This window comes from Bradyrhizobium sp. UFLA05-89 (assembly GCF_059803475.1).
The window spans coordinates 1-46494 of record NZ_JBANBA010000075.1 but is presented as its reverse complement, the minus strand read 5'-3'; the positions used below and the strand labels follow the sequence as shown (position 1 = coordinate 46494).

Below are 46494 nucleotides of genomic sequence, written 5' to 3'. Positions count from 1 at the left end.
CCTTTGCGAGCTCGTTCGCCGGCCAGAACAGGAATACGCCGGCGCCGTCCTATCCAAATCGCTCCAACACGAAGGCCACCCAGAAGGGCAAGAAGCCCAACAACCAGTCGAGCATCGGCGAACCCACCTTTGCGGCGGCCTATCGCGCCGCCTACGACACAATCTATGAGCGCAACGACTACGCCTCCGCGATCGCACAGCTCAAGGCGCTCGGCCGTGACGACAATCCGAACGTTGCCAACCTCATCGGCTATTCCTACCGCAAGCTCGGTGACTACAAGCAGTCGCAGATCTGGTATGAGCACGCCCTGGCCATCGATCCGAACCACGTGCTGACCTGGCAGTATTACGGCCTGTGGCAGCTCGAACAGGGCAATCGCGAGCAGGCGATGTATCACCTGGACAGGATCGCCGCGATTTGCGGCACGAGTTGCGAGGAGTACAAGTCGCTCGCGGCTGCACTGGACAAGCCGACAGGCACGGCGCTGGTGTATTGACGGCTAACTCACCCCAAAAGCGGTGACAAGCCGCAATAATTTCAGCATTGTCCCGGCCGGGGCGCGACCGGGACAATCTGGATGCCGCTGACGCGCGACAAGATCATTGGCCATGACCTCGAACGTCTGGCCTTCCGCTTCACCATGCTTGACGATGGCGAAGAAGTGACGTGCCAGATCAGCGACGCCGCGATGGATGAGCTCGCCGGCATGCAAGGCACGGAAAGCAGCGCACGTCAGGCGCAATTCCTCTCACTGCGCGAGACCATCGAACGGATCGCATCGGACCTCTACGACGAAGCGCCGCGCTTCAAGGGGTATGTGGTGCGAATTTTTACGAAGCATCTGGGGAGATAGCAGCAACAGGCTCAATGTCGTCCTGGCGTTCGCCAGGACGACATTGAAGATATGGCGTACGCTCGTACTCACCCGTCCAAATTCTTCAGCAGCAGTCGCAGCGCCGTGGCGGCAAACATCTGCATGTTCGCGAAGCGGTCGTTGCTGGCGGTCTCCAGCGTCATCACCTCGGTCGCGGGGCCGGCGATTGCCATGCAGCTATGGCCGGCGGCGTCGCCGTAGCGATTGCCGGTTGGGCCGGCCGCGCCGGTCTCGGACAGGCCCCAGTCGCAACCGAAGCGCTCGCGCATCTGCTCGGCGAGCAGTTTTGCGTAAGGCTCGGACGAGGAACGAAAGCCCTTCATGCCGTCATCCGAAATATCCATCAGCACGCGTCGCGCATCGCGCGTGTAGACCACAGCGCCGCCGAGGAAATAGGCCGACGCGCCGGGCACCGCGAGCAGGCTTGCGGCGATCAGGCCGCCTGCGGAGGATTCCGCCACCGCAATGGTCTGTTTGCGCGCAATCAATTTGGCCGCGACCTGTTCCGCAATCCCCACGAGCTCTTTCATCTTGCGCTTCACTCCCGAGCAACCTAGCTGCGCTCTTCTAGCATATGACAGCGGCGCTGGCCGAGTTGCAGGCGGCCTGCAGGCCTGCTTGAATGGCGTCAACAAGCGATGCGGCCAAGCGCGCGTGAAAAGGAAGCGTCATGACGTCCCTGATCGCCGGCGGTGTTGACTGCGACGTGCACCCGGCGGTGCCGCATCTCACCAGCCTTTTGCCGTATCTGAACGATTACTGGCGCGACCAGGTGACGACGCGTGGCATGGTCGATCTGATCTCGCAGTCCTATCCGCAGAATTCGCCGATCACGGCACGCCCGGATTGGCGTCCTGAGGCCGGCAAGCCGGGATCGCATCTGGAGGACATGCAGCGCCATGTGCTCGATCCCTTCGCGCTCAGTTACGCCATCTGCAGCCCGCTCTATGGCGTGCAGATGGTGTTTTCCGAAGACATGCAAAACGCCTTCTGCCGCGCGCTGAACGACTGGCTGGCAAGGGAATGGCTTGACCGGGAACCGCGGCTGCGTGGCTCGATCGTCATTCCCATTCAAAATGTCGAGAAGTCGGTCGCCGAGATCGAACGCTGCGCGGTCGACAAGCGCTTCGTGCAGGTGCTGATGCTTGTCATGGGCGACACGCCGCTGGGAAAGCGCGCGCTGTGGCCGATCTATGCGGCGGCGGAGCGGCTGGACCTCGCGATAGGCATTCATGCCGGTTCCGCTTATCACAACCCGCCGACCGCTGTGGGGTGGGGTTCGTATCACATCGAGGACTATGTCGGCCAGGCGCAGGCGTTCCAGACCCAGCTCACCAGCCTGATCGTAGAGGGCGTGTTCGCCCGCCATCCGAGGCTGAAGATGGTGATGTTGGAATCCGGTATCACCTGGGTCGCGCCCTATCTCTGGCGGCTGCACAAGTTCTGGCGCGGGGTGCGGATGGAAACGCCCTGGGTCGATCGCGCGCCACTGGAGATTGTGCGCAGCAACATCCGCTTTTCGTTGCAGCCGTTTGACGCGCCGCCGGAACAGGCGACATTAATTCGCCTGTTTGATCATATGCAGTCCGACGAATTAGTCCTATTCTCCACGGACTATCCGCACTGGCAATTCGACGGCCAGGACGCGCTGCCCGAAGGTCTATCCCCCGATCTCGTGCGCAAGATCATGATCGACAATCCGCATGCAACCTATCCCCGCCTGAGTTAGCCGCTGCCAAAGGAGGCAAGGCGATGAATATCCAGTTCCGCGAAGCGACCGAGTCCGCGTCTGCCCTGACCACCAAGACCGCAATTGCGGACTGCGATATCCACCCGGCGCGCGCGACCCGGACCGAGCTCTATCCCTATCTCGCCAAACGCTGGCAGCATCATCTCGACGTCTACGGCGTGCATGCCTATCAAGGCATGATGGAAGGCCCGCCCTATCCGAAGGCCCAGCCCAACGCCTCGCGCCGCGATGCCTATCCGCCGGAAGGCGGGCCGCAAGGCTCTTCGCTCTCCTTCATGCAGCAGCAGCATCTCGACCCCAACAACGTGCAGCTGGGGGTGCTCAATCCGCTCGGCACCGGGCAGGGCATCCGCAATCACGAGCTCTCGGCGGCGCTGTGCTCGGCGATCAACGACTGGCAGATCGACAAATGGACCAGCAAGGACAAGCGGCTGAAGGCCTCGATCGTCGTCGGCAATGAGGATGCGATGACTGCGGCCGCCGAAATCCGCGAGCGTGCTGGCGACAAGAACTTCGTCCAGGTGCTGCTGCTCAGCCGCAACGTCGAGCCACTCGGCCAGCGCCGCTATTGGCCGATCTACCAGGCCGCGGAAGAGGCCGGCCTCCCGGTTGGCGTGCATGCCTTCGGCTTCGGCGGCAATCCGATCACGCCGTCGGGCTGGCCGAGCTATTACATCGAGGAAATGGTGGGGCATTCGCAGTGCCAGCAATCGGCGCTCGCGAGCCTCGTGCTGGAAGGGGTCTTCGAGCGCTTCCCGAAATTGAAGATGGTGATGATCGAGGCCGGTTTCGGCTGGGCGCCGTCGCTCGCCTGGCGGCTCGACAAAGTCTGGCAGCGACTGCGTAGCGAGGTGCCGCATCTGAAGCGGCCGCCGTCCGAATATATCCGAGACCAGGTGTGGTGGACGACGCAGCCGATGGAAGATCCGGAGCGGCGCGAAGACCTGTTCGATGTCATCAAGTGGATCGGCTGGGACCGGCTCTTGTTCGCGACCGACTATCCGCATTGGGACTATGACGAGCCGTCGCGCGTGCTGCCGCCCGGCGTCAGCGAAACCAACCGCGAGGCGTTTTATCTGGGCAATGCGCGGAAACTGTACGGGATCGCTGTCGCATGATCCGGAAAAGTGTGCAGCGGTTTTCCCTCGCGACAAACGCGGAACGCGTTTGCGCGGAGATCATGCGACAAACCTAACATGGCGCGTCACGTGATCGCGCCTGTGGATGAACTTCCGCCAGGCACACGAAAATTCCTCGAGATCGACGGACGGCCGATCGCGGTCTTCAACATCAAGGGCGAATATTTCGGCCTGCTCAATCGCTGCCCGCATCAGGGCGCAGCGTTGTGCGAGGGGCCGCTGATCGGGCTCGCGCAATCCAAGGATCCCGGCGAGATTGAATACACCAGGCTGGGAGAGATCATCCGCTGCCCCTGGCACGGCTGGGAATTCGACGTGCGCACCGGCCAATCCTACTGCGACCCCCGCCGCTTCCGCGTCAAGGCGTATCCCGCTCATGTGGAGCCGGGCACGAGCGTCGTGAAGGGACCGTATGTCGCCGAAACGATCCCGGTCAAAGTCGAGAGTGACTACGTGGTGGTGGACCTGTAACCCCGCTGTCATTCCGGGGCGCCTCGAAGAGGCGAGCCCGGAATCCATTTCTCCCAGCACTCCTGTGGCACCATGGCTTCCGGGCTCGATGCTTCGCATCGCCCCGGAATGACGATGCGGCTAGTGGCCGGCGACCGGCTCCGCCACCGGATCATACGTCGCCACTGCCTTGCCGCCGCCGCGATAGACGGTCGCGGCAGCGATGATGCCGAGGACGGCGGCGAACATCAGCCAAAAGCCGGGCGATGCCTTGTCGCCGGTCTTTTCGATCAGCCAGGTCGAGGCGAACGGCGTGAAGGTACCGAACAAGGCGGCCGCGAGCGCAAAGGCGAGCGAGAAGCAGGTGGTGCGCACATGCGCCGGCACGATCTCGACGAGCGCACCCAGCATGGTGCCGCTATAGACGCCGAAATAGAACGAGAACATCATCTCGACCGCGAGCAGCTTGCCGAAGGTCGGCGCGGCCACCAGCCAATGCAGCGCCGGATAGGCTGTCAGCAGCGACAGGCAGGCGATGGTGAGCAGCACGGGCTTCCGGCCAATGCGGTCCGACAACGCGCCGCCGACCGGATTCCAGATGAAGTTGGTCACGGCGACGAGCAGCGTGACCAGCAGCGCATCCTGCGTCGACAGCTTCAGCACGGTCTTGCCGAAGGTCGGCGTATAGACCGTGACGAAATAGAACGTCGTGGTGGTGAGGATCGCGATCATCATGCCGAGGATGACGATGCGCCAGTTGGCGAGCGCCGACGCGAACACCTGCGCGGCGGTCGGATGTTTCTTCATCGCCAGGAATTCCGGCGTCTCCTGAAGCGTCCGCCGCAGGAAGAAAATCAAGGGGATGATCAGGCAGCCGACGAAGAAGGGAATGCGCCAGCCCCAGGCGGTGACGATGTCGGCCGGCATCAACTCGGAGAGGATATAGCCGAGGATCGATGCCACGAAGATCGCGACCTGCTGGCTCGAGGACTGGAACGAGGTGTAGAAGCCGCGATTGCCAGGCGTCGAGATCTCCGCAAGGTAGACCGACACGCCGCCGAGCTCGACGCCGGCGGAGAAGCCCTGCAGCAGGCGGCCGAGCAGCACGATGATCGGCGCCGCGATGCCGATGGTCGCATAGCTCGGGCAGAACGCGATCACCACCGTGCCCATCGCCATGATCGCGAGCGTGACGATCAGGCCCTGGCGGCGGCCGATGCGGTCGATATAGGCCCCTAACACGATCGCGCCGACGGGGCGCATCAAAGCGCCGAGCCAGAACACGCCAAAGGTGTTGAGCAGCGAGGCCGTCTCATTGGTCGAGGGGAAGAACGCCTTGCCGATCGCGGCGGCATAGAAGCCGAACAGGAAGAAATCGAACTGCTCGAGGAAATTGCCCGAGGTCGCGCGCAGGATGGCGCCGATGCGTGACTTGATCTCGGGCGGATTGGTTGAAGTGGCCGGTCCAGCCATGACGCTTACTCCCTAAAAGATGTGGCCGGACCGGAACTCATTTTCACGGCGGACGACCGATCGTGCTGCGACAATCTGTCTTACCCCTCTCGCGCAGGGGTGCGGGAGTCAACCCATTTCACGAGCGAAGCTCATGATTTTTCAGGCTTTATTCTGCGTTGCAGCGACCAGCCAGTCGCGGAAGGCGACCAGTTTCGACGCCTCGCGGCGGCCATCGGGCGCGACCAAATAGAAGCCGGCATCCGCTGGAAGCGCGATGCGGAAGGGGACCACGAGGCGGCCCTTGGCGATGTCGTCCTGAACGTACGTGGTCCGTCCCATCGCCACCCCCATGCCGTCGATCGCTGCCTGCACCGTCATGAGCGTCATGTCGAAGGTGATGCCGGGCTGCTTGGAAATGCTGGTCGAGAGCCCCGCAGCCGTCAGCCACAGTCGCCAGTCGTCACCGTTGTTGGTGTGCAGCAGCACGTGGTCTTTCAGGTCCTGCGGCGTGCGCAGCGGCTTGTCGCCCCTCAGCAGCGACGGGCTGCACACCGGGAACAACTCGTCCCGCATCAGCCATTCGGCGCGCACGCCCGGCCACTGGCCACGGCCGTAACGGATCGCGGCATCGACATTGTCGCGCTGGAAATCCACGAGGCTCGTCGATGTGGTGATGCGGACGTCGATGCCGGGATGCTGCTCCTGGAAATTGGTCAGCCTTGGCAACAGCCATTTGGCGGCGAGCGAGGCGATGGTCGAGACGGTCAGCACCTTGTCGTCGTCCTTGCGGAGCAGCCGGTCGGTCGCAAGCCTGAGATCGTTGAACGCGGCACGGACGCCAGGCAGGTAGTCGCGTGCCTCTGCCGTCAACGCCAGCGCGCGGTTCTGGCGGACGAATAGGCGAATGCCGAGCTCCTCCTCGAGCCTGCGGATCTGATGGCTGATCGCGGTCTGCGTCACATTCAGTTCGGCCGCGGCCAGCGTGAAGCTGAGGTGGCGTGCGGCGGCCTCGAAGGCCCGCAAACCGTTCAGGGAAGGCAATCTGGCAGTCATTTGGCAGCAGGATGCATGAGCTTATTTCATGCGAATAGGTACAAATTGTCGTTTGTCGAAACGCCGGACGAAGCAGATATTGCAGATCTAAGTTAGCTCCAGGAGCTGAAAATGTCTACGTTGACCCACAATTCGATGACAAATCATCATGCGCCGAGCCTGCTCTACCAGATCGGGGAGACACTCCATGTCTGGCACGAGCGCTACCGCACCCGCAAAGAGCTGTCCCAGTGGACCACCCGCGATCTCCAGGACGTCGGTCTCTCTTGGAGTGACATTGCGTTTGAGGCTGAAAAACCTTTCTGGCGGGCCTGATTGGCCGCCCGGCCGGCGCCGCCTCTGAAGAGGGGCGCCGGCGGTCGTTTTCGCCGCGGGAGAGTCTCATGAGCATGCTGCGCCTGGATGACCTCAAGCAATACTCGGATACGCTGCGCACCCGCCATGGGCAGGCGCTTACGGTGCGCTTCGTCGAGCCGCGCGACACCGACGAGTTGCAGCACTATTTTCGTTCCCTGTCGGCTCGATCCCGTTACAACCGCTTCTTCGGTGCACTGAGCGAGTTGCCGAAGGCGCTGCTGCACGACTTCACCCATGTTGGCGAACGCGAACGCTTCAGCGTGATCGCGACCATGATCGTCGATGGTTTCGAAACCATCGTCGGCGAAGCCCGCTATGCTTTCCAGGCCGAGACTTCGAGCCTCGAGTTCGGCTTGTCGGTCGGCGACCGCTGGCAGGGCCACGGCATTGGCACGGCGCTGCTCAAAAATCTCGAATGCCGCGCGGCCGCCTTTGGCGCCGAGCACATCTTCGGCGACACGCTGCGCGCCAACGACGTGATGATCTCGCTCGCCCGTAAATCCGGCTTTGCCTTCGTCAATCATCCCGACGACTGGAGGCTGGTTCGGTTCGACAAGCAGATCGCCATCGAGCCAAAAGACATTCCCTGCGCAAGCTGGCGTCTCGCCGCCCTTTCCCGTCAGGCCGAAAGCCCCTCAGCCACAGCCTGACACGACTGAAAGCCCGGTTCTGGTGAAGTCAGAACCGGGCTGATTTTTTCGCGCATCAAATGGCTTGATCGCCGGTAAAGTCGGTCGAGGTCGCAACTGTCAGCCACTCCGCAAGCTCCCGCGCGACGAAGGCGTTCTTTGCCCCGATCCGTTCCACGGTGTCGCTGCCGAGCGGCAAGCGCAGTGGCGGCTTGGCCGCATCCGCCAGTTTGAGGAAGGCCTGCGCCAGCTTGCGCGGATCGCCGCGCTGGCCGTGATTGACGTCGGCGGCGTGCGCGCGCGTCTTGCCAACGGTCTCACTGTAGTCATCGATCTGGAGTGCCGTCCGCGACAGCGAGGTCTCGTCGAGGAAATCGGTGCGGAAGAAGCCCGGCTCGACCACGGTCACCTTGATCCCGAGGGGAGCCACTTCGCCGGCCAGCGCCTCGCTGATGCCTTCGACTGCGAATTTGGTCGCTCCATAGACACCCCAGCCGGGATAGCCGGTGTAGCCGCCGACCGACGAGATGTTGATGACGTGGCCCGAACGTTGGCGGCGCATATGCGGCAGCACCGCGCGGGTGACGCTCAGCAGGCCGAACACATTTGTGCCGAACAGCTTTTGCGTTTCCGCAGCGCTCGCCTCCTCGATCGCACCGAGCAGGCCGTAGCCGGCATTATTGACGAGGATGTCGATGCGCCCGAATCGCTTGACCGCCTGGCCTGCGGCCTCATGGGCTTCGGCCTCGCTGGTGACATCAAGCCGGGTGGCCAGGAGCCGCTCGTGACTGCCGAGCCGCGCGGTGACGGTCGACGGGTCGCGCGCGGTGGCAACCACCGCATCGCCGGCGCTGAGTGCGGCCTCGGCGATCAGCGCGCCAAATCCGCGGGACGCTCCTGTGATGAACCAGACACGCATGATGTTGCCCTTTCCATTTGAGGCTCCGGCGATGTGCCGAAGCTGATGGACAACGTGTATCGCCTCGCCATAGGTGAGATAATCAGCTATATATTTCGTAGGCTGCTGAGCAAAATTCATCAATGCGGATTGACCCGTCCGACCTTGCGATCTTTCTCGCCATTGCCCGTCACCGCAGCTTTCGGGCGGCTGCGACCGAGCTCGGCGTCACGCCATCGGCGTTGTCCCACGCGCTGCGTAACATCGAGGAGCGACTTGGCCTGCGGCTGGTGAACCGCACCACGCGCAGTGTGGCCTTGACCGAAGCCGGCGAGCGCCTGTTCGCCCGCATCAAGCCGGCGTTTCGCGACATCGACGACGCGCTCGAAGACCTCAACAATTTCCGCGGCAAGCCGGCCGGCATGCTGCGCTTCACCGCCGCGCGCCAGTCCGCGCAGCTCGTTCTGTTGCCGATCGTGACGCGCTTTCTGAAGGCGTTCCCGGACGTCAGCATCGAGATCATGATCAACGATGCGCTGATCGACATGGTCGCGGCCGGCTTCGACGCCGGGGTGCGCTTTGGCGAGACCATCGCCGCCGACATGATCGCGGTGCCGATCGGCCCGCGGCATCGCTTTGCGGTGATCGGCTCGCCTGCTTTCTTCAAGGCGTACAAAGCGCCTGTCGCGCCGCATGACCTGAAAGCACTGCCCTGCATTCGCTACCGCTTCACCAGCGGTGCGCTCTATCATTGGGAGTTCGAGCGCGGCGGCATCGAGGTCGATATTGATGTCACAGGACCGCTGACGCTGAACGACCAGGATCTGATGGTCGATGCGGCACTCGACGGGCTCGGTCTCGCCTATGTGTTCGAAGGCCAGGTCGAAGAGTTGCTGGCGAGGCGCAAACTGGTTCGCGTGCTCGCCGATTGGTGCCCGGCCTATCCGGGTTTCTTCCTGTACTATCCGAGCCGCCGGCAATTGCCGGCAGCACTGCGGGCCTTTGTCGATTTCGCACGGGCGCCTGCCGCGTAGCCCGAATGAACGGCGGAGCGCGTTACTTCCCCGTGAACACCGGCTTGCGCTTCTCGATGAAGGCCTGCACCGCCTCCTTGTGATCGGCCGTCGTGGCCAGGCGAATCAGCCGCCCAGCCTCGTGGTCGCGGGCGGTCTCGAAATCGAACAGCAGGGCCTCGTCCAGATTGTCCTTCATGTACCGCAGCGCGAGCCGCGGGCCCTCGGCCAGCGACTTGGCCAGCGCGAAGGCCTCGTCCTGCAATCTGTCGTCCGGCACGACGCGATTGACGAGGCCGATCGCCTCGCACCTGTCGGCATCGACCTTGCCGCCCGTGAACATCAATTCGCGCGCCCGCGCCGTGCCGACCAGACGCGTGAGCAGCCAGGCGATGCCGTAGTCGCCGCTGAGTGCAACGCGGGCATAGCCGGTGGCCACAAAAGCCGATTGTGCGGCGATGCGGATGTCACAGGCCATGGCGATTGCGAGCCCCGCGCCGACCGCGGGGCCGGGCAGCGCCGCAATGGTCGGCTTGCGCACCGAGACCAGCACACCGGTGAGGAGCCGCTGCCGCTCCTGCAAATCGGCAACCCGGTCCTCGAAGGACATTTCGAGCTTGGCCTTGTCGCGATGCGCGCCCATGCCCTTGACGTTGCCGCCGGCGGAGAAGGCTTGTCCGGCGCCCGTGATCAGCAGCGCGCCGACATTTTGATCCTCGCCACAGGTTCGGATCATCGCGCGCAGCGCCGGCGTCAGCGTGTCCGACAGCGAATTGCGCGCGTCGGGACGGTTCAGCGTGATCACCGCGACGCGGTCGCGAATGACGCAGAGGAGTTCGTCGGTGCCGGTGTCGATGGTGGTTTCGGTGGTCATGCTTCACTGCTCCGGTAGAGTGGGCAAAGTGCAGCGTGCCCACCACTTCTGCATCCCGTGTTGATCATGAGAGGTGGGCACGGCGCTGCGCGCGTTTGCCCACCCTACGGCAGTACGCCTCAAAACTTCTCCACCCAGGGCCGCAGCTCCATTTCCCAGGCCCAGGCGCTGCGCGGCTGTTGCAGGACGTTCCAATAGCTCTGCGCGATTGCATCGGGATCGAGCATCGAATCCGGTCTGTCCGGCGCCTCCGTGCGCGCTGCGCTGCGGATGCCGCCGTCAATGACGAAATGCGCGATATGGATGCCCTGCGGCGCGAGCTCGCGCGCCATGCTTTGCGCAAGCCCGCGCAGCGCGAACTTGCCCATCGCGAATGGCGCCGACTGCGCATAGCCCTTCACGCTCGCCGATGCGCCCGTGAACAGGATCGCGCCGTGCTTGTTGGGCAGCATGCGCTTGGTTGCCTCCTGCGCCACAAGGAAACCGCCGAAGGCGCTCACTGCGATCGATTGCGCGACATCCGCTGCGACGAGCTCGACAAACGGTCCACGCGTCCGGCCGCTTGCATTGTAGATCACGACATCTGGCGTGCCGATCTCGCGCTCGACAAGGCCGAACAGGCGCTCGACCTCCTCCGGCTTGGTCGCGTCGCAGGCAAAGGCCTTCGCGCCAGTCTCGCCGCAGAGTGCGCCGAGTTTTTCGATCTTTCGCGCGGCGAGCGCTACGCGCAGACCCTGGGCGGACAACAGCCGTGTCAGCGAGGCGCTCAAGCCTTCGCCGGCGCCGACGATGAGCGCGATGTTGTATTTGGGATGTTCCATGATGCGATCCTTTTGGGAGCAGGAACAACGGATCTATGCATGCTTGGCCCGAAGAGCCAGCCGCGTCCGCGAAAGCGGCTGATCACAATTCCGCAGAGCGGTCTCAGCCATCGCCACGCTCATGCCTCCCTGACGATTTGCGGCTTTATCCGCGTTCTCGCCTGGAGCATGATCGACATCATCCAAAGCAGCAAGCACCAAAACGGCGGACAAATCCCGCGGGACGGAAACGAAAGAGGTCGATCATGCACAAGCCGGGCACGTCGCAGCAGAAAGGCGTTGCGGTCGAGCAGCCGGGCCTGCTTGCGCCCGACACCACCGGGATGAATTTCTACCGCGCCGATCCGGCATTGACGGACCTGTTGCGCATCCATCTGCCCGATCCGCTATTCCGTCACATCGAGCCGCATCTCGATCGTCTCGGCGAGCTCGCCGGGGGCACTCTCGACGAATGCGCACGGCTCGCCGACCGGCATGCGCCGGTGCTGCACCAGCGCGACAAGTTCGGCCGCGACGTGCAGTGGATCGAATATCATCCGGCCTATCGCGAGCTGGAGAAGGCGGCGTTTGGCGAGTTCGGCATTCATGCGCTGTCGATTCGCAAGGGTGTCATGGGCTGGCCGGACAAGTATCCCGTCGCGGCAAAGCACGCCTTTACCTTCCTGTTCAACCAGACCGAATTCGGCATGGGCTGCCCGATCAACGTCACCGACGGGTGTGCAAAACTGCTCGCGAATTTCGGCAGCGAGGCGCTGAAGGCGAAATATCTGGACGGCCTGACCCAGACCGACATGAGCAAGCTGACCCAGGGCGGCCAATTCATGACCGAAAAGGAGGGCGGTTCCGACGTCGGCACGCTGACAACGCGCGCGGTGCAGGAGGGCGATCGTTGGCGTCTCTACGGCGAAAAATGGTTCTGCTCGAATGCCGACGCCAAAGTCGTGATGCTGCTGGCGCGTCCCGAGGGCGCCGGTCCCGGCACGCGCGGCGTAGGCCTGTTCCTGATGCCACGCTTCCTCGACGACGGTTCGCAAAACAACTACCGGATCGTGCGGCTGAAGGACAAGCTCGGCACCCGTTCGATGGCCTCGGGAGAGATCAAGCTCGAAGGCGCAATCGCCTATGCGGTCGGCAAGCTCGACCGCGGCTTCGTGCAGATGGCCGAGATGGTCAACTCCTCGCGGCTCTCGAACGGCGTGAAGTCGACGGCGCTGATGCGCCGCGCCTACCACGACGCGATGACGGTCGCGACCAATCGCGTGGTGTTCGGCAAGCGCATCGTCGACCTCCCCCTCGGACGGCGGCAGATGATGAAGATCATGCTGCCGGTCGAGCAGGCCCTGTCGATGAGCTTTCTGACCGCCGACGCGCTCGACCGCGCCGAGGCCGGCAGCCAGGATGCCGCAGCGCTGCTGCGCATCCTCACACCGACGCTGAAGTTTCGTGCCGCGCGTGATGCGCGAAAGGTCTGCGGCGATGCGCTCGAGATGCGCGGCGGCATCGGCTATATCGAGGAGTTCGCCACTTCACGGCTGCTCCGCGATGCTCATCTCGGGTCGATCTGGGAAGGCACCGGCAACATCGTGGCGATCGACGCCTTGACGCGTGCGGTCGGCCGCCATGGTGCAGAAGCCGCACTCGCCGCCGATCTGCACGCCCGGCTCGACGACAGCGCGTCCGTGCCGCAGGCCTGGCGCGATCGCTTGCGCGGGCTTACCGATCGTGCCGTCGGCTTCGCGCGTGAGGTCGCTGATAGCGCCGACAACGAAGCCGATGCGCGGCGCGCCACCAGCCTGCTCTATCATGTCGCAAGCGCCGTGGCGCTGGCATGGGAATCACATCGCATCCACGAGAGGCGGGGCGATGCGCGACGGCTCCTGTTGTCGCGGCTCGTGATCGATCATCGGGTATCGCCAAGCGATCCGTTCCGGCTCACGGAAAATCCAACCCAGCAAGCCATCGTGTCGCTGCTGCTGGGCGAGCGTGCGGCCGCAATGCCCGAGGTTGGCGAACTGATTCTGGCAGCGTAGGCTGCGGCCGAGGGCGTCGTTCACCTCTCCCTATGGGCGAGCTGGGCGCCAACGAAAACGATAATAACGAGGAAACAAACAAATGAAGGCTGCCGTCCTCTATGAAGTCAACAAGCCGCTCGTCATCGAGGACGTCAGCCTGCCGAAGCCGGGCCCGCGCGAGGTTTTGATCCGCACCGCGGTTGCCGGCCTCTGCCACTCCGACCTGCACTTCATGGAAGGGCTCTATCCGCATCCGCTGCCCGCAGTGCTCGGTCATGAATCGGCTGGTGTCGTCGAGCAGGTCGGCTCCGACGTGACCTACGTGAAGCCGGGCGATCACGTCGTGACCTGCCTGTCCGTGTTCTGCGGCACCTGCGACAACTGCACGACGGGCCGCACGGTGCTCTGCACCGACACGACGGTGAAGATGCTGCCGGGCGTCTCCGATCGGATGCAGTGGTCGAAGCCGGAGAAGCTGCATCAGTTTCTCAACCTGTCGTCCTTCGCCGAGCAGATGCTGGTGCACGAGAACGCCATCGTCAAAATCCGCAAGGACATGCCGCTCGAGCTCGCTGCGTTGATCGGCTGTGGGGTCATCACTGGCTATGGCGCGGTGGTAAACACCGCAAAAATCCAGGCTGGCGAGACCGTTGCGGTGATCGGTTGCGGCGGCGTCGGCATGGCCGCGATCAACGGCGCTGAGATCGCGGGTGCCGGCCGCATCATCGCGATCGATACAAACCCGGCAAAACTCCAGCTCGCGACCAAGCTCGGCGCCACCGACATCATCAATCCCGCCGATGGCGACGTGGTGAAGCAGGTGCGCGACCTCACCAATGGCGGCGTGCACCATTCCTTCGAGGTTCTCGGTCGCAAGGAGACCGCCGAGCAGGCGTTCGGCATGCTCGCCGCCGGCGGCACGGCGACGATCGTCGGCATGATCCCGTTCGGGCAGAAGATCGAGCTGCACGGCTTCGACTTCCTGCGCGAACGCAAGATCCAGGGCTCGTCGATGGGCTCGAACCATTTTCGCGTCGACATGCCGCGGCTGGTCGAGTTCTACCTGCGTGGCCGCTTGCACCTGGAGGACTGGATCTCGGCCAAGCTGAAGCTTTCCGAGATCAACGAAGGCTTCGCCAACATGAAAGCCGGCAAGACGCTGCGCAGCGTGATCATGTTCGATAGCTAGGCAACAATCTCAAGCGTCGCTCCTCAGTCAGGTGTCATCGCCCGCCTTGTGCGCAATTGCGCCCCGGGGCGGGCGATCCAGTATTCCAGAGGCGACGACGAATACGGAGAGGCTACCGCGTACTGGATGCCCCGCCTTCGCGGGGCATGACAGCGGAGATTTGTGTGGGCGATGTGCTCGCCTCACCGTTCACGCGCCTCACCGCGACACGTGCGCCGACACCGCGAGCCACTTCCCGTTCTGCCTCGCCCAGCAATCTGTATAGCGGCCCGAAGCCTGCTGGCCGTCCGCAGTCGTATAGCTGGTCGCGCCGTGAATAATGGCGAAATCGCCCATGATGCGGATCTTGACGTCGTGTTCCCTGAGATTGCGGATCGCGATCGGCTGTGCCGTTTGCTTCAAAAAGCCGGCGCGATCGACCAGCGTCTTGTCGGGATTGGAGCAATAGAAGTCCTGCGCGAGGATCTCGTCGAAGCGCTTGACGTCGCAATTCTGGACGGAGGCGACGTAGTCGCGGTTGAGCACGGTCAGTTCTTCGAGGTCTCTGTTCATCACATTTCTTCCCTTCTGGTCACTCTGGGGCGCGCGAGGTGCGACCCACAGTCTCGAAGTCGTCAGCGAGACTCGGTTGATTACGGACAAGAGCATGCCTGATCGCAATGATGTTTCGGTCTCGACCGAAGCATCACGATCATGATGATTACGCTAATCATCAAACCTGGGCGGTGGTGTGAAGCCGGCGAAATCCCACTCGATCAGTTCGGCGAGCTTCAACGCCGCCATTTGAGGTGATTGCGGCGGGACGCAGGAACGCGGCAAAACCTATGCTGCGCCGATCAATATCCCGACCCCGAGCACGATTGCGCCGCCGAGCACGATTTGGAACACCGCCTGGAGGAACGGCGTGTCCATGTAGCGCGCGCGGATGAAGGCGATCGCCCATAATTCGAAAAATACGACGACGCAAGCGATCGCGGTGGCGATCCAGAACGCATTGGGCCAGGAGTCCGGGACGAGATAAGGCATGGTGTGGCCAAGTCCGCCGAGCGTCGTCATCAAGCCGCAGGTGATGCCGCGTAGCCAGGGCGAGCCGCGGCCGGTGAGAGAGCCGTCGTCGGAAAGCGCTTCGGCAAAGCCCATGCTGATGCCGGCGCCGATCGAAGCGGCGAGCCCAACCAGAAACGTCTGCCAATTCTGGTGCGTGGCGAAGGCGGCGGCGAACAGCGGCGCCAGCGTCGAGACCGAGCCGTCCATCAGACCGGCGAGGCCCGGCTGCACATATTGCAGCACGAACATGCGGCGGCGCGTGCGGTCTTCCTCCGCGCGCACGTCGGGCTTGAGGATCTCGTCCGTCAGCTTGGCGGCAGTGTTCTCGTGATGCTTCTCCTCCTCGGCGAGATCGCCGAGGAGGCGGCGGACGCCTACATCCTCGGCCTGCTCGGCGGCGCGTGCGTAAAACCGCTCGGCCTCGAGCTCCATGGTCTCGACCTCTTTCCGGATCGTGTCGAGCGGCAGGTTCTTGGTCAGCCAGATCGGGCGGCGGCGCAGAAAGCCCCGGACGTCCTCGCGGCGGATCGGTGGCAGATGCGGGCCGAAGCGTTCTTCGTAGAGCTGGAGCAAGCGGTGGCGATGGCCGCGTTCCTCCTCGGCCATCTGCTCGAAGATCCTGGCCGAATCCGGATAGCGCTCCTTCAGGTCCTCGGCGAAGGTCATGTAGATGCGGCTGTCTTCCTCTTCGGAGGAAATCGCGACCGCGAGCACCTCGCGCTCGGTCAGATCGGCAAAGCTCTTCACGACGCGCCCCAAGAGATTTAGAATGATTCTAAATCGTTATACGGCGCGCCCGCGCCGGGGTCAAATCATGCCGCGTGAACTTTGTCTCAGTGAGTTTTGGCGTCAGCGAGCCTTGGTGTCAGCAAGTCTTGGCGTCAGCAAGTCTTGGCGTCAGCGAGTCTTTGCGTCAGCGAGTCTTGGCGAGGAACTCGATCAACAGCCGGCTCACCTCGGCGGGCTGCTCCTGCTGCACCCAATGACCTGCGCCGTCGACGAGATGGCAACCGAGCATGTTCGTGCAGGCGCGGGCCTGCATCGCCTCGAACACGCCGGGACGCTGATACGTGCCCCAATCCTGCTTGCCGGAGATGAAGCAGGAGGGCACCTCGATGGTGCGGTCCACGAACAGTTGCAATTCGTTGTTGAAAGCACCCGACGTGCCGCAGCGGTACCATTGCAGCCCGCCCTGGAATCCGGTGCGACCATATTCGGCACTGTAATAGGCTAGCTCCTGATCCGGCAGCCACTGGTTGGCGGCGATCTCGGCAGGCGAGGGCATTTCCTTCGCGACTGTCTGCGACATGGTCTCACCGAGATCCATCAGGTAGTAGGTCGGCAGCTTTGCGAGCTCGCCTGCGGACCAGGACTTCAGCGGATAAGGCTTGTTGTCCGTCCAGTCCGCGCTCTTGTGATGATAGTAGGCGCGCAGGAAATCGTGCACGCCCTGTGGCGCGTGCTGCATGTCGGTATTCGCTTCGCGTGTCGAATAGTACCACTGGTAGTGCTTGCGCGGCCGCGGCAGCGCGGCGAGCTCGCGATGCACGGGATCGGCGTGCGGCGCCGCGGCTGGCTTGTCGGCTGTGTTGAACGGCAAGGACGGCGGCCCGCCGAACGGCGCGCTCATCATCACCGCCGAACGGAACACGTCCGGCCGCAGCAGCGCGCACCAGGACGCAACCGGGCTGCCGAAATCATGCCCGACCACATCGACCTGCCGATAGCCGAACGCCGACACCAGCCCGAGCGCGTCGCGCACCAGATTGAAGAGCCGGAAGGGCGCGAGATCGCCGTCGTAATCCGCCTGCCATCCAGTGGTACGCCCGTAGCCGCGCTGGTCCGGCGCGATCACGTGATAGCCGGCACTGGCGAGCGCCGGCATCACCTTGCGCCAGGAGAAGGCGAGCTCCGGAAAGCCATGCAGCAGCAAAACGCAGGGCCGCCCCTGCGTCTCGAAGCCGGCTTCGAGCACGTGCATGCAGAGGCCGTTGATGCCATCGACATAGCGCGAGCGGATGCCGGCGGGCAGGGGGATGTCGGGGAGATCGGTCATGGCTTTAGATCATTGCACGAACCTGTGGGCAAAGCGAAGCGTGCCCACCACTTTCATCGCGCATGCGGTGAGACGGTGGGCACGGCGCCGAAGAGCGCGCCTTTGCCTACCCTGCGACATCCGTGTTGTTGCTAGATCTTCACCGCGGTCTTCGGCCAATACCTGTCGCGCAAATGGCGCTTGACCAGCTTGCCGGTCGGCGTGCGCGGCAGCTCGGCTTCGAAATCGATTGAGCGCGGGCATTTGAGGGCGGAAAGGCGGGTCTTGCAATAGGCGATCAGGTCGGCTTCGAGTTCCTTGCCCGCGCGGCTCATGTCGTGCGGCTGCACCACCGCCTTCACCTCTTCGCCCATCTCCTCGTTTGGCACGCCGAACACGGCGACGTCGGAGACCTCGGAATGGCTGATCAGCACGTCCTCGGTTTCCTGCGGGTAGATGTTCACCCCGCCCGAGATGATCATGTAGGACTTGCGATCGGTAAGATAGAGGAAGCCGTCCTCGTCGAGATAACCGACGTCGCCGAGCGTCGACCAGCCCTTGGCGTTATAGGCCCTCTTCGTCTTCTCGGGATCGTTGTGATAGGTGAAGGCTGGCGCGTCGGCGAAATAGACCGTGCCGATCTCGCCCACGGGCTGCTCCTCGTCGTTCTCGTCCAAAATCCTGATCTTGCCCACCACCGCGCGGCCCACGCTGCCGCGATGCTCCAGCCATTGCGTGGAGTTGCAGACGGTGACGCCGTTGCCTTCCGAGCCTGCGTAGTACTCGATCAGGATGGGCCCCCACCATTCGATCATCTTTGCCTTGACGTCGACCGGACAGGGAGCGGCGGCGTGGATCGCACCCTTGAGCGTGGAGACGTTGTATTTCGCGCGGGTTTCGTCCGGCAGCTTCAGCATGCGCACGAACATGGTCGGCACGAGCTGCGACTGTGTCACCTTGTATTTCTCGACCAGCTTCAAGAACTCCTCGGCGTCGAAATGCTCCATGATGATGGAGGTGCCGCCGAGCACGATCGCCATCATGTTGAAGCGCAGCGGAGCTGCGTGATAGAGCGGTGCTGGCGACAGGTAAGTGGTCCCGGCATTCATGCCGCACATGTCGGCGCAGAGCACGCGCAGGAAGGCGTTCGGCGCATCGATGCGGTTGCCCTCAAAGACCTTCTTGATGCCCTTGGGGCGGCCCGTCGTGCCCGACGAATACAGCATGTCATAGCCGGCGACCTCGTCCGCGATCGGCGTCACCGGCTGCGCCGCGGCTTCCTTGTCGTAGGAGCGGAAGCCGGCCAGCGGCTCGTCCATCATGTAGAAGATCGGCTCGCCCGGTGCGCCCTTGATCAACCCCTTGATCTGGTCGGCGCATTTCGGCGTGGTGACGACGACCTTGGCGCCGCAATCGCCGATGATGTAGTCGATCTCGTCCTGCTTCAGATAGCGGCTGATCGCGGTGTAATAGAGACCGCTGCGCTGCGCGGCCCAGCAAATCTCCATGAAGGCGAGGCGGTTCTCCATCAACAGCGCGACGTGATCGCCGGCCTTCAGTCCCAGCGAGCGAAACAGCTGCGCGCCCTGGTTCGAGAGCTCGTCGAGCTCGCGATAGGTGATCGCCTTGCCGGTTCCGGCCATCTGGTAGGCGATCTTGTTCGGCGTGGTGCGGGCGTAGACGGAGGGGTGGGTCATCGAGATCTCGCAGCAAATTACGTAGTCATCCCGGCCTAGTGCGCAATTGCGCACGGGGGCCGGGATCCATAGCCACAGGGCGTAGTTTGGCGGAGGATCGTCATTCGGTACTGCGACCAACCAAGATCGATAGATTGCGCGGTGTGGGTCCCGGCTTTCGCCGGGACGACACCGTTTGTGTGGCCGCGGCTTACAATCGCTCCACGATCGTCACGTTCGCCATGCCGCCGCCTTCGCACATGGTCTGGAGGCCGTAGCGCTTGCCGCGCTGCTTCAGCGCATGGACCAGCGTCGTCATCAGCTTGGTGCCGGAGCCGCCGAGGGGATGGCCGAGTGCGATCGCGCCGCCATTGACGTTGAGGCGGCCCGGATCGGCGCCGGTTGTCTTCAGCCACGCCGTCGGTACCGAGGCAAAGGCTTCGTTGACCTCGAACAGGTCGATGTCGCCAATTGCCATGCCGGCCTTCTCCAGCGCGCGCTTGGTCGCGTGCAGCGGCGCCTCGAGCATGATGACGGGATCGCCGCCCATCATGGTCATGTGATGCACGCGCGCGAGCGGCTTGACGCCGAGCGACTTGAGGCCTCGCTCGTTCACGACCATGACGCCGGACGCGCCGTCGCAGATCTGGCTGGCGCTCGCCGCCGACAGCTTGCCGTTCTCGGCGATCAGCTTGACGCTCTTGATGCCATCGAGGCTGGCGTCGAAGCGGATGCCTTCGTCGATATGGTGGGTGTCCGTCGAGCCGTCGGCGCGGGTGATCTCGAGCGGCACGATCTCGTCCTTGAAATGGCCTCCTTGCGTCGCCGCAATCGCTCGCTGATGGCTGTTGTAGGAATACTCGTCGAGCTCATCCTTGGAGAGGGCGTACTTCTCGGCCATCATCTCCGCGCCGGTGAACTGGCTGAACACGATGTTCGGATAGCGCTGCTCGATGCCCGGGCTCTTGTAGTGGCCAAAGCCGTTCTTGGCCGCGAGCTGCGAGGACAGGCCCATCGGCACGCGGGTCATCGATTCCACGCCGGCCGCAATTACGACGTCCATTGCGCCGGACATCACGGCCTGGGCCGCAAAATGTAGCGCCTGCTGCGAGGAGCCGCACTGCCGGTCGATCGAGGTGCCCGGCACGCTCTCCGGCAGTTTCGAGGCCATGATCGCGTTGCGCGCGACGTTGTTGGACTGCTCCCCGACCTGCATCACGCAGCCCATGATCACGTCCTCGACCTGGGCCGGGTCGACCTTGGCGCGATCGACCAGCTCATCCAGCACTTTTGCGGCGAGATCGGCCGGATGCCAGCCGGCGAGGCGGCCCCCCTTGCGCCCGCCGGCGGTCCGCGCAGCGGCGACGATGTAAGCCTCGGCCATGTCGGTTTCTCCCTGAATTCTTCTGAATGGTTTGTTGTCGGGGGCGGATTAAAGGGGTCGATGATGATTTAGTCAATCGATCAATTAACTCTTGTGGGGAGGCGCCGCTTGCGCTTATCTGCGGCCCTTCGTGCGACGAGACAGGGATCTCCGTGACTACCAGCGTACCGAACAGGCTTCCGAGCGGCAAAAATTCCACGGCAGAGAAACTGCTGGTGGCCGCGAGCGAGCTGATGATCGAACGCTCCTCGATCGAAATTTCGCTCAGCGACATCGCGCAGAAGTCGGGCGCCAACGCGGCGCTGGTCAAATATCACTTCGGCAATAAGGACGGCCTCTTGCTGGCGCTGCTCGCGCGCGATGCCGCGACCGAGCTGTCAAACCTCGAATATCTTCTGGTGCAGCCGATCACGCCGACCGCAAAGCTCAAGCTGCATATCGGCGGCATCATCCGCGCCTATCACCGGTTCCCCTACATGAACCGGCTGATCCACTATCTCTTGCATGAGAGCACGGCGGAGTCCGCCGACGAGGTCTCAAAGTTCTTCGTCGCGCCGCTGCTCGATTTCCATCGCCGCCTGCTTGCCGAGGGCGTCAGCCGCGGCGAGTTTCGTATCACCGATCCCGTGCTGTTCTACACCAGCCTGATCGGCGCCTGCGATCACCTGTTCTTCGGCCGGCACGCGATGTCTCGCGCGACCGGCGTCGGCCCGGTCACCGACGAAGTCTGCCGGCAATATATCAAGCACATGGAAACGCTGATCTGCGGCGGCATCCTCGCGCAAGCCGAGGAAGCTGCCGCGGCCGGATAATCGGCCCAAAACATTCAAATCCAGAGACGTTCAAGTCCAGAGAAGAAACGCCCAAGGAGAGGTACCAGCAATGCAGTTGAATGACGTAGCCGTTCTCATCACCGGCGGTGGTTCGGGCTTAGGCGCCGCGACCGCCCGCGCCATGGCGGCCAAGGGCGCCAAGATCGGCGTGATCGACCAGAGCAAGGAGAACGCCGAGAAGGTCGCGGCCGAGGTGAAGGGCGTCGCGCTTCATGCTGACGTCACCAGCGAGGAGCAGATCAAGGCCGCGATCGCAAGGGCGGAAGCAGCACATGGGGTCGCTCGCGTGCTGATGAACTGCGCCGGCGTCGGCGGCTCGCAGCGCATCGTCGGCCGTGACGGCATCTATCCGCTGGAAAAGTTCGCGCGCATCATCAATGTCAACCTGATCGGCACCTTCAACTGCCTGCGCCTGTTTGCAGAGCGCCTCGTCACGGCAGAGCCGATCGGTGAGGAGCGCGGCGTCATCATCAACACCGCGTCGGTCGCGGCCTATGAGGGCCAGATCGGTCAGATCGCTTATTCGGCCTCAAAAGGCGGCGTCGTCGGCCTGACGTTGCCGGCAGCGCGCGATCTCGCCAGCCAGAAGATCCGCGTCAACACCATCGCGCCCGGCCTGTTCTTCACGCCGCTGCTGATGGGTCTGAACGAAGAGGCGCGCAAGAGTCTGGGCGCCCAGGTCCCGCATCCCTCGCGTCTTGGGGACGCCGCCGAATACGGCGCGCTCGCCGTGCATATCGTCGAGAATGCGATGCTCAACGGCGAGACCATCCGCCTCGACGGCGCCATCCGCATGGCGCCGCGGTAAGCGATGCTCCGCCGCTGTCCCTAAAAGAACGCCGATGCTTCGCATCGGCTATGACGCCGGATGAGGGGTTCTGTCCGCGGAGACAGGCCCCTCACCCAAGCGAATTCCTGGCCAGGGACATACCTGCCCTCTCTCGCAAGGGGAGAGTATACAGCAATCGGCACTCATGCCGTCGATGCAGGAAGTTCACTTCCTCGACAAGCGAAAGCCTGTCTATATCAAGCGCTGAACGAGAATGATCCGCAAAGGACGTTAATTCCGGGAGACGCAAAATGAGTGGGAGCGTGGCGACGGTGATGGCGAAGCCTGCCTTTCGCAAGATCGAATGGCTGCCGCGCGACATCGACGTCGAGCGGCGCGCAGATGGCACGGTGGTGCTGAAGTCGCGCATTCCGCTGCAGTCTTACGAAACGCACATTCCCGCCTCGCTGGCGAAATGGGCGAGGCAAGCGCCCGAGCGCATCTGGCTCGCGCAGCGTGGCGGCCCGGATCGCGCGTGGCGCAAGGTGTCCTACGGTGAAGCCAAGCGGACGGTGGATGCGCTGACGCAAGGCTTGCTCAATCTCGGTCTCGACGGACGGCCGGTTGCGATTCTCTCCGGCAATTCGATCGAGCACGCGCTGATGACGCAGGCTGCGATGCAGGCGCGCTCTCCCGCGGCGCCGGTGTCGCCGGCCTACTCCTTGATGAGCCACGATCACGTCAAGCTGAAGTATCTCTTCGACCTGATCAAGCCGGCCGTCGTGATGGTGCAGGATGGTCCGACTTTCGAGAAGGCGCTCAGGGCGATCGACCTCACCGGTGTCACTGTTGTTCACGTCGCTCGCGCCTGCGAGGACATCAAGAGCGTCAGTTTCGCTGAGTTCGCGGCAACGCCAGTGACGCACGATGTCGACGCGTCGATCGCGAAGATTGCGCCACAGACTGTCGGTAAGCTCCTGTTCACCTCCGGCTCGACCGGCATGCCCAAGGCGGTCATCAACACGCAAGCGATGATGTGCGCGAACGCGGCGATGATGATGCAGGTCCGTCCGCGCACGCCCGGAGGCCCGCTGCCAACCATGCTCGACTGGATGCCCTGGAATCACACCATGGGCGGCAATGCCGCGTTCCATCCGATCCTGGTCGATGGCGGCACGCTCTATATCGACGACGGACGGCCGATGCCGGGCCAGTTCGAGGAAACGCTGCGCAATCTGTGCGAGATCTCGCCGACCTATTACGCCAACGTTCCGGCCGGCTATGCGGCGCTTGCCGCGGCGATGGAGAAGGACGACGCGCTTTGTCGCTCGTTCTTCAAGAACCTCTCGATCATGGCCTATGGCGGGGCGCGGCTCCCGGACGACCTCTACGACCGCATGCAGGCGCTGGCGGTGAAAACCACCGGCGAACGCATCGTGTTCTACACCGGCTGGGGTTCGACCGAGACCGCACCGACCTCGACCGGCACCTATTGGGACACCGAGCGTGTCGGCCTGATTGGCCTGCCGTTCCCCGGCGTCGAATTGAAGATGGTGCCGTGCGGCTCGAAATACGAATTGCGCCTGCGCGGTGTCAACGTCACGCCCGGCTATTTCGGCCAGGCCGAGCTGACCAGGAAGATGTTCGACGAGGAAGGTTTTTACTGCATCGGCGATGCCGGCATCTTCGTCGACGATGAGGATCCCGTGCAGGGCATCATCTTTGCCGGCCGAGTGGTCGAGGATTTCAAGCTCACGACTGGCACCTTCGTGCATGTCGGCTCGCTCCGCACCGATGCGATCGCCGCCGCGACGCCGGTCGTGCATGATGCGCTGGTCGCCGGACAGGATCGTTGCTCCATTGGCCTGCTTGCCTGGCCGAACCTGCATGCCTGTCGCCAACTCGTCGGCAATTCCGAGCTGAGCTTTGAGGATGCCGTGAAGCACCCCGAGGTGATCGCCTGCTTCAGGCGCGGGCTGGAGGCACACAACAGGGAATGCGAAGGCGCGAGCAGCCGCATGATCGCGCGCGCCATGCTGATGGTCGAGCCGCCCTCGATCGACGGCAACGAACTGACAGACAAGGGCTACATCAACCAGCGCGCTGGCCTCGAGCGACGCGCCGCACTGGTGGAGCGGCTGTATGCCGAGAAGCCGGATGAAGGCGTGATCGTGCTGCGATGAAGACTCGGCTCTCTCACCTCGTCATTCCGGCCCATCCCGGACTGACGGCACAAAAATAAATGACAACGAAAAAAGGTAAGCCGCCATGAACTTCGATTTCTCCGACGATCAGAAACAGCTCCGCGACCAGGCGCGCAAATTCCTCAGCGAAAAATGCTCGCCCAAGGCGGTGCGGGTCGTGCTCGATGGCAAGGCGCCTTACGACAAGGACCTGTGGAAAGGCCTCGCCGAAATGGGCTTCCTCGGCGTCGCGATCCCCGAAAAATTCGGCGGCGCGGGCGCCGGCCATCTCGAGCTTTGCGTGATCGCCGAGGAGATGGGGCGCGCGAATGCGCCGGTGCCGTTCTCTTCCACCGTCTACCTCGCCGCCGAGGCGCTGCTGATCGCGGGCAGTGACGCGCAGAAGACAAAATGGCTGCCGGCGATCGCTTCGGGCGAGGCGATCGGCACGTTGGCGCTGTTCGAGGGCAAGGGCAATCCGTCGCCGGCCAATGTTAAACTCAGCGCCTCCGGAGGCACCCTCAACGGCGTCAAGAAGCCGGTTCCCGATGGTGCGGTCGCCAACTTCGCCGTTGTCGCCGCACGCACGGGATCGAGCGGCCGTGATAGCGATATCTCGTTGTTCCTCGTCGATCTCAAAGCCGGCGGCGTGGAGGCCAAGAGCCTCACCAATCTCGATCCCACGCGCGGGCAGGCCGAGCTCACCTTCAAGAACTGCAAGGCTGAACCGCTGGGCGCGGCCGGAGAAGGCTGGAGCATCCTGGCTCAGGTGCTTGACCGCGCCGCGGTGCTCACAGCCTTCGAGCAGGTTGGCGGTGCCGATCGCGCACTGGAGATGGGGCGCGACTACGCGCTCGACCGCATCGCGTTCGGCCGTCCGATCGGCTCATTCCAGGCTATCAAGCACATGCTCGCGGACATGTATGTCTCGGCCACGCTGGCGCGCTCCAACAGCTATTACGGCGCCTGGGCGCTCTCGACCGATGCCGCGGAGTTGCCAGAGGCCGCTGCCGCCGCGCGCATCAGCGCGACGCAGGCGTTCCAGCACTGCGCCAAGAACAACATCCAGGTCCATGGCGGCATGGGCTTCACCTGGGAGTTCGACTGCCACATGTACTACCGCCGCGCCAATGCGCTCGCACTTGGGCTCGGCAGCCTGTCGTATTGGGAAGATCAGCTCATCGACCGCATGCGCAGGAAGAACGCGGCGTAAGCGAGGGATTCGTAGGGTGGGTTAGCGAAGCGTAACCCGCCACTTCTGTTCCCGCGGAAACCAAAGAGGTGGGTTACGCCTAGCGGACTGCGCTTCGCGCAGCCGCAGGGCTAACCCACCCTACGAAGGACAAGAGAAGCGTCATGAACTTCGACGACACCCCGCAGGAAGCCGCGTTCCGCGCCACCGCACGCGCCTGGATCGCCGCGAATGCCCCGAAGCAGTATGAGGACGAGCTGCGTAAATCCTCGCTCGGCCGCACGCAGCTCAGCAACGCTGACATCCTGGAGGTCGCAAAAGCCTGGCAGAAGAAGAAAGCTGATGCGGGCTGGGCCTGCCTGCATTGGCCGAAGGATTATGGCGGCCGCGGCGCCTCGCCGATCGAGCGCGTGATCTGGCAGCAGGAGGAGGGCGTGTTCGGCAAGCTCTCGGCGATGTTCATCATCGGCCACGGCATGTGCGGGCCGACCATGATGGCGTTTGCGCGCGAGGAGCATAAGCGCAACTATCTGCCGCCGCTGGCCTCCGGCGAGAAGATCTGGTGCCAGCTGTTCTCCGAGCCGGCGGGCGGCTCCGACGTTGCGGGCCTGCGGACTCGCGCCGAGAAGGACGGCGACGAGTGGGTGATCAACGGTCAGAAGATCTGGACCTCAGGTGCGCATTATTCCGACTACGGCATCCTGCTCACCCGCACCGATCCCAACGTGCCCAAGCACAAGGGCCTCACCATGTTCTTCCTGGACATGAAGAGCCCGGGCGTCGAGGTGCGGCCGATCAAGCAGGCTAACGGGAATTCCGATTTCAACGAAGTCTATTTCACCAACGTCCGCATTCCCGATCACCAGCGTCTCGGGGAGGTCAATGACGGCTGGAACGTCTCGCTGACCACGCTGATGAACGAACGGATGTCGATCGGCGCGGGCGTTGCCACCGGTTTTCCGGAGCTGTTCGACTATTGCGCGAGCCTGGTGCTCGATAACGGTCCTGCGATCGAAGACCGCAGCGTGCGCTCGAAGCTTGCAAACTACGCGGTGAAGGCGAGCGGCTTGAAATACACCAGCATGCGCGCGATCTCCGCATTGTCGCGCGGCGAGCGCCCCGGGCCGGAAAACTCCATCGGCAAGCTGGTGGCAGGCTCGATGATCCAGGAGGTCGCGATGTACGCGCTCGACCTGCAAGGCGCGGCCGGCGTCGTCAGCAGCCCCGAGGATGCCGAGGTCGCAGGCCGCTTCCAGGCCATGCTGCTACGTGCGCCCGGCACCCGAGTCGAGGGCGGCACGGACGAGATCATGCGCAACATCATTGCGGAGCGTGTGCTGGGCCTGCCCGGCGACATCCGCGTCGACAAGGACGTGCCGTTCAACAAGATCCCGACGAAGGGAAGATGAATTCGTGTCCCGGACGCGATGCAGCACGAAGTGCTGCTTCGTAGAGCCCGGACCTAGAAGCCGCCATGGGCCCCGGCTCTGCAGCGCACCGCTTAGGCGCTGCGCCGCGTCCGGGGCACGAGAGAGGAGAGTTCGAGAATGAATTTCGACGACACGCCGCAGGAATCCGAGTTTCGCGCAACCGCCCGCAAATGGGTCGCCACCAACGCGCCAAAGGAGTTCGAGGAGGAGTTGTCGAAATCCTCGCTCGGTCGCATCCGGCTTGCGAAACACGACATGGTCGAGGTCGGCAAGGCCTGGCAGAAGAGGAAGTCAGAGGCGGGCTGGGCCTGCCTGCACTGGCCGAGGGAATATGGCGGCCGTGGCGCGACGCCGATCGAGCGGGTGATCTGGCAGCAGGAAGAGGGCGTCTACGGCAAGCTGACGCAGCCGTTCCAGATCGGCGAAGGCATGTGCGGCCCGACCGTGATGGCCTGGGGCAGCGAGGAGGCCAAGCGCCGTTATCTGCCGAAGCTCGCCTCTGGCGAGGAGATCTGGTGCCAGCTCTTCTCCGAGCCGTCAGCCGGCTCCGACGTCGCTGGGCTTCGCACCCGCGCGGAGAAGAAGGGCGACGACTGGGTCGTCAACGGCCAGAAGATCTGGACCTCTGGCGCGCACTATTCGGACTATGGGCTCCTGATCGCGCGGACCGATCCCAACGTGCCCAAGCACAAGGGCCTCACCATGTTCTTCCTCAGCATGAAGAGTCCTGGCGTCGAGGTGCGGCCGATCAAGCAGGCCAACGGCATGCAGGAGTTCAACGAGGTCTATTTCACCGATGTGGTGATCCCTGACAGCCAGCGCTTGGGCGCCGTCGGCGACGGCTGGAACGTGTCGCTGACCACGCTGATGAACGAGCGCATGTCGATCGGCTCGCGGCTTGCGACCGGCGTGCCCGAGATGTTCGAATTTTGCTCAAACCTGATGCTGGAGGATGGCCTTGCGATCGACGATCCCGCCGTGCGCTCGAAACTTGCGAGCTGGGCGGTGAAATCGAACGGGCTGAAATATACCAGCTATCGCGCCATCTCGGCGCTTTCGAAAGGCGAGCGTCCGGGCCCGGAAAACTCCATCGGCAAGTTGGTGTCGGGCGTGATGCTGCAGGACATCGCGGCCTACGCGATGGACCTGCAAGGTGCGGCCGGCGTTCTCACTGGCGCCGATGAAGAGACGGTTCACGGCCAGTTCCAGCAGATGCTGTTGTCCTCGCCCTCGATGCGCATTGCCGGTGGCACCGACGAGATCTTGCGCAACATCATCGCCGAGCGCGTGCTGGGCTTGCCCGGTGACATCCGCGTCGACAAGGACGTGCCGTATAACAAGATTCCGACCAAGGGGCGATGATCTCGTACCCCGGACGCGGTGCGGCGCGAAGATTGTAGGGTGGGCAGAGCGAAGCGTGCCCACTATATGCATCGGCGCGGGGGCGCGCCGTTGGTGGGCACGGCGCTGCGCGCCTTTGCCCACCCTACGAACGCCGAACAACGAGAGTTAGTCCATGGATGTCGCAGTGAGTCAGAACCAGAACCGCATTGGCGTGCTCGAAGAGCTCCTCAATGAGCGCTATTCCGTTCGCGCCTTCCTGCCGAAGGAGGTCGATCGCGCGACCATCGCGCATGTCCTGACGACGGCGCAGCGCACCGCGTCCTGGTGCAATAGTCAGCCCTGGCAGGTCGTCATTGCCAGCGGCGAGGCCAAGGAACGCTTCCGCAAGGCGATCTACGAGGAGGCGTCAGGCGGCATCGGCAATGACTACGACTTCACCCCGCCGCGCGAATATGTCGGCGTGTATCTGGAGCGCCGCCGCGAGAGCGGCTTTCAACTCTACAACACGCTGGGTATCGCCCGCGGCGACAAGGCCGCCTACGCAAAACAGGCGCTGGAGAACTACAACTTCTTCGGCGCGCCGCATGTCGCGATCATCCATACCGACGAGCCGCTCGGCATCTACGGAGCGATCGATTGCGGCGCATACGTCTCTAATTTCATGCTGGCCGCGCAGGCACTCGGGCTCGGCACGATTCCGCAGGCTGCGCTGGCGCGCCATTCCGGCCTGATCCGCCGGCATTTCGACCTGCCCGACGATCGCCGGGTCGTCTGCGGCATCTCGTTCGGCTATGCCGACCACGCCCACAAGGTCAACAGCTACCGCACTTCGCGGGCAAGCCTGGCTGACACCGTGAGGTTCGTGGACGAGTGAGTTGCAGACGACGAAAGCCCCGATCGCCAAGATCGGGGCTTCGTTGCCGGACGCTGTCGCTTAGTAGATGCCGTACGCGCAGACGTTCACGATGCGCACGCGCGGGCCGTGGCGGGTGGGCACCACGCGCTCCTGGTAGCAGCCGCTCACGCCAGTGTTGACATAGAGGCCGCCATAGCCCCAGCCCCAGCCCGGACCCCAGTGATGATGGAAGCCGTGGGCCGACGCGGCGCTGGGCGCAACGGCGGCAACGCCGAGCGAACCGGCGGCGACGAGACCAAGTGCAAGCTTGCGAAACATTCTCTTCTCTCCAGTGTGGCACGAAGCCATTGTTGTGTCCCTGCATCTCGGTCGGCATGACCGCGAAACGCGTTCATTCGCGCTGGCAGGAATCGTGTTTCTGTACTGTTTCGTGGGGAGAGAGGGGCGGGCCGGCCTTTAGGTTTTGCGCGTCGCGATGCGGCGTCACGCGACGTTCCGACGGCGAGCAGCGGTTATCTGCATGAGGGTGGCGTCACCATCTCTTCTCCGTCATTGCGAGCGCAGCGAAGCAATCCAGAGTCTTTGCGCGGCGACAATCTGGATTGCTTCGCTGCGCTCGCAACGACGTGTGGGAGGCAGTTGCGCCTCAATCTCAACTCGTCGTCCCGTGCGCGCCAAGCGCGAGCCCGGCATCCATAATCACAGGAAGCGGTCGTGGCGCGAGATCGTGGTTGCCGATTTTGCCGAAGTCAAAACCGCGGCGGCCGTTTTTCCGCGAAGGCCTTGATGCCTTCCTTGATCTCGTCGCCGCGCATGCTCTCGCGGTGACGCTGGTCGGCGGCCTCTTCATCGAGCGCGCCGCGGGCGAATTCGTTGATGGCGCGCTTCATGCCGCGCATCGCGATCGGCGCGTTGCCAGCGAGGATATTGGCGAGCTTGTCGACTTCCTCGTCGAGAAGCTCTGATGCCACCATAGCGGTGAGATAGCCGATGCGCAGCATCTCCGGCGCGGTAATCTTCTGCGCGGTCAGGAACAACATCTTGGCGTTGTCGACGCCGAGCCGCGTCACATAACGCTTGATGCCGCTGGTGTAGTAGTGAAGTCCCAGCCGTGCAGCAGGCATGAACATCTCGGCGGTGTCGGCGCCGATACGGAAGTCGCAGGCGAGCGCAAGATCGGTCGAGCCGCCATAGACGCCGCCGTTGAGTCGGCAGATCGTGGGCACGCCGAGATCCTCCAGGCGGTTGACGACCACCTCGAACGCCGAGCCCGCGCTCTGCTGCTCGCTGGCGCTCACTGCGCGCTCGGCCACCGAATTGAGATCGTAGCCGGCGGAGAAGGCGCGCCCGGTGCCGGTCAGCACCAGCACGCGGATCGCGGGATCGGCCTCGATCCGGTCGAACAGTTTCAAGAGCTCGGCGAGATCTTCAGCCTGCAACCGGTTGAGATGCCTGGGACGGTTGAGGCGTACGGTGGCACGCGCGCCGTCGATGTCGAGCAGGGGCGTGCTGGCGGTCTCGGCCGCATCCGACATTGCCGTCTCCATCTACTTGTTTTCGAGTGCGCGGCGTTTGGCTTCGGCATCAATGGTCTCGGCGAGATCGGGATGCCGCGCCATCAGCACGCGGAAATCGACGAGGTCGAGCACGAGCAGCCGCGAGACCTTGACGGTCGTGACGTTGGCACCGCGCACGTTGTTGCCGAGCAGCGCCATCTCGCCGAAGAATGCGCCTTCGCCGAGCGCCACCTTCTTGCCGGGCAGATCGACCTCGACCTCGCCGGAGGCGATGAAATACATGCAGTCGCCCTGCGCGCCCTTCCTGATGATCATGGTGCGGGCGGGCAAATCCATGGTGCGCAGCATATGGGTGACGTCGGCGATCGCGGACGGTCCGAGAGCGGCAAAGAACGGCACCTTGCTGACGGTCTCCCAGGTCTTGAGGAAATTGTCGCGCCGCGTCTCGGCGGCGAAGCCAGTCGCCAGAATACCGGTCCACAGGCCGAACACCCCAAGGCCGGAGATCATCACCAACGCTGCTACCATCCGCCCGAGCGGCGTCACCGGCACGACGTCGCCATAGCCCGTCGTCGTCAGCGTCACCACCGCCCACCATAGTGCCGACGGCACGCTGCCGAAGGTCTGGGGCTGCACGTCGCGCTCGAGGAAATATTCAGCAACGGAGGCGAGGAACACCACCATCAGGAAGATCACGAGCACGCTGAGCAACGGTCCCGATTCCAGTACCAGCACGCGGCGAAGCTGGCGCAGGCCCGGAATGCCCGGCACGACCTTCAGCACCCAGAGTACGCTGAGGAGCCATGCCGTCTTGGGTTCGACACCCAGCACCAGCGCGACGGGCACCGCCAACGCCCCGATCGCATCGACCAGTCCGCTCGAGGACAGCACGTAGAGCCCCAGTCGCTGCTGTCTTGCCATGTGGCGCAACCGGACCAGCCATTCGAACACGAAATAGGCCAGGCACGCCCACAGCACGGCGTTCGCCCAGTGATGCGCGGTTTCATAGGCCGGGTTGACCGTCAACAGCATCATGGTCACGACGCCGACCGTGACCGCGACATAGGCCGCCGTGGTCATGTTCCGGCCGGCCGTCGCGGCCACGAATTTCGCCAGAGGGGGAATCAACGGCTTAGACATACGGGATTGAGGTCCGGTCTTGGCTGGAATGCCGGTCCCGGTTGGGACGGTCGCGCCAAAGTGCCTGCGCGGACGGGGGCCGTCAACGATCGGACGCTGACAGCATTATCGCGGCCTGCCTTGCAAGCCGCAATCATGGGCCGAAATGGAGGAGACCGTTACTTGAAATGCGGCGGCTCGTCGTAGCCGCGGCGGCTCGAGAAGAACAGCAGCGCCATGAGCCCGACGCCGACGATCACCGAGAAGCCCGCGCCCAGCGCGAGCGCAATGTAACCTTCCGTCGGAATCGGCTCACCGTCGGCGGACAGGGCGGAGTAGGCGAAATACCCGACGCCAGCGAGCATCGCGAGCAGGATGATGATGAGCAGTGCACGCATGGCCGATCTCCGGTTGCGCGGAGCATCAACGGTTGCAGGTCAAGTCAGTTCCCGATGCGCGACGCCGTCGCGCGCGCAGGTTCCCTGCGCTGCGTGCGAGGTCAGGCCTCACGCACTGTGTGCGGTCTTCACCACCACCACGTTGGTGTCGTCATGTGCAGCGGCTTCGCGCGCCGAGGCCTCGCTAGCGTGCTTCTCGGCATCGCCTGCGTGCCGCTTCAAATGCTCGCGCCGCATGCCGATCTCGTCGCGGACGAATTCATAGCCGAGCTTGAACGTATCGAGCCCGTCGGTACTGATCGTGCCGTCTCTTAATCCCACCACGGCTCTGCGCAGGATCGCTTCGAGCTCGTCTGCCAGGCACTCGAGCTCATCGAGCGAATGGGCATGCTCGACGCGCTCGCCGACATCGAGGATGGCCGTGGAGAGCTCGCTGGCCTTCTCCGGTGCGATCCTGGTGACCTTGGCGTAAATTGCCGCGAAGATCGAGCCGATGACGCTGAGCGCGCCGGCGCCCAGATACATCATGTCGCTGTATTTATCCATAAACGACTTGGTGTCATCGTTGATGTAGTCGGCCGCGCCCTGGTGCGCCATGACGAAGGCGTCCTTGTCGACGGAAGCCGGCTCGATCCGGGTGGCGAATCCACTTTCGAGGCCGAGCTCGGACTTGTTCTCGTAGACGATGCGCGCGAGGTCGCCTGCGGTGGACAACGACATCTTCGACTGTGCGACCAGCAGCCATTCGAGCCCGATCGTATCGAGATCGTCGTCGGGAATCTCCGGCGAGGCCGACAGCGTGCCCGCGGTCAAGGTCTCCTCGGAAATGCCGGGAATCTTGCGCGCCAGCGCCTTGGCCTCGTCGATCGCGTTCAATGTGAAGCCGCCGCGCTTGGCGACCTGCTCATAGGCCTTGTCGCGCACCGCCTTGGAGGCGTGGACGATGGCGATCACCGCGGAATAGCCGCTAGCGGGCGCCAGCAGCTTGTCCAGCGTTACGCCCTGCGGGGCCATCTGCACGCGTGCCGCAGCGTCCGGCGTGTCGGGGACGTCGAGGATGCTGCGGACGAAGGCGAGCGAATTGTCGTTCTCGGCGAGCACCGCGACCTTCTTCTTTTTCAATTCCGCGAGCGACTTGACCTTCTTGTTGCCGGGGCCGAGCAGCAGCACGAGATCATGCTCGAGGATGGCGAGCGCGCGCGCCCGCGGCGGCACCTTGCCGTCGGTGCGCAGGATGGCGAGATCGGCCTGCTTGCGGTCGAATTGGGCAATCGCTTTGGCGTTGTCAGGATTGTTGACGATCTTGATCCGGAACCGGGAGGCATTGTTCTTGAGCACGGCGGCGAGCTTGTTGGCGAAACGCGCCTCGTCGCTGTTGGCATCGCCGACGGCAAAGATCAGGGTCTCCGAATTGCGCAGCATGGCCCGGCCGCCCCAGACGGTGGCCAGCGACAGGATCAAGGTCAGCACGACATACAGCACGACCTGCTGCTGATTGGTCTTGATGACCTTCGGGCGCGACGGCGGGGACTGCTCGGGCGATGACATCTGGCCTTCAGCACTCATGGCCGGCCTTATCCTTGCATGGCGGCGGCCGGCTTGCCGGCAAAGGCCGCTCGAAAATTCGTAAGCGTCTGAAAAAAATACGATAATCCTCTGCCTGAGGATGATAGCTCTCTGGCGGCAGAATGCAAATTTCGAGCCGCGGGTAACGTTACCGCGAGGGGGCGGCGGCGGCGGTCCTCATCGACGTTGCGCCAAACCTTGCGATTTTCCGGTTCCTTCCGGGGTGCATTCCACCGCGAGAGATGTCATAAAAGCGCGATCTCGGCGATTTGGCCGGACCCAAGAAGAAGTCGCACTGAACGCTCCATTTTTTCTTCCACGTTCAATGAGGGCGTCCAGCTTTGTCGTTTCCACCCATGTCATCGGCGGTTCCGGTCGAAGCGCTCATTGGCTGGATGCTGCTGCTCACCTTCAAGCACATCATCGCCGACTTCGTCCTGCAGACCGCCTGGATGGCGCATGGCAAGGACCAGAAGCATGGCTGGGCTCTGCCGCTCCTGGTGCATTGCCTGGTTCACCTTGCGGTTGCGCTGCCGCTGATCCTGATAGTTGCGCCAAAATTCTGGTTCGTCGCCCTGATTGATTTCGCGATCCACATCACGGTCGATCGGGCCAAGGGGTTGGTCTCGGCCAATTTCGGCGTCAACCAGGAGCACCCCTGGTTCTGGACCCTGATCGGCGTCGACCAGGCGCTGCACCACCTCACCGGTTTTGGGCTGTCGATCTTCATGGCGGCGAACTGAGCTCGCAGGCTTCGGCGGCGTTCCGATTCGCAAATCGGGGGAAAGACCCCGGGACACTACAGGCCCGTGTGGTTAACCTTTCGTTAGAGGATTGCGCGGCATCTTCGGCATACGAGGAGAATCGCAATGTTTTCAAGCCGAGACGCCTACGAAAGCGATTTCTGCCCGGTCCGCGACGAGCTCCTTGGCGAGATGTATCGCGCCAGCGAAAGCGGCCTGCCGAGGCTGGTTGAGAGTGTTGCCCCCGAGGCCCGCGCCAGGCTGGCCCTGTTTTGCTACCGCCGCAGCCATCTGCATTCGCTGGCGATCGCAATCGCGGCGAGCTGCACGGAGCGCGAACTGATCGAGAGCGGGGGACGCGTCGGCTCCACGCTTTACGCGCTGTCGCGTGAAAGCACGGCGAAGGCATCGCCGTCGCTGTCGGGCAGCCGCAAGCCGATTACGCTGTCGACCAAACCGCTCTCGGTGCTTGCGCCGCTCGAGGACGAGCTCGACGACGATCTCGCGGAAGCCGTCCCGGCTTAAGTTATCGTCTCGATCACCGGCAGTCCGAACTTCCGCCGCGCCATCGCGCATTCGGCATCGCCGGGCATGCAGGTGCGGCACACCTCCGGCCGCACGGCATAGACGCCGCAGGCGGTCGCATCCCCGATCTTCCCTTTCAGCGCCGAACAACGGTTGCCGTCGCAGCGCATGCCCGATTGCCGATCGTTGACGAAGGCTTGCGGGATAGCTGCGAGCTCCTCCTCGCTCTCGATCGAGAAGCGCGGCCAGTTCGCCGAATAGGCGCAGCAGGCGCCGCAAGCCTGGCAGAGCTGCGATAGGTCGGTCGCGGAATTCTGGTCCATGTCGCTCAATTGTCCTTCGGAGGACCCCAGACCAGGCTCTGCCGCCACTTGGCGCGCAGCACGTCGCGCCGCTCCGGATATCTCTCGTCGAGATAGGTCGCATCTACCACGCGGTCGGTGCGGAAGCTGCGGAAATCGCTGCGCAGCTCGCACCAGGCTGCGAGCAGCCGCACGGCCTCGAGATAACCGACTGCAATCGGCCAGATCGTGCGCTGGCTGTCGCGGCCCTGTTCGTCGCGATAGCGCAGCGTGATCTTCTTGCCCTCATGGATCTGCGTGCGCGTGCGCACCATGTCCATGCGATCGGGTTCGCGATTCCAGCTCGGTCGCGCACGGCTTGCCGGCTCCAGCACGAAAGGACGCAGGCGCTCGGGCACGGTGTCGGCAATCTTCGCCATCAGATCCTCGGCGGCGCGCGCCAGCGCCGTGTCGGCGTGGCCGGCAACCCATTGCGCGCCCAGCACCGCCGCCTCGATCTCATCGGGCGTCAGCATCAAAGGCGGCAGGTCAAAGCCCTTTTCGAGGATATAGCCCATGCCAGCTTCGCCGCGGATCGGCACGCGCTGGCCGATCAGCGTGGCGATGTCCCGATAGACGGTGCGCTTGGAGGTTTCGAGCTCGGCCGCGATCGCGTCCGCCGTCAACGGTTTGCGGCTGCGCCGAAGCACCTGGATGATCTGAAACAGCCGGTCGGCACGTCTCATGACACGTCTTCCGATTTGGCACCGTTTAAAAACCGGCGCGCGGATGCTGACAGGATGTTGGCAGCAGGGGAGTTCTATACCGGGACAACACTTCGAATGAAGAGGATTTGTCCATGATGCTTCCCACCACCTTCGGCCAGGCGAGCCCGCTGTGGCGGGTGCAGGCCTTGCTGCAAACCTTCACTCTTGGCCGTGCTCTTGGCCGTCTCGGCGCGTTCGATCTCATGTTCGTCGACCTCCGTCTCGCGATCGTCACTCTCGCGGCGCGCTCGCTGCTCGGAGCTGCGAACGCCGTGGTTTGTCACGTCATGGGCCGCGCCTGGCACGGGGCCCGTTTCGCGCAGGATATCACGGCTGCTGCCACCATGGTGGCAGCAGCCGGTCGGTAGGTTCCAACAACTGTTTCGGGGATCAGGAGCAAGAGCATGATCACGCTTTACGGCTTTGGCATCGGCTTCGGCTTGCCGGAAATCAGCCCCTTCGTCACCAAGACGGAGGTGCAGCTGAAAATGGCAGGACTGCCCTACCGGAAGGAGCGGGCGATGCCGCCAGCTTCGCCCAAGGGGCAGCTGCCGTTCATCGACGACGACGGCGAGGCAGTTGCCGACTCCACCTTTATCCGCGCGCATATCGAGCGTCGCTATGGTTTCGACTTCGACGCCGGCCTGTCGTTGCAGGAACGCGCGCAGGCATGGGCCTTCGAGCGCATGATCGAGCATCACGTCTATTGGGGACTGGTCGGAGCGCGCTGGGTGGACCCGGTCAATTTCGCCAAGGGCCCGGCGCATTTCTTCGACGGCGCGCCTGAGCACAATCGCGAGAAGCTGCGCGAGGACGCGCAATTCCGCGTCGCCGAGAACTATCTGCTCTCTGGCCTCGGCCGCCATGCGCCCGATGACGACGTCGATCTCGCCGTGCGCTCGCTGTTCGCGCTGTCCGTGCAGCTCGGCGACAAGGCCCATCTGATGGGCAACAAGCCTTCGGGCGTCGACGCCACTGCGTTCGGCGCGCTCGCTGGAATCATGACGCCATTCTTCGAATCCAAGCTGCGCGAGCAGGCGGAAGAGTTTCCGAACCTCACCGCCTATGTCGACCGCATGATGGATCAGTACTATCCGGAGTTCGCCTGGACCAAGCTCCGAGAGGCGGCCTGAAAAGAAAAGAGCCGGCCCTTCATGGCCGGCTCTGATCGCCTTCGAGTGATCGCTGCTCTCACTTCACCAGCTTGTACTTGCCGTTCGTCACCGTGAGCAGGATGCGTGAGCGCTCGTCAAGGCCATACCGATCCTTGTCGGTGAAGTTGTAGACGCCCTGGCTTGCGGCCAATTCCTTCTCCGACAGCAGGGCCTGGCGGATCGCCTCACGGAATTCCGGCGTGCCGGGCTTGGCGGTCTTCAGCGCCGTCGGGATAATGCGCTTCAGAAGCTCGAACGCATCATAGGAGTGGCCGGCGAATTGGCTGCGGCTGTTCGGGCCGTACTTCGCTTCATAGGCGGTATTGAGGGCAAGGCCCGGCTTCTTGGTCTGCGCCTCGTCCGGCTGGTCTTCGGGATCCATCACGGGCCCTGAAGCCATCAGCACGCCCTCCGCCGCCTTGCCGGCGATGCGGATGAAATCCATGCTCGCCGCGCCGTGGGTCTGGTAGATCAGGCCCTGATAGCCGCGCTCGCGCAGCTCGGTCTGCGGCAGCGCGGCTGCAGTGCCGGATGCGCCGACCAGGATCGCGTCGGGATTGGCGGCGACGAGCTTGAGCACCTGTCCGGTCACCGACGTATCGGGACGCGCGAAGCGCTCCTCGTCGACGATGGTTATGCCCATCGGTCCGGTCTGCGCCTTCAGGTCGTTGAACCAGAGGTCGCCATAGGAGTCGGAATAGCCGATATAGCCGACCGTTTTCACGCCCTTGGCCTTCATGTGGTCGTACAGCACCTTGCCCACGATCGGGATCGGCTGCGGCATCGCCACCGACCACTTCATGCGCTCGGGGGTGATCGGAAAGGGAGCGAGGCCGAAATGCGGAATGCCGGCTTCGTTCGCGACGTTGGAGACCGCAATCGTCGGTGGCGTCAGCGCCGAGCCCATGATGATGTCGGCCTTGGATTCCGTGACGAAGCGCCGCGCGTTGGTGGTCGCGGTGGTCGGATCGCCGCCATCATCGAGCACGATCACCTTCAGCGGCACGCCGGCGATTTCCTTCGGCACGAACTCCAGCGCATTGCGCTCGGGAATGCCGAGCGCCGCGCCCGGGCCTGTCGTGGTGGTGGTGATGCCGATGGTGATTTCGTTGGTCTGGGCCATCGCGGGCAGCGCCGGCAGGGCCAACGTTGCCGCCGCAACAGCGGCGGTCAGGTAAAAGCGTTTCATCTATTCCTCCCTTAAGGTGTGCCTTTGAAAGCAGACTTTGTGATCGAATTCAGCCCCGTCTTTGGGCGGTGCGGCGATTTAGCTCCAGAATCTAATTGCCCACGAATTTGGCCACCATCTCCGGCGGAAACGCCGCGGATTTCAGCTTGTCGGGATTGGCCGGGTCGCGGCCGACGAGGACACGGGTCTCGAAGGCCTCGATCGCCAAGGCTCTGGTCGCCAAGTCCTCGCCCTTGTAGACGTCGTGCTTTACCTCGAAGCTCGAGCGCTTGATGCTCTCGATCTTCGTCTCGATGGTGATCCAGTCGCCGTGGGTCGAGGGGATGTAGAACTTCGCCCTCGTGTCGACCATGGGAATGCCGACCAGGCCATATTTGTGGACCAGGTCCTGTTTCGAGAAGCCGGCCTTCTCGAACAGGACCGAGGTCGAATCGTCGAACATCGAGAAATAGCGCGGATAATAGACGATGTTGGCGGGGTCGCAGTCACCCCACTGGATCTGGACGTCGCGCCGATGGACGAACATGCGTGATATACCCACTAGTGCTGCGCCACACCTCTCCCGGAGGGAGAGGTAAGGTGGAAGTCGCGGCTACAGCCGTTCGGTTTACTTCGGCGCCATGCGCAGCGAGCCGTCGAGCCGCACGACCTCGCCGTTGAGATAGGCATTCTCGACCATGTGCAGCGCGAGCGACGCGAATTCGTCGGCGTGGCCGAGCCGGCGCGGGAACGGGATCGCGGCGGCGAGCGAATCCTGTGCCTCCTGCGGCAGGTTGGCGAGCAGCGGCGTGAGGAACAGGCCGGGGGCAATGGTCAGCACGCGGACGCCGAACTGCGCGAGCTCGCGCGCGATCGGCAGCGTCATGCCGACGATGCCGCCCTTGGACGCCGAATAGGCGGACTGGCCGATCTGGCCGTCATAAGCCGCGACGGAAGCGGTGTTGATGATGACACCGCGCTCGCCGCTCGCCTGCGGCTCGAGCTTGGACATTTCGGTGGCGGCAAGACGCAACATGTTGAAGGTGCCGATCAGGTTGACCTTGATCACCTTGTCGAAATCGGCAAGCGCCATCGGACCATCGCGGCCGACCACGCGTTTGGCAACGCCGATGCCGGCGCAATTGACGAGCACGCGGGCCGGACCATGCGCCTTGGTGGCAGCCGCGATCGCGGCTTCGGCCGAGGCGGCATCGGAAACGTCGCAGGTCACGGCGACGCCCTTGATCTCGGCCGCGACTGTTTCGGCGAGCTTGGTGTTGAGGTCGCAGACTGCGACCTTGGCGCCCTGCGCCGCCAGCTTGCGTGCGGTCGCCGCACCCAGTCCCGATGCACCGCCGGTCACGATGGCTGCCTGATCCTTCAACAACATGGCGTTCTCCTTTGGCGGATTGTTTCTAAGCGACCGATATCACACGGTCCGATGGATTTGCAGCATAGAGCTCGTCTATCAGTGCGGTGCGATGCTCGAGCACGGCGCGCTGGTTTATCGAGCCTTTGTCGGTGACCTCGCCCTTGTCGATCGAGAGCGGCGTGTCCAGAAGGATCGCGCGGGTAATCCTGGTCGAGGAGCCGGTCGCCGAGCCGAGGAACTGGGTGAGGCGCTCGCGGAACGCCTCGCGGACCAGGCGGTCGCGCGCGGTGACGACGAGATCGTCGGCCGGCAGCGTCGGATTGATCAGGCGGCAGCCGTCGAGGTCGAGCACAACGAGCGCGGAAATCTCGTCGCGGTTGATGCCGGCGATCACGACGTCGCGCACCAAAGGCGCGCAGGCGGCAACGAAGCGCGCGCGCAAGGGGCCGACGCTGACCCAGGTGCCGCTCGCGAGCTTGAAGTCCTCGCTGACGCGGCCGTCGAAGTCGAAACCGGCATTGAAGTCATCAGGGTCGGCGGGCTTGAGTGCATCGCCGAGTTTGTAAAAGCCTTCCTCGTCGAAGGATTTTGCGGTGACCTCCGCCTGGCGCCAGTAGCCAGGCATGACGTTCGGGCCCTTGCAGCGAACTTCCAGCTTGCCGTTGTTGGGCACGAGCTTGGCGTCATTGCCGGAGACCGGCAGGCCGACATGGCCGGAACGGCTGGTGCGTGGATTGACCGACATGAAGAACGGCGCGGTTTCGGTGGCGCCAAGGCCAGTCAGCATCGGCACGCGATAGCCCTTCTCCTTCACCGCAAGCTCATCGAGGCTGTTCCAGACGAAGGGCGAAAGCGCCGCGCCGGAGAAGAACATCGCGTGCAGGCGGTCGAAGAATTTTGCGCGCAGGCCCTGGTCGTCGCGCAAATAGGGCAGCAGCGATTCGTAGCCCTTTGGCACGTTGAAATAGACCGTCGGCGAAATCTCCTGGAGATTGCGCACGGTCTCCTCGATTCCGCCGGGCACCGGCTTGCCGGCATCGAGATACATCGAGCCGCCGTTATAGAGGGTCAAACCGATATTGTGATTGCCGCCAAAGGTGTGGTTCCAGGGCAGCCAGTCGATGATGACCGGCGGCTCGTCCTTGAGGAAGGCCAGCGTCTCGCGCAGCATCACCTGGTTGGCGCAGATCATGCGCTGGGTGTTGATGACCGCCTTGGGATTGCCCGTCGATCCTGACGTCAGTAGGAATTTCGCGATCGTATCGGGGCCGATTCTCCCATGCAGCTCGTCGAGCGCGGGATGGATCGGCGTCGCCATGAGGTCGGCGAGCAGCGTGACGTCGTGCCCCGGGACGGTGCCGTAGGACGCGGCGATCTCGATGCCGGGCGAGACGTTGCTGGCAAGCGCGTTCGCGAATTTGTCGGCGTCCTCGGCAAAGACGAGGCCCGGCGTCAGCAGCTTCATCAGGTACGATAGCTTGCCGTAGTCCTTCGAAACCAGCGAATAGGCCGGCGAGACCGGGCAGAACGGGATGCCGGCGTAATAGGCGCCAAAGGCGAGCAGCGCATGGTCGATCGAATTGCCGGAGAGGATGACGACCGGCTTCTCCGCCGACAGGCCACGCTGGATCAGGCCGGAGGCGATGTGCCGGCTCGCGGTGAGGAGCTCGGCATAGGTGATCTTGCGCCAGCCCCGGCCGCCTTCGCGCTCGGCCATGAAGACGCGATCCGGCGTCGTCTTCGCCCAATGATGCAGGCGGTCGGTGATGCGCACCGGATAGTCGCCGAGCGGCTGTTTTGGCCGCAGGTAAATCGTGCCGTCATCGCGCCGCTCGATGTTGACGACGGGATCGCCGAACGAGATCGGCCGCAGCGGGGAGGTGCTCGCGCCGCGCTCCGTGGTGGAAGAGGACGGCTGTGCACTCATGACTTGGGCTTCACCTTGGCGGTCTTGTGTTCGAGGAACTCGCGGATCCGTCGCTTGGCTTCCTTGTCGCTCTGGGCAACCGTCGCCATCAGCGATTCCATCAGCAGGCCAGTCTGCGGATTGGCCTCGGCGATCATCGGCAGCGCCTGGAGCACGGCGAAATTGGTCAGCGGCGCATTGGAGGCGATGCGGGCGGCGAGCTCGAGCGACTTGGTCAGCGAGCCGCCTTCCTCGGTCAGGTATTGCGCAAAGCCGTAGGAGGCGCCTTCGGTCGCGGAATAGACGCGGCCGGTCAGCATCATATCCATCATGCGCGCGACGCCGATCAGCCGCGGAAGCCGCACCGAGCCGCCGCCGCCGACGAAGATGCCGCGCTGGCCTTCCGGCAGCGCGAAATAGGTCGAGGGCTCGGCGACGCGGATATGCGCGGCACAGGCCAGCTCCAGCCCGCCGCCGATCACGGCGCCCTTCAGCGCCGCGATCACGGGCACGCGGCTGTACTGGATGCGGTCGAACACTCGGTGCCACATCTGGGAGTGCAGAAGCCCGCCAGTGGCGTCGTGGTCGGTCAGCTCGGAGAGATCGAGGCCGGAGGAGAAATGGTCGCCGATGCCATGGATGACGACCGCGCCGATGTCGTCCGGCAGCGTCGCAAAGCAGTCGCTGATCTCGCGAATGATGCCGTCATTGAGCGCATTGCGCTTGGCGGGCCGGTTCAGACCCACGGTCAAGACCTTGCCTGCCCTCTCGATCCTAAGCAGCGCATCAGGTCCCGCGGTTGCGGTATCGGCGTTTCCCTGTGTCATTTGCGTCCTTTTCAGAATAGTTATGTTGTATAACGAATTTCGGAGGAGTCAATATGCCGATGGGGAGTTCGGTTGAGTGGGCAAGAGGGTGCTCCAAATCGGTGTCGTCCAGGCCTAGTGCGCAATTGTGCAGGGGCCGAGACCCCGCGCGAGCGCTTGCGCCCGTCGAGATACCCCCAGGAGAATATTTGGCGAAGATTCGTGGCCCGAGTTTCCCCAACAACCCTATCCTGTGATTATGGGTTCCGGGCTCGCGACTTTGTCGCGCTCCGGGAGGACGAGCGAAGTGCGAGGCGCGGACATTGCCACTAATAGTCCCGGCGCCTGCCATCGCTTCGAGGCCGAAGCGCCTGTCTCACATCACCTGATGCACGTCGATCACCACGCGGTCTGCGTGCCGTGCGGCTGAGGCCACGAAGATGTGCTGCATCAGCCAACGGTATTTCTCGTGTCCGGTCTCGAACCGCGGCACGGTGCGGAAGTAGATCAGCTCGGGGTCGACGGGCTCGCCGCGCTTGAGCTTCTGCAGCAGGTCCACCGGGCCGAAGCGAATCCCTTTGTTCTCGACATAGACGGTGGCGCCGTCGTCGGTTTCGAAGGCGTATTTGGCTTCCAGGTCGATCAGCTCGCTCGGACGGATGACCTGGAAGTCGGCACCAAACGGCAAGACCTTGCCGTTGATCACGCCCCGCACCTCTCCGCCGATGATCGGGATGATGCGGCGGACACCCGTACCAGTCTCGCCCGCGGTGACGACGTCACCAATCCACGCGGTGATGGTGAAGACGTACTTTGTCTCGAGCTTGGGTGTGGTCATCACTCCACCCCTAATGCGCCATCATCCGCGTCGGCAGCCAGGTCGCCAGCAGCGGGAAGGCGATCAGGATCACCAACCGCACCAGGTCGGTGGCCACGAACGGGATCACGCCCTTGAAGATGGTGGAAAAGGACACGTCCTTCACCACACTCTTGATGACGAAGACATTCATGCCGACCGGCGGATGGATCAGGCCGAGCTCGACTGTCATGACGATGATGACGCCGAACCAGATCGGATCAAAACCAAGATGTGTGATCACGGGGAAGATGATCGGCACCGTCAGGATGATCATTGCCATGGCGTCCATCAGGCAGCCGAGCACGAGGTACATCACCATGATCAGCGCCAGCACGCCGTAAGAGCCGAGGCCGAGGCCTGTGAGGAATTCCGTGACCTTTTGCGGGGTCTGAGTCACCGTCAGGAAGTAGCCGAAAATCAGCGCGCCGATCAGCACGGTGAACACGGCGGCCGCGGTGCGCGTCGCCTGCAGGAGCGAGGCCAAAATCTTCTCGCGGTCGAGCCGCCCGGTGAGCACGCCGATGATGAAGGCGCCGGTGGCACCGACGCCGCCGGCTTCGGTCGGCGTGAAGCGAGGCAGGAACGGCAGGCCGTAGAGGCCGCCGATCACGAACACGAACAGCAGGACCGGCGCCCAGATATCCTTGAGGCCCGCGAAGCGCTCGTTCCACGGCAGTTTCTTGCCCTTCGGCAAAAAGTCCGGACGAAAGTATCCGATCAGGCCGATGGTGATCATGTACATGCTCATCGCCAGCAGGCCCGGGATGATACCGGCGATGAAGAGTTTTCCGATGTCCTGCTCGGTGATGATGCCGTAGACCGCAAGCACGGTGGAGGGCGGCAGCATCGCACCCAGCGTGCCGCCGGCCGCGATCACGCCAGTGGCAAAGGACTGTGGATAGCCGAAGCGGCGCATCTCGGGATAGGCGACGGCTGAGAAGGTCGCGGCCGTCGCGACGGAGGAACCGCAGATCGCGGCAAAGCCGCCGCAGGCGCCGACGGTTGCGATGCCGAGCCCGCCGCGCAAATGGCCGACAAAGCCGTTGGCGGCGCGGAACAGTTCGCGGCTCATGCCGGAATTGCTGACGAAGGAGCCCATCAGCAAGAACATCGGGATGACGCCAAAAGTGTAGTCGGTGACCGTGCGCATCGAGGTCTGGCCGACCAGTTTCAGCGCCGGCGTGGCGCCGACGAGATAGGAGAAGCCGGACACGCCGACGAGGCCCATGGCCATGCCGACAGGCACGCGCAGCAGCATCAGGAGAAATAAGGAAACGAAGCCGATTACGGCGACGGCATCGGTGCTCATGACTACTCCGTCGCCTTCAGCTTGGGATCGTGCATCTCTTCCGGATGGAAGATCAGTCGGTAGGTGCGGATCGCGATCAGCAGCACCGCCGAGACATCGCCGATCCAGGCGATCGCGAAGAACGGCCAGGTCGGCATGTGCATATCGAAGGTCTGCACATTGTCGTTATAGGTGCCGCGTACCTTGTCGAACAGCGTCCAGGTCTGCACGGTGACGACGAACAGCAGCACCAGGGTGGCGAACACGTCGATCCAGCGCTGATAGCGCGGGCTCGAATTGGCCCAGACCAGGTCGACCGTGATGTGCGTGCCGCGATAGGAGGTCGCGGCGATGCCCCAGAAGATCAGGATGCCGAGCAGCATGCGGCCGATGTCGAAGGAATCCGGGATCGAATAGTTCAGCGTGTTGCGCAGCAGGACCGAAACGAAGATGTCGAGCGCGACGAGGCCGACGAAGCCGGCCGCGATCCATTCGATCGTATCGATAAAGCGATCCATCCAGGCGCGCTTCATGGGAAAAGAGTCCTTCCGACGAGTTCGAGGTGTGCCCGCGGTGGAGCTGCGCTCCCTCCCCGCCCGCGGGGGAGGGCTGAGGAGAGGGTGCTTCCACAATCGAGAACCCCCAAGAGGAGAGAGCCCTCACCCGGCGCTCTGCGCCGACCTCTCCCGCGAGCGGGAGAGGTGCAGCGAGCTCGCGGCCGCGTCTTGGCGTCACTCCGCCAGCGCGTTGTACTTCTTCAGCGAGGCCTTCAACTCGGCGAGCGCTGCGTCCGGGTCGGCGCCGGTCTTCCTCACGCCCTCGCCCCAGGTCTTGACCAGCGGCTCGGCGGCCTTCTTCCAGGACGCGGTCTGCTCCGGGTTCAGCTTGTAGACCTCATGACCTTCTTCCGCCTTGATCTTGTCGATGCCGGCATCCTCGAACTTGCCCCAGTGCTCGCCGACCACGCCGGCCATCTCGGTCGTGCAGTTCTTGTCGATCGCCGCCTTCTGCTTGTCGGACATCGCATTGTACTTGTCCTTGTTCATCACGAAGACGAAGGTCGTGACATAAAGCGGCGCCTCCATGTCGTACTTCGTCACCTTGTCGATGCCGAACAGCAGCAGCGAGCCCCAGGGGAAGGTGACGCCATCGGCGACGCCGCGCTCGATGATGTCGCGCACTTCGGGCGCGGACGACTGCACGTTGGTGCCGCCGAGCGAGGTGACGAAATTCGCCATGGTGGCGTGGGCCGGGCGGATCTTCAGGCCCTTCACGTCCTCCGGCACCACGATCTTCTTGGTGCGGGAGTGGAACGAGGAGGGCGAGTGGACGAAGGCGAGGCAGTATTTGACGTCCTTCATCTCCTTTTCTGCATATTTGCGGTACCAGGCATCGAGCCCCATCGAGCCGCCCTTGGCGTCCGAGATCAGGAACGGCAGTTCGCCGGCGCCAATGATCGGGAAGCGGCCGGGCTGGTAGCCGGGGTTGACGTAGGTGACGTCGGCGATGCCATCGCGCGCCATGTCGTAATGGTCGAACGCCTTGCCGAGCTGTTGCGCCGGAAACACCTTGCTCTTGATGGTGCCGCCGGAGTCTTTCTCCACAGCGGCCGCCCAGTCCTCCAGCGATTTCTGGAGCGGATGCGAGGCTGGTACCCAATGCGAGATCTTCAGGTCGAAATTCTTGTCCTGCGCGAAGGCAGGCGTCATGCTTGCTGCCAGCAGCAACGCCAGACAGGCTTTCCTCATTGCTCGTCTCTCC

At 63.5% G+C, this 46494-nt stretch carries 48 protein-coding genes; 21 read left to right on the top strand and 27 right to left on the bottom strand.

What is annotated here, in order from left to right:
• The coding region (locus tag SO139_RS30865; RefSeq protein WP_498541092.1) for a tetratricopeptide repeat protein at positions 1–497 on the top strand (497 nt) is incomplete at its 5' end.
• An 81-nt stretch (positions 498–578) separates the two neighbouring features.
• Positions 579–854, top strand: coding sequence for a DUF1488 family protein (locus SO139_RS30860; protein ID WP_449379440.1), 276 nt, complete (start codon positions 579–581; stop codon positions 852–854).
• 68 nt (positions 855–922) lie between these two features.
• Here the strand turns inward: SO139_RS30860 and SO139_RS30855 are convergent, their stop codons facing one another.
• Complete coding sequence (locus SO139_RS30855) at positions 923–1405, bottom strand: CinA family protein (RefSeq protein ID WP_474799509.1); 483 nt, start codon at positions 1403–1405, stop codon at positions 923–925.
• A gap of 140 nt (positions 1406–1545) precedes the next feature.
• Here SO139_RS30855 and SO139_RS30850 point away from each other — a divergent pair, with 140 nt between their 5' ends.
• The 3 genes from SO139_RS30850 to SO139_RS30840 all read left to right on the top strand — a co-directional run bounded on the left by SO139_RS30850 (position 1546) and on the right by SO139_RS30840 (position 4235).
• A complete protein-coding gene (locus SO139_RS30850) occupies positions 1546–2604 on the top strand; it encodes an amidohydrolase family protein (protein WP_449379438.1) in 1059 nt (352 codons plus the stop codon).
• Between the two features lie 23 nt (positions 2605–2627).
• The gene (locus tag SO139_RS30845) at positions 2628–3743 is read left to right on the top strand and encodes an amidohydrolase family protein (protein ID WP_449379437.1); all 1116 of its coding nucleotides are present in this window, start codon (positions 2628–2630) and stop codon (positions 3741–3743) included.
• A 78-nt stretch (positions 3744–3821) separates the two neighbouring features.
• On the top strand, positions 3822–4235 hold the full coding sequence (locus tag SO139_RS30840) for a Rieske (2Fe-2S) protein (protein WP_449379436.1): 414 nt from the start codon (positions 3822–3824) through the stop codon (positions 4233–4235).
• Positions 4236–4355: 120 nt separating this feature from the next.
• Here SO139_RS30840 and SO139_RS30835 read toward each other — a convergent pair whose 3' ends face one another.
• Both SO139_RS30835 and SO139_RS30830 read right to left on the bottom strand, forming a co-directional pair.
• Positions 4356–5687 carry an MFS transporter gene (locus SO139_RS30835; protein WP_449379435.1) on the bottom strand — a complete coding sequence of 444 codons (1332 nt, stop codon included), beginning with the start codon at positions 5685–5687 and terminating at the stop codon, positions 4356–4358.
• A 141-nt stretch (positions 5688–5828) separates the two neighbouring features.
• Entirely contained in the window at positions 5829–6722 is an 894-nt protein-coding gene (locus SO139_RS30830) for a transcriptional regulator GcvA (RefSeq protein ID WP_449379434.1), read from the bottom strand.
• Positions 6723–6833: 111 nt separating this feature from the next.
• On the opposite strand from SO139_RS30830, the gene SO139_RS30825 reads away from it, so the two are divergent.
• Both SO139_RS30825 and SO139_RS30820 read left to right on the top strand, forming a co-directional pair.
• Entirely contained in the window at positions 6834–7037 is a 204-nt protein-coding gene (locus SO139_RS30825) for a DUF1127 domain-containing protein (RefSeq protein WP_474799505.1), read from the top strand.
• A 68-nt stretch (positions 7038–7105) separates the two neighbouring features.
• Positions 7106–7729, top strand: coding sequence for a GNAT family N-acetyltransferase (locus SO139_RS30820; protein WP_449379432.1), 624 nt, complete (start codon positions 7106–7108; stop codon positions 7727–7729).
• Between the two features lie 55 nt (positions 7730–7784).
• Here SO139_RS30820 and SO139_RS30815 read toward each other — a convergent pair whose 3' ends face one another.
• Complete coding sequence (locus SO139_RS30815; RefSeq protein WP_449379431.1) at positions 7785–8627, bottom strand: oxidoreductase; 843 nt, start codon at positions 8625–8627, stop codon at positions 7785–7787.
• A gap of 122 nt (positions 8628–8749) precedes the next feature.
• Between SO139_RS30815 and SO139_RS30810 the strand changes: the two genes are divergently transcribed.
• Positions 8750–9640, top strand: a complete 891-nt coding sequence (locus SO139_RS30810; protein WP_449379430.1) for a LysR family transcriptional regulator — start codon at positions 8750–8752, stop codon at positions 9638–9640.
• 22 nt (positions 9641–9662) lie between these two features.
• Here the strand turns inward: SO139_RS30810 and SO139_RS30805 are convergent, their stop codons facing one another.
• The gene (locus SO139_RS30805; RefSeq protein ID WP_449379429.1) at positions 9663–10493 is read right to left on the bottom strand and encodes an enoyl-CoA hydratase; all 831 of its coding nucleotides are present in this window, start codon (positions 10491–10493) and stop codon (positions 9663–9665) included.
• A gap of 119 nt (positions 10494–10612) precedes the next feature.
• Positions 10613–11314, bottom strand: a complete 702-nt coding sequence (locus tag SO139_RS30800) for an SDR family NAD(P)-dependent oxidoreductase (RefSeq protein WP_449379428.1) — start codon at positions 11312–11314, stop codon at positions 10613–10615.
• A 245-nt stretch (positions 11315–11559) separates the two neighbouring features.
• Here SO139_RS30800 and SO139_RS30795 point away from each other — a divergent pair, with 245 nt between their 5' ends.
• Together SO139_RS30795 and SO139_RS30790 are read left to right on the top strand one after the other, a co-directional pair.
• Positions 11560–13344 (top strand): acyl-CoA dehydrogenase family protein, encoded by a 1785-nt coding sequence (locus SO139_RS30795; RefSeq protein ID WP_449379427.1) that lies wholly within the window; start codon positions 11560–11562, stop codon positions 13342–13344.
• Positions 13345–13426: 82 nt separating this feature from the next.
• Positions 13427–14515, top strand: coding sequence for a Zn-dependent alcohol dehydrogenase (locus SO139_RS30790; RefSeq protein ID WP_449379426.1), 1089 nt, complete (start codon positions 13427–13429; stop codon positions 14513–14515).
• Between the two features lie 198 nt (positions 14516–14713).
• On the opposite strand, the gene SO139_RS30785 is transcribed toward SO139_RS30790, so the two are convergent.
• The 5 genes from SO139_RS30785 to SO139_RS30765 all read right to left on the bottom strand — a co-directional run bounded on the left by SO139_RS30785 (position 14714) and on the right by SO139_RS30765 (position 20657).
• The gene (locus tag SO139_RS30785) at positions 14714–15067 is read right to left on the bottom strand and encodes a nuclear transport factor 2 family protein (protein ID WP_449379425.1); all 354 of its coding nucleotides are present in this window, start codon (positions 15065–15067) and stop codon (positions 14714–14716) included.
• A 270-nt stretch (positions 15068–15337) separates the two neighbouring features.
• Positions 15338–16309, bottom strand: a complete 972-nt coding sequence (gene mbfA, locus SO139_RS30780) for an iron exporter MbfA (RefSeq protein ID WP_449379424.1) — start codon at positions 16307–16309, stop codon at positions 15338–15340.
• Positions 16310–16475: 166 nt separating this feature from the next.
• On the bottom strand, positions 16476–17618 hold the full coding sequence (locus SO139_RS30775; RefSeq protein ID WP_449379423.1) for an alpha/beta hydrolase: 1143 nt from the start codon (positions 17616–17618) through the stop codon (positions 16476–16478).
• A gap of 131 nt (positions 17619–17749) precedes the next feature.
• The gene (locus SO139_RS30770) at positions 17750–19294 is read right to left on the bottom strand and encodes an acyl-CoA synthetase (RefSeq protein WP_474799499.1); all 1545 of its coding nucleotides are present in this window, start codon (positions 19292–19294) and stop codon (positions 17750–17752) included.
• A gap of 190 nt (positions 19295–19484) precedes the next feature.
• On the bottom strand, positions 19485–20657 hold the full coding sequence (locus SO139_RS30765; protein ID WP_449379421.1) for an acetyl-CoA C-acetyltransferase: 1173 nt from the start codon (positions 20655–20657) through the stop codon (positions 19485–19487).
• Between the two features lie 152 nt (positions 20658–20809).
• Here SO139_RS30765 and SO139_RS30760 point away from each other — a divergent pair, with 152 nt between their 5' ends.
• The 7 genes from SO139_RS30760 (at position 20810) to SO139_RS30730 (ending at position 29282) form a co-directional block, all read left to right on the top strand.
• Positions 20810–21469, top strand: coding sequence for a TetR family transcriptional regulator (locus SO139_RS30760; RefSeq protein ID WP_449379420.1), 660 nt, complete (start codon positions 20810–20812; stop codon positions 21467–21469).
• Positions 21470–21539: 70 nt separating this feature from the next.
• On the top strand, positions 21540–22298 hold the full coding sequence (locus SO139_RS30755) for an SDR family NAD(P)-dependent oxidoreductase (protein ID WP_449379419.1): 759 nt from the start codon (positions 21540–21542) through the stop codon (positions 22296–22298).
• A gap of 272 nt (positions 22299–22570) precedes the next feature.
• Positions 22571–24442 (top strand): AMP-binding protein, encoded by a 1872-nt coding sequence (locus tag SO139_RS30750; protein WP_474799496.1) that lies wholly within the window; start codon positions 22571–22573, stop codon positions 24440–24442.
• An 85-nt stretch (positions 24443–24527) separates the two neighbouring features.
• Complete coding sequence (locus tag SO139_RS30745) at positions 24528–25655, top strand: acyl-CoA dehydrogenase family protein (RefSeq protein WP_449379417.1); 1128 nt, start codon at positions 24528–24530, stop codon at positions 25653–25655.
• A gap of 143 nt (positions 25656–25798) precedes the next feature.
• The gene (locus SO139_RS30740; protein WP_474799494.1) at positions 25799–27043 is read left to right on the top strand and encodes an acyl-CoA dehydrogenase; all 1245 of its coding nucleotides are present in this window, start codon (positions 25799–25801) and stop codon (positions 27041–27043) included.
• Between the two features lie 138 nt (positions 27044–27181).
• Positions 27182–28426, top strand: coding sequence for an acyl-CoA dehydrogenase (locus SO139_RS30735; protein ID WP_449379415.1), 1245 nt, complete (start codon positions 27182–27184; stop codon positions 28424–28426).
• A 154-nt stretch (positions 28427–28580) separates the two neighbouring features.
• Positions 28581–29282: a nitroreductase gene (locus tag SO139_RS30730; protein ID WP_449379414.1), complete on the top strand. Its 702-nt coding sequence runs from the start codon at positions 28581–28583 to the stop codon at positions 29280–29282.
• 60 nt (positions 29283–29342) lie between these two features.
• Here SO139_RS30730 and SO139_RS30725 read toward each other — a convergent pair whose 3' ends face one another.
• The 5 genes from SO139_RS30725 to SO139_RS30705 all read right to left on the bottom strand — a co-directional run bounded on the left by SO139_RS30725 (position 29343) and on the right by SO139_RS30705 (position 33864).
• Positions 29343–29582: a hypothetical protein gene (locus SO139_RS30725; protein ID WP_449379413.1), complete on the bottom strand. Its 240-nt coding sequence runs from the start codon at positions 29580–29582 to the stop codon at positions 29343–29345.
• Between the two features lie 431 nt (positions 29583–30013).
• Positions 30014–30799: an enoyl-CoA hydratase/isomerase family protein gene (locus tag SO139_RS30720; RefSeq protein ID WP_449379412.1), complete on the bottom strand. Its 786-nt coding sequence runs from the start codon at positions 30797–30799 to the stop codon at positions 30014–30016.
• 12 nt (positions 30800–30811) lie between these two features.
• Complete coding sequence (locus SO139_RS30715; RefSeq protein ID WP_449379411.1) at positions 30812–31921, bottom strand: cyclic nucleotide-gated ion channel; 1110 nt, start codon at positions 31919–31921, stop codon at positions 30812–30814.
• A 158-nt stretch (positions 31922–32079) separates the two neighbouring features.
• A complete protein-coding gene (locus tag SO139_RS30710; RefSeq protein ID WP_449379410.1) occupies positions 32080–32298 on the bottom strand; it encodes a hypothetical protein in 219 nt (72 codons plus the stop codon).
• A 108-nt stretch (positions 32299–32406) separates the two neighbouring features.
• Positions 32407–33864 carry a TAXI family TRAP transporter solute-binding subunit gene (locus tag SO139_RS30705; protein ID WP_449379409.1) on the bottom strand — a complete coding sequence of 486 codons (1458 nt, stop codon included), beginning with the start codon at positions 33862–33864 and terminating at the stop codon, positions 32407–32409.
• 395 nt (positions 33865–34259) lie between these two features.
• Between SO139_RS30705 and SO139_RS30700 the strand changes: the two genes are divergently transcribed.
• Together SO139_RS30700 and SO139_RS30695 are read left to right on the top strand one after the other, a co-directional pair.
• Entirely contained in the window at positions 34260–34607 is a 348-nt protein-coding gene (locus SO139_RS30700) for a DUF3307 domain-containing protein (protein ID WP_449379443.1), read from the top strand.
• Between the two features lie 126 nt (positions 34608–34733).
• Entirely contained in the window at positions 34734–35132 is a 399-nt protein-coding gene (locus SO139_RS30695) for a hypothetical protein (RefSeq protein ID WP_449379408.1), read from the top strand.
• Here the strand turns inward: SO139_RS30695 and SO139_RS30690 are convergent.
• Positions 35129–35455 (bottom strand): YkgJ family cysteine cluster protein, encoded by a 327-nt coding sequence (locus tag SO139_RS30690; protein ID WP_449379407.1) that lies wholly within the window; start codon positions 35453–35455, stop codon positions 35129–35131. The genes SO139_RS30695 and SO139_RS30690 overlap by 4 nt on opposite strands.
• Positions 35456–35460: 5 nt before the next feature.
• Positions 35461–36159, bottom strand: coding sequence for a helix-turn-helix transcriptional regulator (locus SO139_RS30685; RefSeq protein ID WP_283038261.1), 699 nt, complete (start codon positions 36157–36159; stop codon positions 35461–35463).
• Positions 36160–36272: 113 nt separating this feature from the next.
• Between SO139_RS30685 and SO139_RS30680 the strand changes: the two genes are divergently transcribed.
• Positions 36273–36548 carry a hypothetical protein gene (locus tag SO139_RS30680; protein ID WP_449379406.1) on the top strand — a complete coding sequence of 92 codons (276 nt, stop codon included), beginning with the start codon at positions 36273–36275 and terminating at the stop codon, positions 36546–36548.
• Positions 36549–36584: 36 nt separating this feature from the next.
• On the top strand, positions 36585–37313 hold the full coding sequence (locus tag SO139_RS30675; RefSeq protein WP_449379405.1) for a glutathione S-transferase family protein: 729 nt from the start codon (positions 36585–36587) through the stop codon (positions 37311–37313).
• Positions 37314–37371: 58 nt separating this feature from the next.
• On the opposite strand, the gene SO139_RS30670 is transcribed toward SO139_RS30675, so the two are convergent.
• From SO139_RS30670 to SO139_RS30630, 9 genes are all read right to left on the bottom strand, one after another.
• Positions 37372–38523, bottom strand: a complete 1152-nt coding sequence (locus SO139_RS30670; RefSeq protein ID WP_449379404.1) for an ABC transporter substrate-binding protein — start codon at positions 38521–38523, stop codon at positions 37372–37374.
• A 91-nt stretch (positions 38524–38614) separates the two neighbouring features.
• Positions 38615–39049 carry an acyl-CoA thioesterase gene (locus SO139_RS30665; protein ID WP_449379403.1) on the bottom strand — a complete coding sequence of 145 codons (435 nt, stop codon included), beginning with the start codon at positions 39047–39049 and terminating at the stop codon, positions 38615–38617.
• Positions 39050–39130: 81 nt separating this feature from the next.
• Positions 39131–39892 (bottom strand): SDR family NAD(P)-dependent oxidoreductase, encoded by a 762-nt coding sequence (locus SO139_RS30660; protein WP_449379402.1) that lies wholly within the window; start codon positions 39890–39892, stop codon positions 39131–39133.
• Between the two features lie 25 nt (positions 39893–39917).
• Positions 39918–41801, bottom strand: a complete 1884-nt coding sequence (locus tag SO139_RS30655; RefSeq protein ID WP_474799485.1) for a feruloyl-CoA synthase — start codon at positions 41799–41801, stop codon at positions 39918–39920.
• Positions 41798–42607 (bottom strand): crotonase/enoyl-CoA hydratase family protein, encoded by an 810-nt coding sequence (locus SO139_RS30650; protein ID WP_449379400.1) that lies wholly within the window; start codon positions 42605–42607, stop codon positions 41798–41800. Before SO139_RS30650 ends, SO139_RS30655 begins: the two co-directional genes overlap by 4 nt.
• A 355-nt stretch (positions 42608–42962) precedes the next feature.
• On the bottom strand, positions 42963–43424 hold the full coding sequence (locus SO139_RS30645; protein WP_449379399.1) for a DUF3237 domain-containing protein: 462 nt from the start codon (positions 43422–43424) through the stop codon (positions 42963–42965).
• 10 nt (positions 43425–43434) lie between these two features.
• On the bottom strand, positions 43435–44754 hold the full coding sequence (locus SO139_RS30640) for a TRAP transporter large permease (protein WP_449379398.1): 1320 nt from the start codon (positions 44752–44754) through the stop codon (positions 43435–43437).
• A 2-nt stretch (positions 44755–44756) separates the two neighbouring features.
• Positions 44757–45266 carry a TRAP transporter small permease gene (locus tag SO139_RS30635; protein ID WP_449379397.1) on the bottom strand — a complete coding sequence of 170 codons (510 nt, stop codon included), beginning with the start codon at positions 45264–45266 and terminating at the stop codon, positions 44757–44759.
• Between the two features lie 198 nt (positions 45267–45464).
• Entirely contained in the window at positions 45465–46481 is a 1017-nt protein-coding gene (locus SO139_RS30630) for a TRAP transporter substrate-binding protein (RefSeq protein ID WP_474799480.1), read from the bottom strand.
• Positions 46482–46494: the final 13 nt, after the last annotated feature.

Coding starts and splice junctions, on each gene's coding strand:
- SO139_RS30860 (WP_449379440.1), top strand. CDS start 579: ATGCCGCTGACGCGCGACAAGATCATTGGCCATGACCTCGAACGTCTG.
- SO139_RS30855 (WP_474799509.1), bottom strand. CDS start 1,405: ATGAAAGAGCTCGTGGGGATTGCGGAACAGGTCGCGGCCAAATTGATT.
- SO139_RS30850 (WP_449379438.1), top strand. CDS start 1,546: ATGACGTCCCTGATCGCCGGCGGTGTTGACTGCGACGTGCACCCGGCG.
- SO139_RS30845 (WP_449379437.1), top strand. CDS start 2,628: ATGAATATCCAGTTCCGCGAAGCGACCGAGTCCGCGTCTGCCCTGACC.
- SO139_RS30840 (WP_449379436.1), top strand. CDS start 3,822: ATGGCGCGTCACGTGATCGCGCCTGTGGATGAACTTCCGCCAGGCACA.
- SO139_RS30835 (WP_449379435.1), bottom strand. CDS start 5,687: ATGGCTGGACCGGCCACTTCAACCAATCCGCCCGAGATCAAGTCACGC.
- SO139_RS30830 (WP_449379434.1), bottom strand. CDS start 6,722: ATGACTGCCAGATTGCCTTCCCTGAACGGTTTGCGGGCCTTCGAGGCC.
- SO139_RS30825 (WP_474799505.1), top strand. CDS start 6,834: ATGTCTACGTTGACCCACAATTCGATGACAAATCATCATGCGCCGAGC.
- SO139_RS30820 (WP_449379432.1), top strand. CDS start 7,106: ATGAGCATGCTGCGCCTGGATGACCTCAAGCAATACTCGGATACGCTG.
- SO139_RS30815 (WP_449379431.1), bottom strand. CDS start 8,627: ATGCGTGTCTGGTTCATCACAGGAGCGTCCCGCGGATTTGGCGCGCTG.
- SO139_RS30810 (WP_449379430.1), top strand. CDS start 8,750: ATGCGGATTGACCCGTCCGACCTTGCGATCTTTCTCGCCATTGCCCGT.
- SO139_RS30805 (WP_449379429.1), bottom strand. CDS start 10,493: ATGACCACCGAAACCACCATCGACACCGGCACCGACGAACTCCTCTGC.
- SO139_RS30800 (WP_449379428.1), bottom strand. CDS start 11,314: ATGGAACATCCCAAATACAACATCGCGCTCATCGTCGGCGCCGGCGAA.
- SO139_RS30795 (WP_449379427.1), top strand. CDS start 11,560: ATGCACAAGCCGGGCACGTCGCAGCAGAAAGGCGTTGCGGTCGAGCAG.
- SO139_RS30790 (WP_449379426.1), top strand. CDS start 13,427: ATGAAGGCTGCCGTCCTCTATGAAGTCAACAAGCCGCTCGTCATCGAG.
- SO139_RS30785 (WP_449379425.1), bottom strand. CDS start 15,067: ATGAACAGAGACCTCGAAGAACTGACCGTGCTCAACCGCGACTACGTC.
- SO139_RS30775 (WP_449379423.1), bottom strand. CDS start 17,618: ATGACCGATCTCCCCGACATCCCCCTGCCCGCCGGCATCCGCTCGCGC.
- SO139_RS30770 (WP_474799499.1), bottom strand. CDS start 19,294: ATGACCCACCCCTCCGTCTACGCCCGCACCACGCCGAACAAGATCGCC.
- SO139_RS30765 (WP_449379421.1), bottom strand. CDS start 20,657: ATGGCCGAGGCTTACATCGTCGCCGCTGCGCGGACCGCCGGCGGGCGC.
- SO139_RS30755 (WP_449379419.1), top strand. CDS start 21,540: ATGCAGTTGAATGACGTAGCCGTTCTCATCACCGGCGGTGGTTCGGGC.
- SO139_RS30750 (WP_474799496.1), top strand. CDS start 22,571: ATGAGTGGGAGCGTGGCGACGGTGATGGCGAAGCCTGCCTTTCGCAAG.
- SO139_RS30745 (WP_449379417.1), top strand. CDS start 24,528: ATGAACTTCGATTTCTCCGACGATCAGAAACAGCTCCGCGACCAGGCG.
- SO139_RS30740 (WP_474799494.1), top strand. CDS start 25,799: ATGAACTTCGACGACACCCCGCAGGAAGCCGCGTTCCGCGCCACCGCA.
- SO139_RS30735 (WP_449379415.1), top strand. CDS start 27,182: ATGAATTTCGACGACACGCCGCAGGAATCCGAGTTTCGCGCAACCGCC.
- SO139_RS30730 (WP_449379414.1), top strand. CDS start 28,581: ATGGATGTCGCAGTGAGTCAGAACCAGAACCGCATTGGCGTGCTCGAA.
- SO139_RS30725 (WP_449379413.1), bottom strand. CDS start 29,582: ATGTTTCGCAAGCTTGCACTTGGTCTCGTCGCCGCCGGTTCGCTCGGC.
- SO139_RS30720 (WP_449379412.1), bottom strand. CDS start 30,799: ATGTCGGATGCGGCCGAGACCGCCAGCACGCCCCTGCTCGACATCGAC.
- SO139_RS30715 (WP_449379411.1), bottom strand. CDS start 31,921: ATGTCTAAGCCGTTGATTCCCCCTCTGGCGAAATTCGTGGCCGCGACG.
- SO139_RS30710 (WP_449379410.1), bottom strand. CDS start 32,298: ATGCGTGCACTGCTCATCATCATCCTGCTCGCGATGCTCGCTGGCGTC.
- SO139_RS30705 (WP_449379409.1), bottom strand. CDS start 33,864: ATGAGTGCTGAAGGCCAGATGTCATCGCCCGAGCAGTCCCCGCCGTCG.
- SO139_RS30700 (WP_449379443.1), top strand. CDS start 34,260: ATGCTGCTGCTCACCTTCAAGCACATCATCGCCGACTTCGTCCTGCAG.
- SO139_RS30695 (WP_449379408.1), top strand. CDS start 34,734: ATGTTTTCAAGCCGAGACGCCTACGAAAGCGATTTCTGCCCGGTCCGC.
- SO139_RS30690 (WP_449379407.1), bottom strand. CDS start 35,455: ATGGACCAGAATTCCGCGACCGACCTATCGCAGCTCTGCCAGGCTTGC.
- SO139_RS30685 (WP_283038261.1), bottom strand. CDS start 36,159: ATGAGACGTGCCGACCGGCTGTTTCAGATCATCCAGGTGCTTCGGCGC.
- SO139_RS30680 (WP_449379406.1), top strand. CDS start 36,273: ATGATGCTTCCCACCACCTTCGGCCAGGCGAGCCCGCTGTGGCGGGTG.
- SO139_RS30675 (WP_449379405.1), top strand. CDS start 36,585: ATGATCACGCTTTACGGCTTTGGCATCGGCTTCGGCTTGCCGGAAATC.
- SO139_RS30670 (WP_449379404.1), bottom strand. CDS start 38,523: ATGAAACGCTTTTACCTGACCGCCGCTGTTGCGGCGGCAACGTTGGCC.
- SO139_RS30665 (WP_449379403.1), bottom strand. CDS start 39,049: ATGTTCGTCCATCGGCGCGACGTCCAGATCCAGTGGGGTGACTGCGAC.
- SO139_RS30660 (WP_449379402.1), bottom strand. CDS start 39,892: ATGTTGTTGAAGGATCAGGCAGCCATCGTGACCGGCGGTGCATCGGGA.
- SO139_RS30655 (WP_474799485.1), bottom strand. CDS start 41,801: ATGAGTGCACAGCCGTCCTCTTCCACCACGGAGCGCGGCGCGAGCACC.
- SO139_RS30650 (WP_449379400.1), bottom strand. CDS start 42,607: ATGACACAGGGAAACGCCGATACCGCAACCGCGGGACCTGATGCGCTG.
- SO139_RS30645 (WP_449379399.1), bottom strand. CDS start 43,424: ATGACCACACCCAAGCTCGAGACAAAGTACGTCTTCACCATCACCGCG.
- SO139_RS30640 (WP_449379398.1), bottom strand. CDS start 44,754: ATGAGCACCGATGCCGTCGCCGTAATCGGCTTCGTTTCCTTATTTCTC.
- SO139_RS30635 (WP_449379397.1), bottom strand. CDS start 45,266: ATGAAGCGCGCCTGGATGGATCGCTTTATCGATACGATCGAATGGATC.
- SO139_RS30630 (WP_474799480.1), bottom strand. CDS start 46,481: ATGAGGAAAGCCTGTCTGGCGTTGCTGCTGGCAGCAAGCATGACGCCT.